Origin of the sequence: Arthrobacter sp. efr-133-TYG-118 (genome assembly GCF_030209755.1) — a bacterium.
In the GTDB taxonomy this organism is placed as follows: domain Bacteria; phylum Actinomycetota; class Actinomycetes; order Actinomycetales; family Micrococcaceae; genus Arthrobacter.
In genome coordinates, this window is the sequence record NZ_JARVRH010000004.1 from 403,701 (window position 1) to 453,865 (window position 50,165).

At 63.9% G+C, this 50,165-nt stretch carries 43 protein-coding genes (1 of these 43 only partly in view); 14 read left to right on the plus strand and 29 right to left on the minus strand.

Annotation, left to right across the window (positions count from 1 at the left end; all coding sequences use genetic code 11):
* Positions 1–515, minus strand: partial view of a Tex family protein gene (locus QRN59_RS04285; RefSeq protein ID WP_284981268.1) — the 5' portion only. Its footprint begins 1,918 nt before the window's first position; 515 of the gene's 2,433 nt are visible here — the first part of the coding sequence; it begins with the start codon at positions 513–515; its stop codon lies beyond the left edge, outside the window.
* A gap of 98 nt (positions 516–613) precedes the next feature.
* Between QRN59_RS04285 and QRN59_RS04290 the strand changes: the two genes are divergently transcribed.
* Positions 614–910: a hypothetical protein gene (locus QRN59_RS04290; RefSeq protein WP_269998052.1), complete on the plus strand. Its 297-nt coding sequence runs from the start codon at positions 614–616 to the stop codon at positions 908–910.
* A gap of 69 nt (positions 911–979) precedes the next feature.
* Here QRN59_RS04290 and QRN59_RS04295 read toward each other — a convergent pair whose 3' ends face one another.
* Complete coding sequence (locus tag QRN59_RS04295) at positions 980–1,417, minus strand: CBS domain-containing protein (protein ID WP_284981269.1); 438 nt, start codon at positions 1,415–1,417, stop codon at positions 980–982.
* Between the two features lie 134 nt (positions 1,418–1,551).
* Positions 1,552–2,010 (minus strand): nucleoside deaminase, encoded by a 459-nt coding sequence (locus QRN59_RS04300; RefSeq protein WP_284981270.1) that lies wholly within the window; start codon positions 2,008–2,010, stop codon positions 1,552–1,554.
* 79 nt (positions 2,011–2,089) lie between these two features.
* On the opposite strand from QRN59_RS04300, the gene QRN59_RS04305 reads away from it, so the two are divergent.
* The 3 genes from QRN59_RS04305 (at position 2,090) to QRN59_RS04315 (ending at position 7,320) form a co-directional block, all read left to right on the plus strand.
* Positions 2,090–2,482, plus strand: coding sequence for a GntR family transcriptional regulator (locus QRN59_RS04305; RefSeq protein ID WP_284981271.1), 393 nt, complete (start codon positions 2,090–2,092; stop codon positions 2,480–2,482).
* On the plus strand, positions 2,479–3,564 hold the full coding sequence (locus QRN59_RS04310) for a DUF1648 domain-containing protein (protein WP_284981272.1): 1,086 nt from the start codon (positions 2,479–2,481) through the stop codon (positions 3,562–3,564). The genes QRN59_RS04305 and QRN59_RS04310 overlap by 4 nt, the downstream gene beginning before the upstream one ends.
* A 102-nt stretch (positions 3,565–3,666) precedes the next feature.
* A complete protein-coding gene (locus QRN59_RS04315) occupies positions 3,667–7,320 on the plus strand; it encodes a TM0106 family RecB-like putative nuclease (protein ID WP_284981273.1) in 3,654 nt (1,217 codons plus the stop codon).
* A 48-nt stretch (positions 7,321–7,368) separates the two neighbouring features.
* Here the strand turns inward: QRN59_RS04315 and QRN59_RS04320 are convergent, their stop codons facing one another.
* From QRN59_RS04320 to QRN59_RS04375, 12 genes are all read right to left on the minus strand, one after another.
* The gene (locus QRN59_RS04320; protein ID WP_284981274.1) at positions 7,369–8,166 is read right to left on the minus strand and encodes a triose-phosphate isomerase family protein; all 798 of its coding nucleotides are present in this window, start codon (positions 8,164–8,166) and stop codon (positions 7,369–7,371) included.
* Positions 8,117–9,466: an MFS transporter gene (locus QRN59_RS04325; protein ID WP_284981275.1), complete on the minus strand. Its 1,350-nt coding sequence runs from the start codon at positions 9,464–9,466 to the stop codon at positions 8,117–8,119. Before QRN59_RS04325 ends, QRN59_RS04320 begins: the two co-directional genes overlap by 50 nt.
* Positions 9,467–9,521: 55 nt before the next feature.
* Positions 9,522–10,289, minus strand: coding sequence for an SDR family NAD(P)-dependent oxidoreductase (locus QRN59_RS04330; protein WP_284981276.1), 768 nt, complete (start codon positions 10,287–10,289; stop codon positions 9,522–9,524).
* 25 nt (positions 10,290–10,314) lie between these two features.
* A complete protein-coding gene (locus QRN59_RS04335) occupies positions 10,315–11,292 on the minus strand; it encodes a 3-hydroxyacyl-CoA dehydrogenase family protein (protein ID WP_284981277.1) in 978 nt (325 codons plus the stop codon).
* Position 11,293: 1 nt separating this feature from the next.
* Positions 11,294–11,776, minus strand: a complete 483-nt coding sequence (locus tag QRN59_RS04340; protein ID WP_284981278.1) for a ribose-5-phosphate isomerase — start codon at positions 11,774–11,776, stop codon at positions 11,294–11,296.
* Positions 11,773–13,527: a dihydroxyacetone kinase subunit DhaL gene (dhaL, locus tag QRN59_RS04345; RefSeq protein ID WP_284981279.1), complete on the minus strand. Its 1,755-nt coding sequence runs from the start codon at positions 13,525–13,527 to the stop codon at positions 11,773–11,775. The genes QRN59_RS04340 and dhaL overlap by 4 nt, the downstream gene beginning before the upstream one ends.
* A gap of 4 nt (positions 13,528–13,531) precedes the next feature.
* A complete protein-coding gene (locus QRN59_RS04350) occupies positions 13,532–14,569 on the minus strand; it encodes a sugar phosphate isomerase/epimerase family protein (protein WP_284981280.1) in 1,038 nt (345 codons plus the stop codon).
* Between the two features lie 191 nt (positions 14,570–14,760).
* Positions 14,761–16,470: an MFS transporter gene (locus QRN59_RS04355; RefSeq protein ID WP_284981281.1), complete on the minus strand. Its 1,710-nt coding sequence runs from the start codon at positions 16,468–16,470 to the stop codon at positions 14,761–14,763.
* Positions 16,471–16,618: 148 nt separating this feature from the next.
* Positions 16,619–17,317, minus strand: coding sequence for a GntR family transcriptional regulator (locus QRN59_RS04360; protein ID WP_284981282.1), 699 nt, complete (start codon positions 17,315–17,317; stop codon positions 16,619–16,621).
* 279 nt (positions 17,318–17,596) lie between these two features.
* Positions 17,597–18,667 carry an alkene reductase gene (locus tag QRN59_RS04365; RefSeq protein ID WP_284981283.1) on the minus strand — a complete coding sequence of 357 codons (1,071 nt, stop codon included), beginning with the start codon at positions 18,665–18,667 and terminating at the stop codon, positions 17,597–17,599.
* Positions 18,668–18,836: 169 nt separating this feature from the next.
* Complete coding sequence (locus QRN59_RS04370) at positions 18,837–19,892, minus strand: 2,3-butanediol dehydrogenase (RefSeq protein ID WP_284981284.1); 1,056 nt, start codon at positions 19,890–19,892, stop codon at positions 18,837–18,839.
* Positions 19,893–19,905: 13 nt separating this feature from the next.
* Entirely contained in the window at positions 19,906–21,696 is a 1,791-nt protein-coding gene (locus QRN59_RS04375; RefSeq protein WP_284981285.1) for a flavin-containing monooxygenase, read from the minus strand.
* A 182-nt stretch (positions 21,697–21,878) separates the two neighbouring features.
* On the opposite strand from QRN59_RS04375, the gene QRN59_RS04380 reads away from it, so the two are divergent.
* Positions 21,879–23,195, plus strand: a complete 1,317-nt coding sequence (locus QRN59_RS04380; protein ID WP_284981286.1) for a helix-turn-helix domain-containing protein — start codon at positions 21,879–21,881, stop codon at positions 23,193–23,195.
* A gap of 10 nt (positions 23,196–23,205) precedes the next feature.
* On the opposite strand, the gene QRN59_RS04385 is transcribed toward QRN59_RS04380, so the two are convergent.
* The 3 genes from QRN59_RS04385 to QRN59_RS04395 all read right to left on the minus strand — a co-directional run bounded on the left by QRN59_RS04385 (position 23,206) and on the right by QRN59_RS04395 (position 26,741).
* Positions 23,206–24,117, minus strand: a complete 912-nt coding sequence (locus QRN59_RS04385; RefSeq protein WP_284981287.1) for a hypothetical protein — start codon at positions 24,115–24,117, stop codon at positions 23,206–23,208.
* A complete protein-coding gene (locus QRN59_RS04390) occupies positions 24,117–24,758 on the minus strand; it encodes a DUF6318 family protein (protein ID WP_284981288.1) in 642 nt (213 codons plus the stop codon). Before QRN59_RS04390 ends, QRN59_RS04385 begins: the two co-directional genes overlap by 1 nt.
* 231 nt (positions 24,759–24,989) lie before the next feature.
* The gene (locus tag QRN59_RS04395) at positions 24,990–26,741 is read right to left on the minus strand and encodes a purine-cytosine permease family protein (protein WP_284981289.1); all 1,752 of its coding nucleotides are present in this window, start codon (positions 26,739–26,741) and stop codon (positions 24,990–24,992) included.
* A gap of 234 nt (positions 26,742–26,975) precedes the next feature.
* Here QRN59_RS04395 and bioB point away from each other — a divergent pair, with 234 nt between their 5' ends.
* From bioB to QRN59_RS04420, 6 genes are read left to right on the plus strand one after another with little or no spacing between them, the layout of a single operon-like run.
* A complete protein-coding gene (gene bioB, locus QRN59_RS04400; RefSeq protein ID WP_284981290.1) occupies positions 26,976–28,004 on the plus strand; it encodes a biotin synthase BioB in 1,029 nt (342 codons plus the stop codon).
* Positions 28,001–28,246: a biotin synthase auxiliary protein BsaP gene (gene bsaP, locus QRN59_RS24615; protein WP_502871018.1), complete on the plus strand. Its 246-nt coding sequence runs from the start codon at positions 28,001–28,003 to the stop codon at positions 28,244–28,246. Before bioB ends, bsaP begins: the two co-directional genes overlap by 4 nt.
* Entirely contained in the window at positions 28,243–29,553 is a 1,311-nt protein-coding gene (locus tag QRN59_RS04405) for an adenosylmethionine--8-amino-7-oxononanoate transaminase (protein ID WP_284981291.1), read from the plus strand. Before bsaP ends, QRN59_RS04405 begins: the two co-directional genes overlap by 4 nt.
* 8 nt (positions 29,554–29,561) lie before the next feature.
* Entirely contained in the window at positions 29,562–30,752 is a 1,191-nt protein-coding gene (locus QRN59_RS04410; RefSeq protein ID WP_502871021.1) for an 8-amino-7-oxononanoate synthase, read from the plus strand.
* Positions 30,749–31,447, plus strand: a complete 699-nt coding sequence (gene bioD, locus QRN59_RS04415) for a dethiobiotin synthase (RefSeq protein ID WP_284981293.1) — start codon at positions 30,749–30,751, stop codon at positions 31,445–31,447. The genes QRN59_RS04410 and bioD overlap by 4 nt, the downstream gene beginning before the upstream one ends.
* Positions 31,444–32,547, plus strand: a complete 1,104-nt coding sequence (locus tag QRN59_RS04420; protein ID WP_284981294.1) for a cytochrome P450 — start codon at positions 31,444–31,446, stop codon at positions 32,545–32,547. Before bioD ends, QRN59_RS04420 begins: the two co-directional genes overlap by 4 nt.
* 93 nt (positions 32,548–32,640) lie before the next feature.
* Here the strand turns inward: QRN59_RS04420 and QRN59_RS04425 are convergent, their stop codons facing one another.
* Positions 32,641–33,384: a response regulator transcription factor gene (locus QRN59_RS04425; protein ID WP_284981295.1), complete on the minus strand. Its 744-nt coding sequence runs from the start codon at positions 33,382–33,384 to the stop codon at positions 32,641–32,643.
* A 99-nt stretch (positions 33,385–33,483) separates the two neighbouring features.
* On the opposite strand from QRN59_RS04425, the gene QRN59_RS04430 reads away from it, so the two are divergent.
* Together QRN59_RS04430 and QRN59_RS04435 are read left to right on the plus strand one after the other, a co-directional pair.
* Entirely contained in the window at positions 33,484–35,151 is a 1,668-nt protein-coding gene (locus QRN59_RS04430) for a sensor histidine kinase (RefSeq protein ID WP_284981296.1), read from the plus strand.
* A gap of 228 nt (positions 35,152–35,379) precedes the next feature.
* The gene (locus QRN59_RS04435) at positions 35,380–35,847 is read left to right on the plus strand and encodes a very short patch repair endonuclease (protein WP_284981297.1); all 468 of its coding nucleotides are present in this window, start codon (positions 35,380–35,382) and stop codon (positions 35,845–35,847) included.
* Here QRN59_RS04435 and QRN59_RS04440 read toward each other — a convergent pair.
* From QRN59_RS04440 to QRN59_RS04485, 10 genes are all read right to left on the minus strand, one after another.
* Positions 35,789–36,025, minus strand: coding sequence for a PLDc N-terminal domain-containing protein (locus QRN59_RS04440; protein ID WP_236815885.1), 237 nt, complete (start codon positions 36,023–36,025; stop codon positions 35,789–35,791). The two genes, QRN59_RS04435 and QRN59_RS04440, sit on opposite strands and share 59 nt — an antisense overlap.
* A 137-nt stretch (positions 36,026–36,162) precedes the next feature.
* Positions 36,163–37,353 (minus strand): 5-methylcytosine restriction system specificity protein McrC, encoded by a 1,191-nt coding sequence (locus QRN59_RS04445; RefSeq protein ID WP_284981319.1) that lies wholly within the window; start codon positions 37,351–37,353, stop codon positions 36,163–36,165.
* 91 nt (positions 37,354–37,444) lie between these two features.
* A complete protein-coding gene (locus QRN59_RS04450) occupies positions 37,445–39,679 on the minus strand; it encodes an McrB family protein (protein ID WP_284981298.1) in 2,235 nt (744 codons plus the stop codon).
* A gap of 141 nt (positions 39,680–39,820) precedes the next feature.
* The gene (locus tag QRN59_RS04455; RefSeq protein ID WP_284981299.1) at positions 39,821–41,752 is read right to left on the minus strand and encodes a DUF5107 domain-containing protein; all 1,932 of its coding nucleotides are present in this window, start codon (positions 41,750–41,752) and stop codon (positions 39,821–39,823) included.
* A 151-nt stretch (positions 41,753–41,903) separates the two neighbouring features.
* Positions 41,904–42,644 (minus strand): copper homeostasis protein CutC, encoded by a 741-nt coding sequence (locus QRN59_RS04460; RefSeq protein ID WP_284981300.1) that lies wholly within the window; start codon positions 42,642–42,644, stop codon positions 41,904–41,906.
* Positions 42,645–42,696: 52 nt separating this feature from the next.
* Complete coding sequence (locus QRN59_RS04465; protein WP_284981320.1) at positions 42,697–43,113, minus strand: acyl-CoA thioesterase; 417 nt, start codon at positions 43,111–43,113, stop codon at positions 42,697–42,699.
* Between the two features lie 92 nt (positions 43,114–43,205).
* A complete protein-coding gene (locus QRN59_RS04470; RefSeq protein WP_284981301.1) occupies positions 43,206–45,302 on the minus strand; it encodes an ABC transporter ATP-binding protein in 2,097 nt (698 codons plus the stop codon).
* Complete coding sequence (locus tag QRN59_RS04475) at positions 45,299–47,032, minus strand: ABC transporter ATP-binding protein (protein ID WP_236815879.1); 1,734 nt, start codon at positions 47,030–47,032, stop codon at positions 45,299–45,301. The genes QRN59_RS04470 and QRN59_RS04475 overlap by 4 nt, the downstream gene beginning before the upstream one ends.
* A gap of 216 nt (positions 47,033–47,248) precedes the next feature.
* The gene (locus QRN59_RS04480) at positions 47,249–49,303 is read right to left on the minus strand and encodes an MFS transporter (RefSeq protein ID WP_284981302.1); all 2,055 of its coding nucleotides are present in this window, start codon (positions 49,301–49,303) and stop codon (positions 47,249–47,251) included.
* A gap of 11 nt (positions 49,304–49,314) precedes the next feature.
* Positions 49,315–49,797, minus strand: a complete 483-nt coding sequence (locus tag QRN59_RS04485; protein ID WP_284981303.1) for a MarR family winged helix-turn-helix transcriptional regulator — start codon at positions 49,795–49,797, stop codon at positions 49,315–49,317.
* Positions 49,798–49,969: 172 nt separating this feature from the next.
* On the opposite strand from QRN59_RS04485, the gene QRN59_RS04490 reads away from it, so the two are divergent.
* Positions 49,970–50,165, plus strand: a 196-nt coding sequence (locus QRN59_RS04490) for a hypothetical protein (protein ID WP_284981304.1), incomplete at its 3' end; no start/stop codon positions are given.

Here is a 50,165-nt window from a genome sequence, read left to right on the forward strand (position 1 = left end):
GAGCGGGCGCCGGCGAGCGCCGCGGAGGCATCATCAATGGAGTGCTCGGCGTTCAGGTATTTGGCGGCCTCACCCTCAGGATCGAGCTGGGGGTTCGCGAGCAGCGCGTCGGCGAGCGGTTCGAGGCCGGCTTCGCGGGCGATCTGCGCTTTGGTGCGGCGCTTGGACTTGAAGGGCAGGTAGATGTCTTCCAGCCGGGACTTGGTATCGGCCCCGACGACGGCGGCCTCCAGTTCCGGAGTCAGCTTTCCTTGAGCGGCAATCGCCTCAAGGACCGTTCGACGGCGGTCCTCCAAGTCCCGCAGGTACCGGAGCCGTTCCTCGAGCTCGCGCAACTGGGTGTCATCGAGCGTCCCGGTGACTTCCTTGCGGTACCGGGCGATAAACGGGACGGTGGATCCGGCGTCAAGCAAGTCAACCGCGGCCTTGACCTGCCAGGACTTCACACCAAGTTCTTCGGCGATCAGGGCGTAGATGGCGGCGTCTGCTGACTGGTGCTGGGGAAGATGAGTCACCCTGACATTTTGCCCTACCTAAAGACGGCGCGGAGTGCTGTAGTGGAAAGAGCCGCCGTTGATCCGGTCAGGAATGCTACTCAAGGAAGAGGCGCATCATGCAAGAACTGCTCATCATCCTGCAGGACGGCTTTGACGCAGATGACGTAGAAGTCACCGTCAACCACAAAGAGGCCCATCACGAGCGCGACGTATCGACCAGGGAGATGCTGGGAATGGCGGCGGAGATCTCGGTGGAGTTGCCCGCGAAGGGATCCACCGTGGGCGTCGAGGTCACCAGCCGTCAGTTGAGCGCAAGCAAGAAACTGCATGGAAAAGCAAAGAGCCTGTTGGTTTCCATCGAGGACGGGGAACTGGTGATGCGGGAAGGCACCGGGCGGGAAGCGTTTCTCTAGCTTCTTGACCCCGATACGGAAGCGCCACGGCCGGAGGGCCGTGGCGCTTGATGGATGCGAAAGTTGCGGTTAGCCCAGTTGCGCCATGGGGGTCTTGGCGGAGATGTGCTCCACCAATTCGCCTACGCGCTCCTCGGTGTAGTTGCGGGCGATGTCGCCCTGGCTGATGATGCCCACCAACTTGTGGTCGGTGATGACCGGAAGGCGCCGGATCTGGTGCTTTTCCATCAGGTCGATGGCGGCGTCGATGCTGGCATCGGCATCGATCCAGATCGGCGTGCCCTGGGCGAGATCCGCCGCGGTCAGCCGGTCAGCATCCAATCCCTCAGCAACGCATTTGACCACGATGTCGCGGTCAGTGATGAATCCTTTGAGTTTTCCATCGCTGCCGCAGATCGGCAGGGACCCGACGTCCAGATCGCGCATCAGGACAGCCGCGTCACGCAGCGACTGGTCTTCCTTGACGCACTGGGCGTTGGTGGTCATGAATTCGCGCACAACACTCATGAGTCCTCCTTGATCGATTGGGTATCGACGCGGACCCCCGGCACCGACGCCGATGCTGTCAGCCTACGCTTGGGGTTTGGCTGTGGCCAGATGCTGTGTGCTCCGCCCGCTTACTCCGTTGCCTCCCGCCGGACTTACTCGGCGATGTCCTCGGCCCACAGTTCCGGATTCTCTGCCTGGAAGGTGCGCATCATGTCCACGCACCGCTGGTCATCGAGGACCACAACCTCTACGCCCCGGGACCGCAACAGCTCGAATTCGCCCCCGAACGTGCGGGCCTCCCCCACCACCACGCGCGGGATCTTGAACTGGATGATGGTGCCCGTGCACATGGCGCACGGCGCGAGGGTCGTGTAAAGGGTGGTGTCCCGGTAGCTCTTCTGCCGGCCGGCGGCGCGGAGAGCCGACATTTCCCCGTGCGCGATGGGATCGCCGTTTTGGACGCGCTCGTTGTGCCCGCTCGCGATCACCACGCCACCACGGGCGAGCGCCGCGCCGATGGGAATGCCGCCTTCGTGAAGGCTCTTTTGGGCTGCCCCGTACGCGGCTTCGAAGGCGGCGTCTTGGGAGGTTGGGGCGTCAGACTGGGTCATTCGGAGCCTGCTTTCCGGGAGATGGGGATCTTCCGCTACTTGTTCTATAACTTATATAATAAAGACGGAGGTGTGAGTGATGATCCTCAACGTAGACCTGGCCAGCGACATACCGATCTACCAGCAGCTGCGGGACCAGATCGTGGAGGCGATCGCCGACGGCGTGCTGGCCGAGGGCAGCTCGTTGCCGGCCACAAGGACCCTCGCCGCGGACTTCGGGATCAATTTCCACACCGTGAACAAAGCCTATGACCTGTTGCGCCAGCAGGGCCTGATCCAGCTCAACCGCAAGACCGGCGCGGTGGTGACCCCGACAGTCGCGGACCCGCCGTTCGGCGCGGACTGGACCGCTAGGGCACGGACCCTGCTGGCCGAGGCCGTCGCCAGGGGGCTATCGGCCGACGAAGTTCTCATGAACTGCCGGACGATACTCGATTCATTTGGAAGCACGCAGCCAGAGGAAACACCATGACCGTTGCCATTGTCCTGAGCTCCGCGTTGGCGGCACTGGTGCTCGCCATCGCGCTGGTCCTGCCCTCGATCAACAGCCCGACCGTGCCTTTCGGGGTCCGGGTACCGGCCCAGCGTGCCGAGGACCCGGCTGTGGTCAGGCAGACCCGCATCTACCGATGGAGGATTCTCCTCAGCGGGATCGTCGCCACCGGGGTCTGCCTTGCGATTTACGGAATGACGGGCGAAACGTTGCTGTTGCCGCTGTCGGTGCTGGTGCTCGTCGGCTTCTGGTACGGCTGCTTCTTCCTGGCCAACCACGAGATCCGGACCGCCAAGGCCGCCGGAGGTTGGTACGAGGGCGGGCGCCAAGTCATCGCGGTGGATACCGAACTGCGGACCGATCCCCCGCGGTTTCCCTGGCTCTGGCTGGCGCCGGCGTTGATCATCACTATCGCCACTGCGGTGATCGGCGTGATCAGCTACCCGTCGATGCCCGACGTGCTCGCGGTGCACTACGCTGCGAAGGGCATACCCAACCGATTGGCGGCCAAATCGATCGGCACCGCCTTTTCACTGGTATTCGTGCAGATCGGAGTGTCCGCCCTGCTCGTGGGTATCGCGGCGGCGATCCTCTTCCGCAGCCGGCCCGACATCGACCCGGCGCACCCGGCAGGCTCCGCGCACTGGCACCGCCGGTACATGCTACTGGGTGCCAAGGCACTCCTTGGATTGCTCGCCATGATCGACCTGGCGATGCTGGGATCATCGTTGCTGATGTGGACCGGCACGGTCACGCCATGGGCGCCACTGGTGGTCGTGCTCCCGATCCTGGCCGCCGTCGCGGTGGCCGTCGTTGTCTTCGCCCGGAACAACCGCGAGCGGGACGAGGGCGAGGCGGACACCGGCCTAACCCACCGGGAAGACGACAAATACTGGCGGAGCGGTTTGTTCTACGTCAACCGCGAAGACCACGCGCTGATGGTTCCGCGGCGCTTCGGCCTGGGATGGACCCTCAACTTCGGCAATCCCAGGGCAGCCATGCTCCTGGCCGGCGTAGTCGCACTGATCGGCCTGGTGATCACCCTCCGTTTCGCCGGCTGACCCTGCGCTGACCCCTCCGCGCTGATCCCAACCGTCTGGGCTGCCTTACTGTCGGACCGCACTGATAGCTTGGCTTCATCAGCTCAACGGTCTGGGGGCACGGTGTTTTTTCTCGATTCTGAAGTTGCAGGGTACGAGCAGGATCTGGTGTTTTCCGCCAGCGACCTCGTCACGGCCTCCACTTGCGAGTACCAGTTGCTGCGCAAGTTGGATGAGAAGTTGGGCCTCTCCCAGAAGCCGGCGTTCGACGTCGACGAAATGCTGGAGCGGACCGCCGTGCTGGGCGACGTTCACGAGCACAGGGTGCTGGACCGTTTCGTGGCCGAGTTCGGCATCTGGGATCCGCTTGCGCACAGGGGCGTGTTCGACGTCGTTCCCGCCGAAGCGATGGACCGCGCCACCCTGCAAGCCAAGCATGCGGAATCCATCGAGGCGTTGCGATCCGGCGCGGACGTGGTCTTCCAAGCGGCATTCTTCGACGGCCAGTTTCACGGACGGTCCGATTTCCTCGTCAAACAGCCGGACGGCAGCTACGCGGTGTACGACACCAAGCTCGCCCGCCACGCCAAGGTCACTGCGCTGTTGCAGCTGGCTGCCTACGGAGAGCAGCTGCTCAAGGCGGGAATCACTCCGGCCCCGGATCTGACCCTTGTCCTCGGGGCCACCATCCAGCGCGACGCTGGCGTGCCGGACGGCCGGGCCGGCTTCGACTACGTGCATAGCAACCACCGGCTCGCCGATGTCCTGCCGGTATTCCGTGAACGCCGGGACCGCTTCCTTGCACTGACGGGCCCACACCGATCGCGGCTGGAGCCTATCCAATGGGGCGCGCCCGGGGTCACCGCATGCGGTCGCTGCGACTACTGCAAAGAGCAGGTGCGCCTCCACCGGGATCTGCTCATGGTGGCGGGCATGAGAATCACCCGGCGCAAGAAGCTCATGGAAAGCGGCATTTTCACCATCGACGCCCTTGCTGAGATGCCCGACGCCGCGGATGCCGCCACACGGCGCCTGCAGGAACAAGCCCGACTGCAAACTGGAACAGCCACAGCCGATGGCACCGTGAATTACACCGACAAGGCGGGCACCGCGAAGAGCATCAGCTATTCCGTTCTGGAGCCCAACTCCTTGGCCCGGCTCCCCCGGCCAGACGCAGGAGACATCTTCTTCGACTTCGAGGGAGACCCCCTGTGGCAAGACCCGGTAACCGGCCGTTGGGGACTGGAGTACTTGTTCGGGGTCATCGAAAATCCGACGGAGCCGGGCGGATCTCCGGTGTTCAAGCCGTTCTGGGCACATTCCCGGGCTGAAGAACGGCAGGCGTTCATCGAGTTCCTCGACTACGTGGAAGAACGCCGCATGAAGTATCCGGACATGCGGATCTACCACTATGCGGCCTACGAGAAAACCGCGCTGCGGAACCTGTCGGTCATCCACACTGTGGGCGAAGCCGCGGTAGACAATCTTCTCCGCGAAGGCGTGCTGGTGGACCTCTACGACACCGTTCGGCACAGCATCCGCATCTCCGAAGACTCCTACAGCATCAAGAAACTCGAGCCCTTGTATATGGGCAAGCATTTGCGTTCGGGCGACGTGACCGACGCCGGAGCCTCAGTAGTTGCCTACGCCAACTACTGCACGGCCCGGGACGCGAACCGCGAAGATGAAGCGGCAACGATCCTCGCGGGCATTTCCGACTACAACGAATACGACTGCCTCTCCACCCTGGAACTGCGGAATTGGCTGCTGGGCCTGGCAGCGGAACGCTCCATTGAACCCGGTTTTCCGGCCACTTCGGGACCCGAACTGCCCGCGGAGACCGAGCCGGACAAGTACGAGGCCGCGCCCGAGGAAACAGCCCTCCTCGACTACCTTGCGGATGTGCCGGACGATTCCCTCCGCTCCGACGACAACCGGGCGGTGGCCATGGTGGCGGCCGCAGTCGGCTTTCACCGGCGTGAGGACAAGCAATTCTGGTGGGGACACTTCGACCGCCTGGACCGGCCAGTCTCCGAATGGGAAGACACGAGGGACTGCTTCATCGTGGAAGGCGGCGAAGTGCTGCAGGACTGGGCAAAGCCAACTCCCCGTAGCAATCCGGCACGGAAGGTACGGCTGTTCGGACGCGCCGCCGACGGCTCCGGTTTCGCGCCCGGTAAGAAGTACTTCCGGATGTACGGGCCGCCACTCCCCGAGGCCTTCCTCGGCAAGAACGAAAGCGCTCTCGGCAGATCGGGAATGTCCGGCACGGAGGTGATCGAGGTCGGCGATCCCGACGACCTCGATGACCGCAGCACGCTTTCGGGGCCCGACGACGGCGCCTCGGATGTCGTGACCATTTCGGAGCGACTGCCCAAGGGTGCCGACGAATACTCGCAGCTTCCCATGGCCTTGATGCCCGACGCTCCAGTCAACACGGACGGGCAGAGGAAGGCCTTGAGCGAACTTGCCATCAAGGTTCGTTCCAGCCTGCCGTTCTGGCCGAAGGATCCGGCCCTGGACTTGTTGCGCCGGATCCCCCCGAGACTGGCCACGCTTCCGGAACTGCCCGCCGTCGGATCCGGCGACGATGCATACGTGGACGCCATCACCGCCGCTGTGTCGGATCTGGACCAGTCCTACCTAGCCGTGCAGGGGCCTCCCGGCACAGGCAAGACTTACGTTGGCTCGCACGTTGTCGCGCGGTTGGTGCGTGCGGGGTGGAAAGTAGGGGTTGTTGCACAGTCCCATGCGGTGGTGGAAAACATGCTCCATGCCGCGGTGAGGGCAGGGGTCGATACGGATGCCATCGCCAAGGAAATGAAGCACGACGACCCCGTTCCCTGGAGCCAGCACGCCAAGGACGACATTGAGCGGCTGCTTGGATCGCCGGGAGGCTGCTTGATCGGCGGCACGGCCTGGACCATGACCGGGCGGACCGTTTCCGCCGGTTCCCTGGACTTGCTGGTGATCGACGAAGCCGGTCAGTTCTCGCTCGCCAACACCCTCGCGGTGAGCCGGGCAACGAAGCGACTGCTGCTCCTCGGCGACCCGCAGCAACTTCCCCAAGTCACCCAGGGCAAGCACCCCGAACCGGTCGATGAGTCTGCCCTCGGCTGGCTGGCCCACGGCCTGCACACGCTGCCCGCGGAGCTCGGCTACTTCCTCGCGACATCGTGGCGCATGCACCCGGATCTGTGCGCTGCGGTGTCGGAGCTGTCCTACGATGGTCGCCTGCATTCAGCACCAGCTGCTTCCACGCGGCGGCTGTCCCGTGTCCCGGCCGGCGTCGAGTGTGTCTACGTCCCGCACAGCGGCAATTCCACGCAGTCTCCCGAAGAAGCTGCGGAGGTAGTCCGCCAAGTCAGGGCGCACCTTGGCCTGGCTTGGCTGGACCCACGGGAATCTGCCGAGGAGCGGCCGCTGCTTGAAAAGGACATCCTCGTGGTGGCTGCCTATAACGCCCAAGTGCAGCTCATCCAGCACGAACTGAGGGCGGCTGGACTCCGCGGCGTGCGGGTCGGGACCGTGGACAAGTTCCAGGGCCAGGAAGCCCCCGTGGTGATCGAGTCCATGGCTGCGTCTGCTGCCGCCGAGGTTCCGCGCGGCATGGAGTTCCTGCTCTCGCGCAACCGGATCAATGTGGCGGTGTCGCGCGGCCAGTGGCGGGCCGTCGTCGTGCGCTCACCGGAGCTGACCAACTATCTGCCGACACAGCCGGAAGGGCTAGAGCACCTGGGCGGTTTTGTGGGACTGTGCCAGCGCGGCCCCAACTGACTCGCATTAGTTGTCGTTATGACGGCTCAAAACGACAATAACTGCGAGCTAGTTGGGCAAGCCCAGCGCCTCGTCCAAGACCACCCCGAAGTTCGCGGCGTCGTGGGCGAAGCGGCCTAGGAAAAGTCCGGACACACCCCGCAATTCCGGCAGGAGCCCCGGTTTGGCGGAGCCACCGTAAATGATCGGCAGCCCCGCGAGGCCATGCTCGGCGAGCGATTCGCGGAGGTGAGCGACGACGTCGGACACGTAAGCCGCGCCGGCCGGCTCGGCAGCGCCGATGGCCCACACCGGTTCGTACGCAATAACCAAGCGGGCCGCCGCCGCCCAGTCCTCCCGGACGGCGGCAGAGATCTGCCGAAACACGAACGACGCCGACACCGCCGGATCGGCGACGGCTTCCTCGCCGACACACAGCAGCGGGGTCAACCCTGCTTCCACCGCGGCCCGGACCTTCAATGCGACTACGGCGTCGTCTTCGCCGAAGTGCCGGCGTCGTTCCGCGTGTCCGATCTCCACGAGGCGCACACCGAGCTCCGCCAGCAGCGACGGTGACACTTCACCCGTCCAAGGACCCTGAGCCCAGCCACAGTTCTGCGCACCCAGGAGTAGGGGAGAGCCCTCGAGTATCCGGGCAGCCTCGGGCAACACGGGGAACGACGGGATCACAAACGGGACCACCCGCCCGGCCACCAGGGCCGGACGGGCGTCCACTTCACCTCGCAGGTGCTCCAGCCAGGACAGGCTGTGCCGGTAGCCCATGTACATCTTGGTGCTGACCCCGATGTACAACGGTCTACTTGCCCAGGAGGTCGTCGGCCTTGTTCCTGAATGCCCGGGTGCCATACATCATGGCGGCCGCGAGGAAGGGCAGGATTCCGAGCGCATAGACCCCGGCAGATCCGGTGGGGTCTGCCGCGGCACTGTTGACCGCGGTCCGCAGAATCGGAGCCACGAAACCGCCCAGGTTGCCCAGCGAGTTGATCAGGCCGATGCCGGCCGCGGCTGCGGAACCGGCAAGGAATGCCGTGGGGTACGCCCAGACGACGGGCCCGACAGCGAGGAAGCTGCACACCGCTAGCGTGATGAAGATCAGTCCGAGCACCGGCTGGTGGTTGGTCCCGGCCCACGCCGAACCCAGGATGCACAGACCCGTCGAGACGAACAGCACCGTGCCGAACATGCGGCGCTTGGCGACAGTGTTGGCTGCCCGGCCGATCAGGTAGCAGGAGAAGATGCCGAAGAACCACGGAACCGCAATCAGGAGGCCGACGGCGAGGCCCACCTTCTGGCCTGTCAGCGAGGAAACCTGCTGCGGGAGGAAGAAGGTGACGCCGTAAACGGCGATCTGCAGGCAGAAGTAGATGAGGGTGAAGTACCAGACGCGACCGTTGCGCATCGCCGCAAACACGCCCCGCGGCCCGGTTTCATCCTTGACGGTGTCCTCCTGAGTCATGATCTCCTTGAGCGCGAACTTCTCGTCGACGTTGAGGAACTTGGCCTTCTCCGGGCCGTTGATCAGGAAGAAGAACGCCGCCACGCCAGCGAGCACGGCCAGGATGCCCTCGGTGAAGAACATGACCTGCCAGCCACGGACGCCCGGAAGCTGGTCGCCGATGTTGATGAGCCAACCCGAGAGCGGATTGCCGATCATCTGCGAGAACGGCTGGGCGAGGTAGAAGATCGCGAACATCTGCACGCGCACTTTGTTCGGGAACCACTCGGCCAGGTACATGATGACGCCCGGAAACAGGCCCGCCTCGGTCACGCCGAGAAGGAACCGCAGGATCACGAAGGACGTCTCACCCTGCACGAACGCAAAACAGGCCGAGACGATGCCCCACGTGATCGCGATACGGGCAAGCCAGATCTTCGCGCCGACCTTCTTGAGCAGCAGGTTGCTGGGGATTTCGAAGATCGCGTACCCGATGAAGAAAATACCGGCACCGAGCGCGAACGCCCCGGCCGAAACACCTTTGTCAGCGCCGAGGGCGGCTTCGGCGAAACCGACATTGGTGCGGTCGAGGAAGGAGACAACATAGAGGATGACCAGCATCGGCATGAGCCGGGTGGCAGCCTTGCGGATCGCCGATTTCAGGACCGGCGAATCCAGCATCTCCTTCGTGGATGAAGTGGCAAGGGACATCGAAACTCCTCGTTGAGTAATGACAGATGAGTAGTCAGGTTTCAGGCATTCGGGATTAGTGCATGTACAAGCCGCCGTCGACATTCAGCGTCTGGCCCGAGATGTAGCCGGAGTCTTCGCTGATGAGGAAGGCGATGGCGGCGGCGATGTCCCGGGTGGAGCCCACACGGTTCACCACGAGGTCCTTGGTGAGTTCGTCCTTGCGTTCCTGGCTGAGGGTGCCGCCCATGATGTCGGTGTCGATCGGGCCGGGAGAAATGGCGTTGACGGTGATGTCGTACTCCCCCAGTTCGCGGGCGGTGGCACGGGTCAGGCCGATGACTCCGGCTTTGGCCACCGAGTACGGGGTTTTGGAGAACGTCCCGCCGCCGCGCTGCGCGGAAACCGAGGAGATGTTCACGATGCGTCCGATGCGGTTCTTGACCATGGATTCGGCCACGCGGCGGGTGGCGTAGTGGACGCCGTTGAGGTTGATGTTCAGGACGCGGTTCCATTCGGCTGGCTCGAGTTCCAGATACGGGATCGGTGAGCTGACGCCGGCGACATTGGCGAGGGCTACGATCTGCGGCAACTCGGCTTCGAGGGTGTCGATCGCCGCGCGCACGGATGCTTCATCGGCCACGTTGGCACCGACGCCGTAGGCCTGTACGCCGTATTCGGCGGCGATTTCCTTGGCGGTGCTCTTGCAGAGGGCGTCGTCGAGGTCGATGATGCCGATGTTCCAGCCCTGCGCCGCCAAGTAGTTGACGGTTGCCCGGCCGATGCCGCGCTCGGAAACGGCGCCGGTGACAATCGCGGTGCGTTCTGCGGGGAAGGTGCTCATGGGTATTCTCCTGTGAATGTCGGGACTAGTTGATGGGTGCCGGGCCGAGCTCATCAATGAGCTTCTGCATGGCCACGTAGGCCTTGTTCCGGTAAGCGATGAGTTCGGGCGTGCGTTCCGCGGGGACGTTGAGGAACCCTGCCCCGGTCTTGGTCCCGAGCTTTCCTGCCTCCACGAGGTCGCTCAGGATCTTCGGGGTGGCGAAGCGTTCCGGGAATCCGGTCTGCAGGGATTTGTAGCAGAAGTCGTAGACGTCCAGTCCGGCCATGTCTGCGATGGCGAACGGACCAAAGAACGGCAAGCGGAAGCCGAACGTCGTACGGACCAGGGTGTCGACGTCGTCGGCTGTTGCGATCCCCTGCTCCACCAGCTGCGCGGCCTCGTGGAAAAGCGCGTATTGCAGCCGGTTGAGCACGAAACCGGTGACGTCCTTGACGACGGCGGTTTGTTTTCCGGCCGCGTGGACCAGTTCACGGGACGCGGCAACGGTCTCCGGCGTGGTGCCGGCGTGGGGAATGATCTCGACGCCGGGAATGAACGGCGACGGGTTGGAGAAGTGCACGCCCAGGAACCGCTCCGGACGCGCGACGGCCTCGGCGAGATCGGCGATGGAGATGGTGGAGGTGTTGGAGCCGATCAAGGCGTCAGGACGGGCGGCGGCGCTGATGCGGGCCAGGGTCTTGTGCTTGATGTCGAGGACCTCTGGGACGGCTTCTTCGATGAAGTCGGCGTCCGCCACGGCCTCTTCGATGTCCTTGGCCGCCCACAGATTGGCCTTCAGGATTGCCGTGGACCCTTCAGGAAAGAGGCCCGCGGCCACGAATTCGTCCGACTCCACGAGCAGGCGGTCGTAGTTCTTCTGCGCGATTTCCGCGGACACATCCGCCAATGCCACGCGTGCCCCGCCGAGGGCCAGGACCTGCGCGATCCCGCCGCCCATGTACCCGGAGCCGACGACGGCGATCTTCCGGGCCGCCGTCGTGGTGCTTGTTGATTCAGTCATGTCACACTGCCTTTGTGTAATCGGGCTCGTAGGAGCAAATGGCGTCCACCTTGGCGGCGGAAGATGATGTTTCGTCGAAGTGGTGGCCCAGCCATTCGTCCACCAGTTTCTTGGCCAGTTCCAAGCCAATCACCCGCTGTCCCATGGTCAGGACCTGGGCGTTGTTGCTCAGGACCGAGCGCTCAACGGAGTAGCTGTCGTGCGCGGTGACGGCACGGATTCCGGGAACTTTATTGGCCGCGATGGCCACGCCAAGGCCCGTGCCGCAGATCAAGAGGGCACGGTCTGCTTCGCCCTCGGCAACTTTGCGCGCCGCGTCCACGGCAACGTGCGGGTAGGCGGTGGAGTCGTTGACGCCGACGCCAACATCCTGAACGGACGCCACCCGGGGATCGGCCTCGAGCAGCGCCATGAGCGCCTGCTTGTATTCCACGCCGGCTTCGTCATTGCCGACGACAATCCGCCAGCCCTCTGAGGTGGTCATGCTTGAACTCCGTTTCCTGCCGGGAGCGCCGGCTGTGAACCGCCCAGCTGCGCATCGATATGTTGTGAGATCCTTGCCGTGATCAGCCCGAAGGAGACCGCGCCAGGATCAGGGTGGCCCAGGCTCTTCTCGGCGAGCGGACGCGCCCGGCCCTTGAGCGGACGCAAACGAGCCGTCTCAGCTGCCGCGGACTCGGCCGCCGCAGCAGCAGCCGCAAGGGCCCGGTCAACCGGGGCTCCGGCGTCGAACTCTGTGAGGAACGCGTCCCGGTACGGCAGCAGCGCGTCCACCATGGTCTTGTCGCCAGGTTCGGCTTTGCCGAGCTCCGTGATCGCGTCCACAAAGCCCGTGACGGCGGCCGCCGCGTCTTCGCCCGAGTAACCCGCCTTGTTGCCGAGCGCCTGCCCGGCCGCAATGATCGCTGAGCCCCACAGGGCGCCCGAGGTACCGCCGGCGCGTTCGCTCCAGGCCTCCCCCGCTGCCGTCAGGATCCGCCCGACCGAGGCCCCGATTGCCGTCTCGGCTGCGGTGAAAGCCGCCTCCACGCCGCGTCGCATGCCGATGCCGTGGTCGCCGTCGCCGGCAATCGCGTCCAGCTTGCCGAGTTCTCCTTCATGCTCGACGACGACGTCCCGCACCTGGGCGAGCACGGCCACGGCCTGCCGCCCGAGTTCGGCAGCAGCTTCGGTGGGCTGCTCGACGTCGGACTCGTCCACCGCGGTGACGCTCGCTTGGTTGCGGGGCGGGCGGGGCGCGAGGTTGCCCTTGCGGAAGGCGGGGGTGTCCGCGGGTGCAGCCCAATACTGCTCGAGCTCCTCGTCCAGCCACAGCAGCGTCAGCGAAAGACCGGACATGTCCAGGCTTGTCACGAGCTCGCCGCACCCGGGTTCCACCACCGTGAGTCCTGCTTTGCCGAGGAGCTTGTCGATCTTGCCGAAGAGCAGAAAGAGTTCGTCGTACTTGACCGTGCCGAGGCCGTTGACGATGGCCACCACGCGGTTTCCGGCGTCGTCGGGCTTGTCGTTGAGGAGCTTGGAGACGAGAAGTTCGGCGAGCTCGGACGCCGTGGGCATTTTGTGCTCGGAAATGCCCGGCTCGCCGTGGATGCCCAGGCCGAGGGACATCTGGCCGGCCGGAACGTGGAACAGCGGGTCCGAGGCGCCCGGAAGGGTGCAACCGTCGAAGGCCACGCCCAGCGAGCGTGTGCGGTAGTTCGTTTTGATCGCCAAGCGCTCGACGGCGTCGAGGTCCAGTCCCGCTTCGGCCGCGGCGCCGGCGATCTTGAAGACCGTGAGGTCGCCCGCGATTCCCCGCCGCTTTTCGATCTGGTCCAACGGAGCGCTGGCGATGTCGTCGGTAACAGTCACGGTGCGGGTCTCGATGCCTTCGGCGTTGAGCCGCAACTGGGCTTGGCCGAAGTGCAGCACGTCTCCTGCGTAGTTGCCGTAGCTGAGCAGGACTCCGCCCCCGGCGTTGGCTGCTTTGGCGACCCGATATACCTGGCCCGCCGCCGGGGAAGCAAACATGTTGCCGCACGCCGAGGCGGTTGCCAGGCCTGGTCCGACCAGTCCTGCGAAAGCGGGGTAGTGCCCGGAGCCGCCGCCCACCACCAAGGCGACCTGCCCGGTTGGGACTTCGGTGGACCGGACCACTCCGCCGTCCACCCGGGCAACATAGCCGCGGTTGGCGGCGACGAATCCGTCCAGCGCATCGTCCGCAAAGTCTGCGGGATTGTCGAAGATCCTTGTCATGGTTCTAGACGCCAGCCAGTTGGGAGGCTACTGGTTGGGTGGACCCGGACTCGGTCCGACCGGAAGGCTGCTGCCGGCCCTGGGCGACCTGGCTCTGGCCGAGGACGTAGTTCTCGGTCTTCGGAAGGACCTGGCGCCGGAGGTATTCCTGGTTGCTCGCCGTGACGCTGAGCCCGTCGCCGCCATAGTGCTCGGTGCACAGGATGCCCTGGAAGCCCACCGAGAGCGCGAGCTTGAAGGCTTCGCGGTAGTTGATAAGGCCGCTCTCCATGGGCGCAGGCATGGTGATGTAGCTGTCGCGGGCCACGTCTTCGTCGCGGATGTAGTTCTTCATGTGCCAGTAGTTGGAGTACGGCAAGGTCTTGGCCACCATCTCGCGCCAGTCCTCGATGGGACGGTGGAGGCGGATCAGGTTGCCGAGGTCCGGGTTGAGGCCTACGTTGGCGAGCCCGATGTCCTGGACCAGCTGGACCGAGGAATCGGCAGTGCCGAGGTAGGTGTCCTCGTACATTTCGAGGGATAGGAGGATGCCGGCTTCCGCGGCGTGCTCACCGAGTTCCCGCAAGCGTGTGACCGCGTTGCCCCAGGCGTCCTTGTCCCCGACCGGATCCTTGTAGCCCTCCACCGTCCAGAACCACAGCTGCTTTTGCTGCTCGGCGGTGATGGCCTGGTGGAGTCCGAAGGAAACAACCTCGCAGCCTAGTTCGGCTGCGGCGTCGATGGTTCGGTGGCTGTACGCCAGGTTCTCGGCCCAGTCGCGGGCGTGGATGACGCTGCGGCGGATGGCCGAGATGACCGGGATGCCAATGCCAACGTGCTCTGCGGTCTGTTTGAACTCGGCGAGGCGTTCCTTACTGAGGTCCCCCGGGCGGACCCAGCTGTCCGTGAGGTCTGCGTTGGCGAAACCTGCGTCCTTGACTTCCTGCAGAACCTCGGCCCAAGAGGATGCGTCGGCGTCGTTGATGTGCTGTCCCGTGGCGTCAGTGCCGGGGAACTGGAGCAGGGCCGCGGTGATGGGCCAGGTTTCGGCGGTGTAAGCCATAGTTTTCACTCCTTCGTGGAATCCTGTTTCCTATAGGATTTACTATCTAAGCAAGACTGTCAACATATTTATTTGGACTTCCGCGGGCTGGCCCCGACCTTCCCGCCCCCGCGCCGCGCGTCATCGAAGATCCTATATGTCTTACATATGTTTGTGAAGAGGGTCAGCGCTCCAGCGCACGTTTGAGTGGCCTAGGAAAGCGACTTGCCGCCGCGCAGGGCCGAGGCAAAGGCGGCCACCAGGCACGCGGCAATGGCAAAGGCGAACGCCACGGCCAGTCCTTCGGCGAACGGGCCGGAAATCAGGCTCGGGAAGAAGGAGCGGCCGGTCAGGAAGGCCGCGTCCTTGGCCGGGAGGGCGCTCAGCACTTTCGGTCCGAGGAGTGTCTGCACGGGGTTGTAGCCCAGCAAGGAGGAGAACAGCACAGACACCGGCGGCAATTGGGCGACCTTTGCGGCGTCGGCGGCAGCCACCCCGTGTGCCGTCAGCCCTGAGGTCAGAGTCTGCGGCAGCGTCCTCGCCAGCCCGGTGATCATGAGCCAAAAGAAAATACCGATGGAGAGCACCATGGCCGAGTTTTGGAACGTTGTGCTCATGCCTGCGCCCACGCCGCGGCGGTTGGGCGGCAGCGCGTTCATGATGCCGGCCCGGTTGGGCGCGGCGAACAATCCCATGCCCAGGCCGTTGACCAACAATGCCAGCGAGAAGGGCAAGTAGGTGAAGTTCACAGGCAGCACCAGCAACCACAGGAAGCTGGCCGCTGCCACCACCATGCCCAAAGTGGCCAGCAACCTGGCCCCGTGTCGGTCGGATAGCCAGCCGGAGACCGGGCCAGCGATCAGGAACCCCGCGGTAAGGGGCAGCATGTAGATCCCGGCCCAGAGCGGCGTGGTTTCAAAGCTGTAACCGTGCTGGGGCAGCCAGATCCCTTGCAACCATATGATCAGGATGAACATCAGGCCGCCCCGGCCGATCCCGGACATCAGGGAGGCCAGGTTTCCGGCGGTGAAGGCACGGATACGGAACAGTGCCAGATGGAACATCGGCTCTTCAATCCTCATCTCCACCCAGCAGAACACTGCCAGCACCGCGGCGCCTCCTATCAGCTCTGCGAGCACCCATGGGTTGGTCCAGCCCATGGTGTTCCCGCCGTACGGCTGGATGCCGTAAGTGATGCCTACCAGCACGGCGACCAGACCCACCGCGAACGTTGCGTTGCCCCACCAGTCCAGTTTCGCGGGCTGCCTGATCCCCGTGTCATGCAGGCTCAGGTAGGCCCAGACGGTGCCCGCCAGCCCCACCGGCACGGAGACAAGGAACACCAACCTCCAGTCCAGCGGACCCAGCAGCCCGCCGATGATCAGGCCCAGGAAAGACCCTGCGATGCCGGCCACCTGGTTCAGGCCCAATGCCAGACCGCGCTGGTCGATCTCGAAGACGTCGGTGATGATGGCCGTGGAATTGGCCATCAACATGGCGCCGCCGACGCCCTGCAGGACCCGCATGATGATCAGCCAGAGAACGCCCGCGGTGCCGGAAAGCCAGGTGAGGGACAACAGTATGGAGAACACGGTGAAGATGCCGAAGCCGGCGTTGTACATTTTCACCCTGCCGTGCATATCGCCGAGCCGGCCAAAGGTCACCACCAACACCGCCGTGACCACCATGTAGCCCATGACCAGCCACAACAGCATGCTCGTGTTGCCCGGGGCCAACGGTTCGACCTGGATGCCACGGAATATGTCAGGCAGGGCGATCAGCATGATGGAGGAATTGATGGTCGCCATCAGCACGCCCAGCGTGGCGTTGATCAGGACTATCCACTTGTAGTGCGGGCTGGCAATCGCGCGCTCCATGCGGGCCTGGCGTTTGCCCCTGGCGATTTGGGTCTTTGTTGCCATCACAACCACCCCTTCCGGCCCGGGGCCGCTTCGGGATTGTTACTTCACTAAAAACCCTAAACCCGGGGGTGGCACGGGGAACCTCCCGGTGGCGACAACTTTGCCCGTGGTTCTGTTCCTCCCGGGCCGCCGGGTGCCAGACGGCAGCTTAGTCAGCGGGCGCGTCGGCAATAGCCCGGGCCCGGACCTTGTGCACATGGTCTGCCATGGCTGCTGCGGCCTGTTCCGGGTCGCCGCTCGCTAGCGCCTCGAGCACGGCTTGGTGTTCCGCAATGGCCTGTTCTGCATCCGTGATACCTACTCCCCCGAACAGCCGGAACCGCTGGACCTGGCCCCCCAGCGCGGTGTAGGCGGCAAGCATGAATTGGTTGCCGGACTGCTCGGCGATCAGCTTATGGAAGCGCTCATCAGCCTCGAGATAGTCCCGGAATTCCATGAAAGAAGGGCCCCGGGGAGCCGTCTCCAGGTCCTTCACGGCCCCTCGCAAGTCCGCCAAACCCTCTGGGGTGATCCGACTGCACGCCAGCCGGGCATTCACTGGCTCAATCGCGAGCCGGGCCTCCATGAGCTCCGCAAAATCTTCGCGCGTGAAGACCGGGGCCACCCTGTAACCCTTAAGGGCAACTCGGCGGACCATGCCTGTGTGCTCCAGCCTCGCCAGCGCCTCACGCACAGGAGTCGGGGAAACGTCCAATTCCCGTGCCGTGCCGTCGATGCTGACCGCGGCTCCCGGTTCGAGCCGGCCGTCCATGAGCCAGGCGAGAAGTTCCTCGTAGACGTGGTCGGCGAGAACCTGGCGGCTGACGGGTCGGCCGGGGGCGCGGTCCCGTGAGGAAGCGAGTTTCATAGACAAATCCTATAGGAATGGTCCTTGTGTGGCGGCTTCGGACGCTCTGGTCCGGCCCGGAAGCCTCTCCCGCACGATCGGCGCGTCGCATTCTGCTGGATCATTCCCCGAGCATGAGGAGAATTCCCCGTGATTCCGGGGTCTCCGGAACGTGCCACCTCGAATGATCCAGCAGAATCCGTCGCCGTGGCACGGAAATCGGGAAGACGAGAGCCGCAAGAGCCTTAAACCGCGACGGCGGCACCTTTCGCAGGTGCCGCCGTCGGGGTTTCGGGGGTTCTAGTTGGCGTAGAACGGGTAGTCGGTGTACCCCTTGGCGCCTTCACCATAGAACGTGGACGGATCCGGCTCGTTGAGCGGAAGCCCGTCACGCCACCTGCGCGCGAGGTCCGGGTTGGCGATGGCGGGGCGGCCGACTACGACGGCGTCGGCGTGACCGTCGGCCACAAGTGCCACGGCTTCATCCAGTGTGGTCACTTCACCGAAGCCGGTGTTCACCAGGAACGTGCCGTTGAAACGCTCGCGCAGGTCCTGGACAAGCTCGCCCTTGGGCTCATGGTGGAGGATGCTGAGGTAGGCGAGGTTGAGCGAGGCGATGGTGTCCACCAGGACTTCATAGGTGGCGCGGACATCGGCGGGGTCGGTCTCGGCGATCCCCTGGACCGAGTGCTCCGGGGAAATCCGGATGCCGACCCTGTTGGCGCCCAAGGCTTCAACCACCGCGTTGACGGTCTCGATCACGAAGCGTGCACGGTTTTCCGGGGAGCCGCCGTAGCTGTCCGTGCGGATGTTGGTGTTGGGTGCCAGGAATTCGTGCAGCAGGTAGCCATTCGCAGAGTGCAGCTCAACGCCGTCGAATCCGGCCTCGACGGCGTTCCGGGATGCCGTGACGATTTCCTGGATTACCGAGGGAAGCTCATCGGTGCTCAGTTCGCGCGGCACCGGGTACGGCTTCTTGCCGTTAGGCGTGCGGACTTCGCCGTCGATGGCCACGGCACTGGGTGCCACGATCTCGTGACCACCGGTGATGTCCGCGTGGGAAACGCGGCCACCGTGCATGACCTGGGCGAAAATCCGGCCGCCCTCGGCATGGACAGCGTCGGTCACCTTCTTCCAGCCCGCGAGCTGTTCCTCCGTGACGAGGCCGGGCTGCCCCGGGTAGGACTGGCCTGCCGGCGTGGGGTAGGTGCCCTCGCTGACGATCAGCCCGAGGGAAGCACGCTGCCGGTAGTGTTCCGCAACCAGCGGGCCGGGAACACCCTCGATGCCCGAACGGAGGCGGGTCAGCGGCGCCATGACCAAGCGGTTGGGAAGTTCAATCTCGCCGAGAGTCAAAGGGGAAAACAACATGGGCAGTGCCTTTCAAACGGGAACAGGTCCACTGGCGGCAACTGCCGCGCGCCTGCAACTATTCCTGTTGAGACGGGGATCACACGACGACGGCGGCGCCCCACCTTCCGCAGAAAGGCCGGGTGCCGCCGTCGAACGCTGCGTGTTTTGCCGCAGAAGGAAGCGGAAACTAGGGGTGCACGATGATCTTCACAGCGGTGTCGTTGTGGTTGATCAGGGTATCGAAGCCCTTGTCCACCAGGTCTTCCAGCGCGATGCGACCCGTGATGAACGGTTTGAGGTCCACTTTGCCCTCCTGCACAAGTTGGATCGCAGCGGCATGATCTCCGCGATACGCAATGGTTCCCCTGAGGTCGATCTCCTTGAGCACGATCTTCTGCATATCCACAGTGGCCGGACTGCCCCAGATGGACACGTTGACCACCACCCCGGCAGGCCTCACGACATCCAGCATCGTGTCCAGGACGGCGTTCACGCCCGCACATTCGAAGGCAGCGTCCGCACCGGCCCCGTCAGTCAATTCCAGTACCCGCGCTTTGACGTCCTCTTCGCTCGGATCAACAAGATAGTCCGCAACGCCCGAGGACAGCGCTTTGTCCTTCCGGGCTGCGGAGAGCTCCGTGACGATCGTGGTGACGCCGAGTCCCTTCAGCACCGCCGCGGTCAGAAGCCCGATGGGTCCGGCACCCCCGACGACGGCGACCGCACGCGCCGTCAGGTCCGCCCGCGAGACGGCGTGATAGGCCACCGACAAAGGTTCAATGAGTGCGGCTTCGTCCAGCGGGATGTCGCCCACTGGGTGGACCCAGCGTGCGTCCACGACGATCTTCTCGCTGAGACCACCGCCGCCTCCTGCGAGGCCGATGAATCCCATACGGGTGCACAGGTTGTAGTTCCCGGCTTTGCACGGGCCACACTCATCGCACACGAAGTAGGGCTCCACCACCACACCGTCCCCCACCGCGAAGCCGACAACACCGTCGCCCAACTCCTCGACCGTGCCGGAGAACTCGTGCCCCATCGTCACGGGCAAGTCCTCGCCTGCCAGCGGGTGCGGGTGGCCGGCATGCGGAATGAAGATGGGACCTTCCAGGAATTCGTGCAGGTCTGTTCCGCAGATCCCGCACCAGGCAATGCCAATCTTTACGGCGCCGGGCCCGAGCGTGGTTTCGGGAATGTCCTCCACCCGCAGGTCGTTTCGGCCGTGGAATCGTGCAGCTTTCATGGAATTCCGCCTTTCAGCGCGTGTGGTGCGATGGCTGGAGCTCGTACACCGGGGTCGGCAAGCCTTCAGCCCTGGCCTTGAGCTGCAGTGCCAGGTAGGTGGAGTAGTGCCGGCTTTGGTGCAGGTTTCCGCCGTGGATCCAGAGGTTCTGCACGTTGGTGGGCTTCCACATGTTGCGAAGTTCCCCTTCCCAGGGGCCCGGGTCCTTGGGTGTGTCGGAACCGAATCCCCAGCATTTCCCGACGGCGTCCGCCACCTCGGTCGAGACAAGATCGGCGAGCCAGCCGTTCATGGATCCGTAGCCCGTGGCGTAGATGATGACGTCGGCCTCGAGCTCGGTGCCGTCGTCCATCACGACGGCGTTGCCGGTGATCTTGCAGACCTGCCCGTTCGCGAGTTTCACGTGTCCGTCGATGATCAGCTGGGATGCGCCGACATCGATGTAGTAGCCGGAGCCGCGCCGCAAGTACTTCAGGAACAGGCCAGAGCCGTCCACTCCAAAGTCGAGGTCGAATCCCGCCGCCTCGAGCTGGGAGTAGAACTCGGCGTCCCGCTCTGCCATCTGCTGGTAGACCGGGATCTGGGCCTCCGGCAGGATCCGGTACGGCAAGGAAGCGAAGAGGAGGTCGGCTTTCTCGGTGGTGACTCCGTTGGCGAGTGCCTTTTCCGAGTAGAGATCGCCGAGGGCAAGGTCCATCAGGGACTCACTCCGGGCGATGTGTGTGGACGAGCGCTGGACCATGGTGACCTCGGCGCCGTGTTCCCAGAGGTCCGCGCAGATATCGTGGGCCGAGTTGTTCGAGCCAATCACTACGGCCTTCTTGCCCGTCCAGTCTCCGCCGCCGGGGTGCTTGGAGGAATGGTATTGCTGCCCGAGGAAGCTCTCAGCGCCGTCAAACACGGGGACGTTCGGGTAGCCGGAGACGCCCAAGGCGAACACCAACTGCTTCGGACGCAAGGTGACTGGTTCGCCGTCGCGCATAACGCTGACTTCCCACTCGCCGCGATCCGCGTCCCAACGGGCGTTGGTGCACTCGGTCTTGGACCAGTAGTTCAGTTCCATGATGCGGGTATAGTGCTCCAGCCAATCGCCGATCTTGTCCTTGGCGGCGAAGACGGGCCAGTCGTCCGGGAACTTTATGTAGGGCAGGTGGTCGTACCAGACAGGGTCGTGCAAGTGCAGCGACTTGTAGCGGTTGCGCCAAGAGTCGCCCGGGCGTTCGTTCTTCTCAACGATGATGGTAGACACTCCTAGCCTGCGCAGCCGCGCTCCGAGGCCGATCCCGCCCTGGCCGCCGCCGATGATGACAGTGTTGGGCTGCTCCTCGTAGCCCAGCTTTGCTTCCCGCTCTTCCTTGAGTTCGAGCCAGGATTTGCGGCCCTTGCTGATGTGGTGGGCCACACCTTGCTCGCGGTTGGGTCCCTTCTTTTCCTCGAAACCCTTAAGTTCCTGCATCGTCGTGAGCAGGGTCCAGCACTTGCCGTTCCGCAGCCGAAGGTGCGCGTGGCCACGAGCCTGCCCAGTTTCAAAGTCGAGCCAGGCTTCGGTGTTGTCTGCGTCGCCGGTGGCATCTTCGGCAAGTTTCCAGTTCCTTGGCTGCACGTGCGGGAGCGTGGCGTCCAGCATGCGCTTGATCTCTGGCTTGCCCTCGAGGGTCTTCAAGTTCCAGGTGAAGGAAACGAAATCGCGCCAATACGATTCGTCCTCGAACAGTCCCAGTGCAGCCTCGGTGTTGTTGCTGCGCAGCGCCTCATCGAACTGCGCCAGCCAAGCCTCGGCTATGCCGTTTGCGGTCTCAGGCATTTCTCCTCTTTCCATCGCTGACGATGAGCCAACTCCCGGCTCCATCGCAATCCGGAGAGTGACTCGCATCACAAGTAGATGCCGCGGGGGGTTACAATCGGGTGACACGGGCTCCTCCCCTGTTCCCATGCGGGTTTGGGCCGTTCGATCCAGCGATTCAATGGCGAGTTGGGAGTTTGCGCATGCGTCACGGCCCGAACGCGCTGATCCCGGATCCGGGGCTGCGTTTCTCCTCGCCGCTGGAGTACGCAAAGACGCTCCGCACCGCCCACGAAGCTGCGTTGTCCGGCACCCCGCATCCCCTCCTGCCTGCGTCCCTCGTGGAGTCTTGGCAGCGGTCCATCGCACTGGGCATCAACCCCGATCGGCACAGCCCGGCCCATCGCCACGAAGTTGCTGAAGCCCGTTCGCTCGGGGCAGGACACCGCCTGGCCGGCGTGGTTCCGGCTCTTTCACAGTTGCTTGCCGATGAGTCCGCCGCGGGCCGGCACTTGCTGATCGTCACCGACCATTTCGGCGAGGTGCTCTGGAGAATCGGCAGTGGTTCCGCGCTGCGGCAAGCCGATTCCCTCGAATTCGTGGAGGGCGCCGATTGGTCCGAGGCGGGAGTCGGCACCAACGCCATCAGCGAAGCCCTCATCTCCGGGAACCCCGCCCAACTTTTCTCCGCCGAGCACCTCGTCCGGACCCACCACGATTGGGCGTGCACGGCAGCGCCCATCCGCGACCCCTTCACCGGGGACATTGTCGGGATCCTGGATGTTTCGGGGCCGATCGATTCGGTGACACCGGACAGCCTCCGGATGGTGCGTTGCGGCGTCCGGCTTGCGGAGGAACTCTTGCGTTCGGAAGGCCCGCCGGCAGACCCGAGTCGGCTCGCCGCCGTCGGGCTCCCCCGTGCCGGTTCCGCTTCAACGCTCTTCTTGCGGCTGCTGGGCGACAAGCCGACAGCAGAGCTCGACGGCGGCCGCCCGCTTCCGGTGACGCTGCGCCGTGCGGAAATCCTGGCGTTGCTCGCTTCCAGGACGCAGGGGTGGAGCGCCGACGAGCTCGCATACCAGCTGCATGGCGAAGATGGTGCCGCCACCGCCATCCGGACGGAGATGCACCGGATCCGGGCGTTGCTCGGCAATGTGGTGGAAGCGAATCCGTACCGTTTTTCCCCTGGCGTGACAGTGGGGACCGATGCCATGCTGGTTGCCGAGCATTTGCGGGCCGGGCGGGTGCACGATGCCGTGGTCGCGTACTCCGGGCGCATCCTGAACCGTTCAGCGACCATGGCCATAGAGCTGATGCGCGACGAGCTGGACCAGGCCGTCGCCGCGTCGGTTCGGGCAAGCGGCGACGCGGAGCTGATCAGCCGTTGGTGTTCCACGGACATGGGCTCGGACGATTCCAAAGCCGCGATGACCTTGGCGAGGCTCATGACTCCGGGTGATTCACGGTTCCAGCTAGTGCGGGCACAAATGGACCGGATCGACAGGGAACTTCGGACGTAGGCACTTCGCGTTAGGGGACGCCCGGGCAGCCCTCGCCACGCGGGTTCACGATGCAGTTGTCGGCGTAGTTGCGCGTGATCGACCTCCAGACGCTGACCTTTTGTGGCGGCGACGCGAAGTGTCCTGTGCCGGGAATCGGCATGTTCGGGCCACCATTCACGGAGTAGGTGCCGCGGAAGGTGGTGGTCAACGCAACCCAGTAGTCATCTGTCCCGGTGTAAGCATGGCTAGTGCGCGTCTTTTCGCCCCATCTTTCTTCCGGAAGTGGACCACCCATAGTTGGCCCGGGCCCGAATGTTGCACCGTCACCATAATCCCATTTGTATTCGACCGGTTCGGCCTTTATGACCACTTTCTGCCCTAGCATGTCTACAGTAAAAGTCTGTGCCGAGGCCTCAGCGTAGAAGTTGGTTTCGGCCCCCTTTAGCGTATGTGGAAATGGCTGTATGCCAGATGCGGCGGGAGAGATCGGAAGTTGCTCAAATTTCGACTGTATCTGGGCAGCAATTTTCTCCAGGACGTCTGTAGGCTTTTCTGAATAGAGGCAACGATCCGGCCGTATGGCAGTCCATGCCGGTGGATCGAAGGCCTTGAGCGACTCGAACCAGCGGACTGGCTTCCCGTTCTCTCCCTCCTTGCATTCCACTGCCCCCGCGAGACACGCTTTGTCAAAATTGTTCTGGCCGCTGTCGAGGCAAAGCAACTCGAACTTGTACTGCTTAGGATCCGCAACTCCACCCGCTGGCAAATCCACCCACGACCCGCTGCCAGAGTCATATCTCCAAACACCGATCCCGCGTTGACCCCACGAAATATCTGAATCGCCCTGTTCAGCACGTGCAGGCGAGGCGACGAACACGCCCACCGCAACAAGGCACGAGCTGATCAGACTCCGGGTTGCACCCCAGATCAAGGTAGCCACTAGCTACCCAATCGGTCGACGTTCGAAGCGAACCATTTTCCATCAACGTATTTAGCGATAACCAGATCACCGAGAACGCCGGATTCCGCAACATTCTGCCCGACGGTCCCGTCGGAATTGTGCAGGATTCCGGCCGATTGCCGGGACTGTACCGTCACTTGGTACTCCCCGCTAACCGTGGCCGCGAACTTCGACGTGACGGCCTGAACCTGGATTTTGCTTCCAACAATCCATCGACCTTCGGAGCTCCATTTCTCGATCCCTGGAAAGACCTTGCTGCACATCGCACAGGTCGAGCTTGTTACTTCTTTGATGGGTCCCAATCGGCCGGTCTCAAAGCCGTAATTGAGCAGGTCATACCAGTACCTAGCAAACGCCTCCACGCCTTCTTTGCTATTCGCCTTCGCGGCCTCCGGCAGCACCGGAACGGGCACGTTCTCGGCCTTGCCCTTGGCGTCGGCGGGTTTGTACGCAGGCGTCGGAGAGGGCGAAACAGTGGCACTTGCAGAACCCGTAGATGACGCAGATTGTCCGGCCTGCGGCTCGGGAGTGTTCCCACAGGCAGTGAGGGTCAGTGCCGCTGCAAAGGTGGCAATGACGAAAAGGCGGGTGCGGGCAGAAAACGAAGTGCGTGGAGTCATGGTTTGCTATCCCCAAATAGTTTTCAAGACTAAACGTTTCCCAAAATGGTAGCTTACTTCCCCATCTTGGCGGGAAAGTTATCCACAGGCTCCGCTTCACTACCCCGCATCGCTTCACCAGCGCGGCGCAGCACGCTAAGCACAACAAGCACAAACCAAAGGCCTCGACGACGGGACCGCGGCCAGGCCGCCCATCCGTCGTCGAGGCCTATGGAGCCTCTACCTTCGCGCCTACCTCTGGGCCGGCAGGACCAACTCCCCCGATTTGTCCGTCGACAAGGCGAGCGAAGAGATGAACTGCGGCTCGCCGTCGGGCCCATCCTGGGCTGACCGGACCATGTCGGGACGCTCGAACTCCAGGCCCGTCACGTGGCACAAAAGCCTGGCGTCGCTCGGGTTGCCGTCGGCGTCGAACATGGGCAGATCGATTCCGTCGTCGGAACGGCGCAGGTAGTACTTCCCGCGGGTCAACATGGCCAGCGCCGACGGCAGCACAAGCGCCAGCCCGACGGCGAAAATCGGCGAGTATGGCTGGACAGCCGAACCAAAAGCACCGAAGAACACGGCAATCGATACAGTGGCCGAAACCAGCATCGAGATAAAGCCGACCGGGTTGACTGCGTAAAGCATGCCGCGGCGGAACTCGGGAACCTTCGGCGAAATCTTGAGCAAGTATTTGTTGATGGCAATATCGGACGCCACCGTAACCACCCACGCCATGGCGCAATTCGCGTAGAAACCAAGGATGGTATTGAGGAATTCGAACATGTTGGCTTCCATCAGCACTAGCGCGATCACCAGGTTGACCACCACAAACACCATCCGCCCCGGGTAGCTCTTGGTGATACGCGTGAAGCTGTTGGTCCACGCGAGCGAGCCGGAGTAGGCGTTGGTCACGTTGATCTTGATTTGCGAAATGACCACGAGCACCACGGCCAAGGTCATGGCCAGCCAGGCCGGCATCATTTCCTGGTAGACGCCAAGGAATTGGTGCACGGGCTCGTTCGCGTGGACGGAGGCGGCCGGATCCAGGGTGGCGATCAGGTATATGGCAATGAACATGCCCACGATCTGCTTGATCGCGCCGAAGATCACCCAACCCGGACCGGCCAGGATCACGGCTCGCCACCACGCGACCCTATTCTCCGCGGTCTTGGGCGGCATGAACCGCAAGTAATCAATCTGTTCCGCGATCTGCGCCATGAGCGACAGGCAGACGCCTGCGGCCAGCATCACGGAGGCCAGGTTGGTGCCTTCAGCCCCGGATTTGCCCGTGAACGCAAAGAATTCCCCGATGCTGTCCGGGTGCGAAATCACCAAATACCCCACGGGAACCACCATGAGCAGGAGCCACAACGGGGTGGTCCACACCTGCAATTTGGACAAGGCTTTCATCCCGTAAATCACCAAGGGAATGACAATAAGCGTGGACGCCGCATAGCCGAGCCACTGCGGGATGCCCAGCCCAAGTTCCAGGCCTTGCGCCATGATGGATCCCTCGAGCGCGAAGAAGATGAACGTGAAGGTCGCGAAAATAACGTTGGTGACAACCGAGCCGTAATAGCCGAATCCGGATCCTCGTGTGATGAGGTCAAGGTCGATGTTGTAGCGCGCCGCGTAGTATGCCAAGGGAAATCCGGTGGCGAAAATGACGACGGCCGCCACCACAATTCCGAAAATAGCATTCACGGTGCCATAAGAAATACCGATATTCGCGCCGATAGAGAAATCCGCCAAATAGGCGATTCCACCGAGCGCACTCGTCGCGACCACGCCCGCACCCCACTTGCGGTAGGACCGTGGTGCGAACCTGAGGGTGTAGTCCTCCAGGCTCTCCTTCGCTGCACTCATCGCATCGGCATTACCCGTCGTGCGGCTCCCGGCGCCTAGCGTCTCGGAAGGTTCGACGACGGCGAGCCCCTCCGGTGAGCGGCCCGCCGTCGGGGGTTCAAGCACTTGCGTTGTCTTCGAATCGTCAGTCATCCCCGCAACTTTCTTTCTCTGGACATGTTTCCCCTCTGAACATGGCCTTGACGCTATCGGCGGGATGAAACCACCGAGTCTCCACGATGTTTCCGCGCTGTAACTTATCCAGCGAGTCGGCCGCCAAGATTGCAGCTCCGGGTTTGTGGACGTCCAACAAAATCACGACCCCACAGGCCCACTACCGTCATGAAGGAATGCACTATCCCCCGCAAGTAACGGCCGAGGAGCACCATGACCACCCAGCCAAACCCAAGGCGTACGTCCACCTATCCGATTCTGGAAACAGCCCGCGAGCAAGTCCTCGCGAACGGCGAAGGCCTCAGCGAATCCCAGCTGCTCGAGATCCTGGAACTTCCGGACGAGGCCATCCCCGAAGCCCTCCAGCTTGCCCACGAAGTCCGCCTCGAGCACTGCGGCGAGGATGTGGAAGTAGAGGGAATCATCTCCATCAAGACCGGAGGATGTCCTGAGGACTGCCACTTCTGCAGCCAATCGGGCCTGTTCGACAGCCCGGTCCGAGGCGTCTGGCTCGACATTCCCGAGCTCGTGAAGGCCGCCAAGGAAACCGCTGCTACCGGGGCCACCGAGTTCTGCATCGTTGCTGCCGTCCGCGGCCCCGACATCAAGCTCATGAACCAGATCAAGTTCGCGATCGACCGCATCAACGCGGAAGTGGACATCAACATCGCCTGTTCTTTGGGCATGCTCACCCAGCGCCAAGTGGACCAACTCGCCGAGTGGGGCGTCCACCGCTACAACCACAACCTCGAAACCGCGCGGAGCTACTTCCCCGAAGTCGTCACTACCCACAGCTACGAGGAGCGCCTCGACACCTGCAACATGGTCAAGGCGGCCGGGATGGAACTTTGCTGCGGAGCCCTGATCGGCATGGGCGAAACTACCGCCCAGCGAGCCGAACTCGCCAGCCAGCTCGCTGCCCTCGAACCCCATGAAGTCCCGCTGAACTTCCTCAATCCGCGCCCCGGGACGCCCCTCGAAAACCAGGGAATCATGGACGGCAAAGACGCTCTTCGCGCGATCGCGGCGTTCCGCCTCGCCATGCCCCGGACTGTGCTGCGTTACGCCGGCGGGCGCGAACTCACCCTGGGCGACCTCGGCACCCGCGAAGGCCTCATGGGCGGCATCAACGCGGTCATCGTCGGCAATTACCTCACCACTCTGGGCCGTCCTGCCGACGCGGACCTCAACCTCCTCGTCGAGCTGAACATGCCCATCAAGGAACTCCAGAAGTCGCTGTGAGCACGACCGTTCCAAACACCGACACTGCAAGCTTCTGCGGGCACTGCGGCGAGCCCGCCCGGCAAGGCGGACCGGCAACCCAAGGCGAGCGCCCGACGTCGGACGCTCACCAGAGCTGCCAGCAGCGCCTCGCGATGGAACCTCCCCGCTATTGCGCCCAATGCCGTCGCCGCATGAAAGTACAGGTCACGCCGCTCGGCTGGACCGCTGAATGCTCGCGCCACGGCCGGGTCACGCCATGAGCGTCATCCAGCGCGACCGGGCAAGCCTTTGGCATCCGTACGCTCCGGCGTCGGGGACGCTGCCGTTGTGGGAAGTTGAAGACGCCGACGGCGTGACCCTGCGGCTCCGCGACGAAACCGGCCGACGCCATGAGGTGCTCGATGCCATGTCCTCCTGGTGGGCAGTCATCCACGGCTACCGGAATCCTGTCCTGGACGCCGCGGCGAAGCGCCAACTAGACACATTCAGCCATGTGATGTTCGGCGGCCTCACCCATGAACCCGCTGTCGAACTGGCCGAACGGCTGGTTGCCATGGCCCCTTCCGCGGCGGATCGGCCACGGTTGGAGCGGGTTTTCCTGGCGGATTCGGGATCGGTGTCCGTGGAGGTGGCGCTCAAGCTGGCAGTGCAGTTCCAAACCGCTTCGGGGTTCCCCAAGAGGCAACGGTTCCTGAGCATCCGCGGCGGTTACCACGGCGATACCTTCGCGGCAATGGGCGTCTGCGACCCCGTGGACGGCATGCATTCGGCATTCCCCGGCCTGCTGGCTGCCAATGTGTTTGCCGCGAGACCGCCCGCCGTGGGCGCGCCACCCCGGGAAATCGCGGAATGGCAGGCGCACGTCGAGGACCTGGCGGCGGAACATGCGAATGAACTGGCCGCGATCATCGTGGAGCCGGTGCTTCAAGGCGCCGGCGGCATGTTCATCTACGCCGCCGAGTGCCTGCGCATCCTCCGCGACATCGCCGATCGGCACGGGATCCTTTTGATCCTCGACGAGATCGCCACGGGCTTCGGCCGCACTGGTGAGCTGTTCGCCGCGGGGCATGCCGGCGTGGTTCCGGACATCATGTGCGTCGGCAAAGCCCTCACAGGCGGTTACCTTACGCTCGCCGCGATGCTCTGCACGGGCGAGGTGGCGGCCCGCGTTTCGAGCGGCGGTGCGGGTGCCTTGCTGCACGGGCCCACGTTCATGGGGAATCCGCTTGCGTGTTCGGTGGCCAATGCGAGCTTGGGCATTCTCGACGACGGTGCCTGGCGCAGCGATGTGGCCCGGATCGGCTCGGGCCTCGCGGCCGGCCTCGAAGCCGCCAATGCGTTCGACGCCGTCAAAGAGGTCCGCACGATCGGCGCCGTCGGCGTCCTCGAGTTGAACACGGAAGTGGACGTCGCCGCGGTGACGAGTGCCGCCGTCGGGCACGGAGTGTGGGTGCGGCCGTTCCGGAACCTTGTCTACGCGATGCCGCCATACATCAGTTCCGCCGAGGAGATCCGCCGGATGGCCGAAGGTATGGTGGCGGCCCTGGCCGAGGTTCACGGCCCATGAGCAGGTCCATGACCGCGTGGTTGGAACAGCAGGCCGCGGTCCGCGAGCGCCGGGGCCTTGCCCGCACGCCCACGACGCGCCTCGGTGGGGACCCGGAGGTGGATCTGGCCAGCAACGACTATCTTGGCCTCGCGACAGACCCGAGGTTGGCAGAGGCTGCCCGGGAAGCGATCGGCCGTTGGGGAACCGGTGCCACGTCCTCGCGGCTGGTTGCCGGAACCACTGCGCTGCACCTGGAGCTCGAGTCCGGGCTCGCGGACCTGACAGGCATGGAATCAGCGTTGGTCTTCTCGTCCGGTTACTTGGCCAATCTGGGCGTCACGACGGCGCTCGGCGGCCCCGGGACCCTCATCGTTGCCGACGAACATTGCCACGCTTCGCTGATTGACGGTTTCCGGCTGAGCCGTTCGAGGGTGGAAACGGTTCCGCACAACGACCCCGGCGCAACCGGGCACCAGCTGCGCACCCGCACTGAACCCCGGGCCTTGATCGCGGTCGAGTCCATCTACAGCGTCTTCGGCGACGCCGCCCCGCTCCCCCAGCTGCTGGCATTGGCCGAAGAGCATGACGCGATGCTCCTCGTGGACGAGGCCCACAGCCTCGGTGTTGCGGGCTGCGGCGCGTTTCAGGGTCACGGCTCGGTGGCTGGAACGGATCTTTCCGCCCACCCCAACGTGGTGTTGACGGCAACGCTTTCCAAGTCGTTAGGCAGCCAGGGAGGTGCCGTCCTGGGCAGTGCCCTGCTCCGCGAACACCTCGTCAACAGGGCCCGCAGTTTCATTTTCGACACCGGGCTTGCCCCAGCGTCGACCGCGGCTGCGCTGGCCGCCGTCGGAATCATCCGCGCGGAACCGTGGCGTGCGGCGGCTGTCCATCGGAACTCTGCCAGCCTCACGGCGGGACTGGCGCCAGCGCTACACGCGCCAACCCTACAGCGGCGCGGCGCCGCCGTCGGGCCGGACGGCTCACCGATTCAGACGGCTGGTGCCGTGCAATCCATCCCCATGCCCTCCGCCGCTGCCGCACTTGCGGCGAGCCAGGCGGCCCACCGGGCGGGTGTCCGAATCGGCTGCTTCCGCCCGCCATCGGTTCCCGACGGCGTCTCGCGCCTCCGGCTGACGGCACGCGCCACCCTGACTCCCCACGACATCGATTACGCGTGCGCAACGTTGCGCCGCATCCTGGAGGAAACGCCATGAAACTGCCACCAATAGTGTTGGTCACCGGAACGGACACCGGCGTCGGCAAGACGGTCGCGACGGCGGCACTTGCGTCCGCGCTGCAGGCTGGGGGCCGGTCTGTAGCCGTGTATAAGCCTTGCCAGAGCGGCGACGTGGCGGGCGACTCCGACTGCGCCGAAATCACCCGCTTGGCCGGACCACTCACGGCCGAGGCCGGCGTCGTGCTTCAAGAACCCCTTGCCCCGGTGCCCGCAGCAGCCCTTGACGGGGTCACGCTGCCCTCGCTGGCGGACCACGCCGCACGCGTCCGGGAACTGGCCAGCATGCATGACCATGTCCTGGTGGAGGGTTCCGGCGGTCTCCTCGTGGAGCTAGACCCCGACGGCGGCACGCTGGCAGATCTGGGCAGTCACCTTGGGATTGATGCGACTTTTGTGGTGGTTGCCCGCCCCGCCTTGGGAACCCTGAACCATACGGCACTGACGCTCGAGGCCCTGGAACGCAGGGACCTGGGCATCCATGGCGTGATTCTGGGAACCTGGCCGGACGACCCTGGCGTGCTGGAGCACGGCAACCGGGCGACGCTCGGTGCGTTGGGGCCGCTCCTTGGAGTGCTCCCGGAACGCGCTGCGGACCTCCCACCGGTGACGTTCAGGGCGGCGAGTGTGGACTGGTTTAGCGGTTTGGACTGCTTGAACGGAGCCTGGTCATGAGCGCCTCTTCTGCCAGCGGCCAGACGTGCCCGTATATCGTGCTGCGGGAGCCCGCGGCAGTGCGGCAGGTCCTGCACCGGCCGGATGACTTCGGTCCGGCGAACGCCCTTATCGCTGTGACACCGTTGTCCGGACCGTCCTTGCGCGTCCTGCAGCGTGCCCGCTTCGCCTTGCCGCCCGTGCTGGCCAGCAACCACAGCGATTCCCATGCAGGCATCCGCAAGGTGGTGGCCGGATTCTTTACCCCGGCAACGGTTGGCGCTTTCGAACCACGTATTCGCGGGATCGCGCGGGATGCGGCTGCGACGGCGGCCGGGCTGCTGAAGGTGGACGGGCAGGTGGACCTGGTGCAGGCCGTGGCCGCGAACCCGCCGGCGATCGTGATGTTGGAGCTTCTGGGTCTCCCGGTGCGCGACCTTCCGGAGCTAAAAGCGTGGAGCCTGGACTCCCTGGAACTCTTCTGGGGCTGGCCGGATCCCGAGCGGCAACTGGAACTGTCACACAGCGCGGCAGCGTTCTACGGCTGGCTGCGGGAACTCGTCCTCGAGGCAGTGGCGTCGCCGGGGCGGAATCTCTTCGGCTCCTTGGCGGAACACGGTCTCAGCACTCCCGAGATCTGTTCACTCGGCTACTTCCTGCTTATCGCGGGGCAGGAAACCACCACTCAGCTCATCAGCACGGCACTATTTAGGCTTGCCGAGGGATCAGTCGGCTTTGCCTGGAAGGACGCCCCTTCCGGCACCACGGCCCGGGATCTCATCCGGCATGTTTTGGCCACGGAATCTTCCGTTCCTACATGGCGTCGGGTTGCGGCAGAGGACACGGTCCTCGACGACGAACATGTACCCGCCGGCGCCGAAATCCTCTTGGAACTCACAGGGAACCACTCATTGTCGGAGCAAGGTCCTACGGCGTACGGGCTGGCCTTCGGCTCAGGCATTCACCGTTGCCTTGGTGCGAAGCTCGCGGAACTGGAGGCCGCCGTCGTCGTGCAGGAAACTGCGGCAGCACTGCCAGGTGTTAGTTTGGCAGAACCGAACCCCGAGTGGCTCCGCCTGCTGTCCTTCCAAGCGCCACGGACGGTCAGCGTCGAGCTTTAAGGAAGTCGGTGCACCCAAATTCCCCAACGCTCGCTCACATCTGACGAACGCGGGTCCGTGCCCCAAGATTTACTTAAGGGTTGCCGAAGGGGTTCATGTTCTTGCGGGCGCCAGCCGATAGCCAACGCCGCGGACTGTTTGCAGCCAGCGCGGGTTCTGCGCGTCGTCGCCGAGCTTGCGGCGAAGGTTGCCAATGTGGACTTCGACGGACCGTTCGTCGGCGTCGCTCGTGTAGTTCCCGACGTCGTAAGGTTCGTTCCGGAGGCGGCGCACAAGGTCCGCTTTGCTCAAGACCGTGCGGCCTGCCTCAAGCAATGAGTGCAGGAGGTCGAACTCCGTGGGGGTCAGCCGTACGTCCTGGCCGTCGATGGAAACGGTCCGGGTCGCGTAACTGAATACCAGCCCGTTGTGCCGGAAAGTCCGCTGGGAAGGCGGAGCCTCTCCTGAATGGATTGCCGCTGCTCCTGAGCGCGGGCGGCGCATCATGGCTGCCACCCTGGCACGAAGCTCGCGGGGCCGGAAAGGTTTGGTCAAATAGTCGTCAGCGCCGGATTCCAAGCCCAAGAGCGTATCCAGCTCGTCGGCCCTGGCCGTCAACATGACGATATATGCATCGGAAAAGTTCCGGACCTGGCGTGCCACCTCGAAGCCATCAATATCGGGCAAGCCCAAGTCCAGGGTGATGACGTGTGGCCTTAAATCACGCGCTGCCCGGATACCGGCTGCGCCGCTCGTCGCCATGTGAACCTCGAAGCCGGCCTGGCTGAGGACAACGCGGACCAATTCCCGGATGTCGTGATCGTCTTCTATGACAAGCCCAACCCGCAATTCAGTCATTTGCAGCCCTCCCAGCCCGCTACGAATGGAAGTATATCGGGCTGCCGGTATCCTTTCTGGCATGCGACATGACCTTGAACAATTGCGAATTTTGACCTTATGAAACGCCCGTTTGAATGGGATGCCAAAAACGGCCGGGTGATGTTCTTTCAGCATGCCTTCCACGAGTACTCACTCAAGGATCGCGTTGCACTCAGCCAATTGCCACTGACCGTGACAGTTTGCCTCACCGCGGTACTAGTGGCCATCTATTTCCCCGCAACCCTCGGCAATCCCCTTTTTGTCATCTTTCTGGCTACCCAAGCTGCTGCCTGGGTCCTCTGTTACGCCGTTCCCTGGGACAGGCTCCCCTTTCCGACATTCCTGGCTATCCCACTCCTCGACGTGGTGTCCATCGGGCTGGGACGTGAAGGAGGCCAAGACAGCCCCATCGGAATCAGTCTCTTGACCGTCTTTCCCGTCATTTGGCTCTGCGCCTCGGGGTTGTATCGACGCTCTGCCCTGGTTGTTTCCTTCCTGGGGCCACTCGCCATGATTTGGATGCCGCAATTCCTCCATGGAACGTACACGCCGCAGGATCTGCTGCGCGGATTGCTGTTGCCCATCATGATGCTCGGCATCGGCGTCTCCATCAGCGTGATGACCCAGAGCATGGTCGTGCAGCAAAAGCGCCTTGAGGAAAGGGACGCCGCGCTGCTCCGGGCCCTGGAGGACAGCCAGCAGAAGGAACGATTGCTCAACACAGTTCTTGAAACCGTCCACCTTGGCGTCGTGGCTATTGACGCCGACGGGCGCGAAATGATGGCGAACCGCAAGCAGCGGGAGAACCAAGTGCTCGAGGCTTCTGGAGACAGCGATCGCCACGGCGAGCCACAGCTTTTGGTTTTCGACGCGGACCGGGTGACCCCCACGGAGCCTGATCGCCGGCCGATGCGTCGTGCTGCTTTGAGGCAGGAGTTCACGGACTACCTCGTCTGGGTCGGGACGGGCAGGGAGCAGCGCGCCTTCACCACCAGCGCGCGGTCCATGAAGGACAGCGACGGCAACTACCTAGGTTCAGTGCTCGTTTTCGGCGACGTCACAGCCCTGGTGGACGCGCTCGCCGCGAAAGACGATTTCGTCTCGAACGTCTCCCATGAGTTCCGCACGCCGCTGACGTCCATCACAGGGTACGTGGACCTTGTGCTGGAAGAGGCTGAGAACCTCCCGACGTGGGTGGTGCAGCAACTTGAGATTGTGCAACGAAACGCGGACCGGCTCCTCTCCCTCGTCTCCGACCTCTTGGCAGTCCGCTCTGGCCACTTGATCGTTCAGCCGCACGCGGTAGACGTATCCGAACTCGTCAAGTCGAGTGTCGCCTCGGCCAAGCCGAAAGCGAACGACGGCAGAGTGCGGCTTCACATCGACGCCCCGGAACGCCTGGAGGCACATGTGGATGCCAACCGTATCTCCCAGGTGCTGGACAACCTCATCTCCAACGCCATCAAATACTCTCCCGACGGCGGCGACGTCCGCGTCACGCTGCTGCGAGAGGAAAACGCGCTGGTGTGCCACATCAAGGACACCGGCATGGGTATGGACAAGCAGGACCAAGCCGATGCCTTCACCCGGTATTTCAGGGCCGGAAACGTCCGCAACACGGCCATTCAAGGTGTCGGTCTGGGGCTTTCCATCTGCAAGGCAATCGTCGATGCCCACGGCGGGACCATTGGCCTCGAGAGTGTCCCGGGCCAAGGAACAACCTTCACTTTCCGCGTTCCGGCCTGACCCTCCTGCGACCCCCGCTCACAAACAAGCCACCCCCGACCAACCCCCGCTCACCTATGAGCCATTCCGGGCCAACCCCCGCTCACCTATGAGCCATTCCCCGTCCGATCCGCGCTCACATCATGTGATCGAGGGTTTTTGGTTTTGGCCACATACGTGAGCGAGCGTCGCAGGAAGTGCCTGTATAAGTGAGCGGGCGTTGCAGGGTGCGCTGCGTAGACTGAGGATATGGGCGAGAGCCGCGACCTGCTGACGCCTGAGCAACGCAGCCTGAACATGTCCAAGATCCGGGGCAAGAACACCAAGCCCGAGCTCTTGGTCCGTCGGCTCTTGCATGCCAAGGGTTACCGGTATCGGCTCCATGGCCGGGCCGCGGGCGGGAAGTTGCCCGGCAGCCCGGATCTCGTGTTTGCAGGCCGGCGCAAGGTGATATTCGTGAACGGATGCTTCTGGCACTTCCACGATTGCAAGGCTGGCCAGCACGCACCGACCGGCAACGCGGATTTCTGGGCAGCCAAGCGCAACCGGACCCGGGAGCGCGACGCCGGACAGCGCGAACTGCTGAGGGCCTCAGGATGGGAGGTTCTCACCGTGTGGGAATGCGAACTGCGCGACCGTTCGGCTTTGGAGATTCAGCTCACGCAGTTCCTCGACGGCGGCCGAACAGGAAGTAGCTCAGCGGCCCGAAGAAATTGATGAAGCTTGCGGCCCGCCATACGGCTTTGTTTCCCCTGATCTGGGCCGCGGGGGTCTTGGAAATGCTGCGTTGTGCCGCGACGAGCAGCGCCAACTGCCCCGCGCCCACCACGAGCATGCCCACCCGTTGCCCAGGGGTCATGTCCTTCCAGGACTTCTTCTTTTTCTTGCCGTGCATGATGCCTCCATCCAGGGAATGACTGTTTTCTCAGGCTAGTCCGACTCCGGCACTGACGGAACTGATCCCCACCGCTTCCCTAACCTCGCTGCGCTCGGCCAGGGAACCCGGGCGGCGGAGGCCCCTTCTGCGGCCCGTTACAGGCGCGCCTGGCGCACCACTTCTCCCCAGGACTGCTGGGCCAGGTCAGTGACGGAGGCAAGAATCTCGGCTGGTGGCCGCGACAAGTCCAGTGGGTACTCCACAATGTCGATGTCCGTGTTGAGGATCCGACGCAACTTCATCTCTCCCTTTCCCGCATAGACCAGCCACGCCGTGGGCACTTGCAAGGCAGTGCAGTAGGCCAGGAGTTGGTAATGGTCCGCGTTCAGCGATGCCCCGGAATCCGTGGCCGCGGCGTATTTGGAGTCGTAAACCACCACGGGCCGGCCACCCAGGAAATGCACGGCGTCGGGGCGCACTGTGAGCCGGTCCGAATCCCGGACAGCCTCGTTAAGGGTGGCGCCGTATTGGAGCCGCATTTCACCCGGATGTGCCCGCATGGCCGCCCGCAAAGCCACACCCACGAATTCCTCAAACACAGTGGACATGTCCACTACAAACGAAGCGGTCTGCTGCTTCCCTTCGCCCGCTTCGGCAGAGGCATTCCGCAGGATGAGCTCGGCCAAGCGGAGGACGGGATGATAGCGGAGATTCATCCGGTTGGCCTGCCACCGCGGGAGCGGCGCCCCGGACTGCAGGCGCGTGACGGCGTCGAGCTTTCCCTTGAGCTGCCGCAAGCGGCTCAGGACGTTCTGCCGCACGCCGGGAACCTTGCCCATCCGCTCAAGCGCAGCACGCAGGATACGGTTCTCGGCAATGTCCTCGGTGAATTCGTCGTAGGAGACTTCCAGCGGAACCAGCATCCCGGGGCGGCGCGAGATCTGGTCCGAGATCCGGATGCGGCCTTTGACCGTCCGGAGGGACTCGTCCACGGTGAGGTACCCCTGCAGCGGACCCCGGCTGAGGGCCCGCTCCGCCAGTTGGGCGAGAGACTCGGCCAGGGCGCTCCACAAGTCCTTGTGCTCGACGGCAGCCACGGATTCCTCGCGGAAGCCCTGGTCCCCGGCGTAGCTGAGGAGGAACAGCAGCCGGTTCAAGCCCAGGCGGTCCTTGGGCCGCACCTCGAACTGAACGGTCGGCGTCCGCACAGACCCGACCTTGCCCACGGGCTCAACGCGGTAGAGGCCCATCCCCATGGGTGAGGCCTTAGCGAGTCCGCTTGAGTTGAGGAGAGCCGCGGTGTCCGGATCAAGCTTTTCCACGATGCCACCGGAGAGCTCGTCCATGACGATGTGCCGCACAGCCGGAGCCTTCGTTGAAGCGCGGGCCGCAGGCTTTCCGATACCCGGGGCGCGGGCCGGACGCGGTGGCGCAGTCTTAGCGGACCGCAAGTCGACCCAACAACTGGTCCAGCCCGAAGCGCTCCTCCAGCTGGGCCCGGTTCAACTGACCGTGGTAGTGCTCCTCCAGGAGCGGCATGAGTTCGTACTTCCAGATCCGGCGCAGCCCGGCGGGATTCTGGGCCGCGTTCTTCATGAAGTAGGAGGGGCCGATCATCAGGTCCCGGTCCCAGTCGTCGATGGAGTCGTTCAGGGCGTCAAGCAGGTCCGCGTTGAGGGTGTCCAGGCCGCGGGCAGTGAGGAAGCGCCGGAGCGAACCGCGGATCGGTTCCACCTTCGGGTGCAATTCCACGAACGCGAAGCGGCGGCGGATGGCCGCATCCATCATGGCGATAGAGCGGTCCGCCGTGTTCATGGTGCCGATGATGTAGAGGTTGTCCGGCAGGCTGAACGGTTCGTTGGGGCTGTACTGGAGGTAGATGCGGTCGTCGCGGTATTCCAGCAGGAAGTACAGCTCACCGAATACCTTGGCGAGATTGGCCCGGTTCATCTCGTCGATGATGAGGAAGTACGGCTTGTTGGAGTTCCCGGGCTTCGCGGCTTCTTCCGCGAGGCGCCGCAGGGGTCCGGCCACGAGCTTGAACGAAACTTGGCCGTCGTCGGTCTTGTCCGGCCGGTATCCCTCGAAGAAGTCCTCGTATGCGTAGGACGGGTGGAACTGCACCAGCTTCACGCGCTCGTCGGTGCTGTCTCCGGCGAGTTCGGCGGCCAAGTGCTTGGCGAGGTAGGTCTTTCCGGTTCCGGGAGGGCCGTAGAGCACCAGTTGGCGGTTCTCCTCCAGGAGTTCGGCAATCTCGGTGAGCGGCTCGAGCTCCATGTGGAGGGACGCCGCGAACTCTTCGGTGAGGGGTCGGAACCCTTCAATCACGGGCTCGACGACGGCGTCCGGGGCGGCGGTTTCCTCGCCGTCGGATTCGGCTTCGGCGGGCAGGAGGGACTGCAGCGACTGGATGACCCTGGTGACGTCCACGACGATCCCCGAGGTGGAGAGCTGTCGCTGGACGTGCCGCGGCGCCTCGGCAATCGGGTGGGTCTCATCGAACCAACGCACTTTGCGACGGAGCCGGCGGTTGTCCTCGTTGTGTTCCGGTTCGCCCAGGACCACGCCGATCCTGATGGCTCCGGAGTTCTGGAACAGTGCGAGGTCGCCGGGCTTCATCACGGTCAGGAACGCGAAAACAGCGGTTTTGGTGTCCTCACGCTCCACGTAGCCGAGGTGCTTGTAGTCCTCGTCCACGGCATGCTGGACCAGGCCTGCTGTCACGCCGGGGGTGAGTTCGCGGAGGTGTTCGACGTCGAGCGTTGCCTTTTCCTCGTCCCGCCAAGCGGCAAGGAGCTCGGCGGAGTCCTGGTGCGTGCGCAGCAGCCACGCACGGCGGCCGGGATCTCCCACTTTGCGCCACTGGCTGACAAGCTGGCGGTCGTACCAATCGATGCGTTGGCCGGCCTGTTCGTCCAGGTACAGCCGGATGCGGTGAACGTCCGCGGTGATGTCGGTTTCCGTTTCGCCATGGGCGCCGCCAACGAGCGAAGCGAAAGCGTCCCGGATTTCACGCCGCTCAACGTCGGCGACCACGGGCTCGAAGTAGCTTGGCCACGCCAAGTACTCGATGCTGCGCCGGATGGCCGGCTGGTCCTCGGGGGTTGCCGCAGCGAGTTCGTGGAATTTCAGCGGGTCCTTGAGGGCCTTGTTGATGCTCGCGTTGGATTGGCCGTCGACGTGCGCCACGAACCGGCACAGCCAGGTGAGGTGGTCCCAGATGGTCCAGTTGAATTCCGCCGTCCGGTCACGGATAACGCCGTGATCGGTCATCCCCTGGTACAGCTCCTTCGGGAGTTCGAGCTCCGGATCGAGCCAGGACGCGGCTTCGGCAACGCGGGCGCGCTTCACCTTGAGCGATTTGACCTCGTGCGCCAGAGGCAGGGACTGCAGGAAGAGGAGTTCGACCGCGAGCAACTTGGCCTCGCGCGAAGCTCCTTCCAGGTTTTGGCGTAGGTTGGTCATCATGGGCGCCTTGGCGTCTCCGACGCCGCGTTCCAAGCATTCCAGGAGCTCGCCGGCCGCGTCCACAGTCCAAGTGCGGGTACTGGCGTCGAGCGCCGAAGCCTTGCCTTGCAGCCCCGGGCCCAGCACGAACCACGCCGCATCTTCGATCTCCTTGGAGATACCGGGGGCACGGGTCAGTGGGGGTTTGGTGGAGGGAGTCACCATGCCAACTTACATGGTTTGTCTTGGTGCTGGCATCAGCAAAGCCGGCACCCCCGCCACATGCGTCCCGCCTCACGCGTTCTGCCACATGCGTCCCACATCTTGCCTCCTGCCGCATACGTCCCGCGCCGGTCCACCCCGAATTCAATGCATTCCGAAGCGGTAGCTGGCGGGCACCGGCTCCGCGGGGCACACTTCCTCCCACAGGGCGGCGATCCCGTCCTCGCCTTCCCGGATGTCCGGTATCTCGACGCCGTCCCGCAGCATCCCTCCCGCCTCCGTGCCCTTGCCGACGCCCGCGAGGGCGAGCGCCGTCAGGAAGCGGACGCGTCCGACGTCGGACATTCCAGCAGGTGCCTCGCTCGCCAGGGCGAGCGCTTGGGCGGGGTTTCCGTGCCGGATGCTGAGGGTCATGGCTTCGCTGAGCAGTGGGATGTTGGAGGGCTCCAGCCGAATCGCTGTGGCAAGTTCAGCCAAGCCTTCGTCGGCCTTGTCGGTGGCTAGCAGCGCAAGGGCCCGGCCCCGGTGGGCGAGGACCGTGGAACGTGGCGAGAGGGCGTCGTCCAGCAGGGCGGCGTCGTATCCGGCGATCGCCCCGGGGAGGTCCTGCCGGGCGTGCATCATCGTGGCCAGGTGGAACTGCGCTTCCGCCCCGCCATCTTTGGCTAGCAGTTCTTCCCAATCGGCTCCAGCAACGAAACTCGCAGCGCCAAGGAAACTCGCTCCATCCAACAGGCTGTGCCAAGGACCTGTTTCCTCGATGGCCTCAGGGGTTGCCTCGTCGGCGAAGGGAGCGCCGATTTCGTCCAGCCACCCACGGCCTGAGTGCCGCCGTCGGGCACTCTCCAAAGCACCCCAAGCGCTGCCGCGCACCAGCATCTCGTCCGGGGGCAGCTCATAGTTCCGCGCGGCTTCCGCGAGGGCGACTTCGAGCTCCGCATCCGGGACGAGTTCTTCGAGCCGGGCACCGGCGTGGGTCACGGCCGCATCCCAGTCCTGGCCGTGGGAGGTTGCGGGGTCCAGCTTCGCGTTGCCGTAGGCCTCTACCCAGCTCCACTCGGCGCCGGCAGGCATGGCCAGATGCTCGAACTGGGTTTGCGCCAGACCGGCCTGAATCTCCGCGTAGGGCCCGGCTCCGGGACTGAGCCATTCCTGCCAGCGCTTCCCGCCGTCGCCCTGGCCCCACACGAACAGCTTCTTCCCGCGCAGGAGGCTGGTGGACAGCATGGCTAGGCCGTCGCCGTCGTGATCGACAGCGGCGATCCAATGCCGGTGGCCGGGCTGGATGTCGAAGAAGAAATCCGCGGCGTGCGGGCTGTTGACCAGCCATGTGGCATCCGTGCCTTGGTGTTCCGTGGGCCGGACGCGGGCGATGTCGGTGGTGTAATCGCTGCCGAAAGCCTCCGTCGCGGGCGCGATGACGCGCGTTTCAGCCGTCTCGGGAACCGCCGCGTTGCTCCACCAGTACATGGGGACCTCGTGATCATGGGGGTTCCTGATCCGGACTGCCGTGAGGAGGACGTCCGAGTCCTCAGGAAGCCACATGTCCACTTGGAAAACCACCTCGCGGAGGCGTTCGAACTCCCACATGCGCAGGACGTCGTGGCCCTCGGGCGTCTTGACGATGGCGGTGTGCACCGGATCGCAGGTGGTGGGCGAGTGCCCGCGGGTGCCGATGTTCCATTCGAGCCCGCCGGCGAACCACGCCTTGCGCAGCGCGATGTTGGCGAATTGCAGGGTCCCGTGGGTGTGGAGGAGTTGCTTTCCCGACGCCTTGTCGAAGAGCTCCCACAGCCGGCCGCCCAAAGTGGGGAGGACGACGGCACGCAGTTTGCTGTTTTCAAGCACGACGGCGGGCACGTCGTGGGCGGTCCGTTCGCGGGAGTAACCGTCCTGCATCAAATACGGGAACATGTTCGGAACTTGCCCGTAGCGGGACGCAGCCTGCAGTTCCTCCGGGACGCCGTCGCCGATTCTGTATGGCTGGTCCAGTTCAGCCACGACCACCGGCAGCGGGCTATTCGGGCCCAACTCCGCCATGTTCAGGGTGATGGTGGAGAAGCTCAGGTTTTGCATCTTTATGACTCCTGGAGGCTATTTTCGATCGCAATGCTTCACCCATCTTTGACCCAAGTCGACGCCGTGTAAAGGGAACCACCCAACTGACTCGCACTTAATGCCGTTATGAGCGCCCATAACGACATTAACTGCTAGCTAGTTGGGGGCGTCAGCGGGAGGCGGCGCGGGCGGCCCGTACAAGATCCCGGTTGGTGACCATGTACGCCGTCGGGTCTGAAGTAGCCGGGGCATCGACGGAACTGTCCAGTGTCTTCCGGGTGGAAACCGTGGTCTTGGCTGACAAATGGACCGCGCTCAGTCCTGCCGCGTGCAGGACAGGGATATCGTCCAGGGCGAGTCCGCCGCCTGCCATGACCTCAAGCCGCCCCGCTGTGCGCTGGACCATGCGCTCAAGGGTCGCAATCCCCTCCCCCACCGTGGCGGCGCCGCCGGAGCTGAGCACCCGCGTGAATCCAAGTTCCACGAGCTGCTCGACGGCGGCCGCTGGGTCCGGGGTTTGGTCGATGGCCCGGTGGAATGTCAGTTGGGCATCGGGGTTGGCCTGCAAGGCCGTGTCTGCGAGCTTTCGAGTGGCCCGGACGTCGATTTCACCGGCAGGCGTGAGGACTCCGATCACCACTCCATGAGCTCCTTGGGAGAGGAGGAACCGGATCTCGCGGTCCATCGTGTCCAAATCGGCGGCGGAGTACAGGAAATCTCCCGGCCGGCTACGGATCAGCGGGTGGATCTCCACCCGTCCGTCGGCTGCTTCCTGTGCGGCTTCCATCAGCCCTTGGCTCGGGGTCAGTCCCCCGAGCTCCAAGGCGCTGCAAAGTTCAATCCGGTCCGCGCCTTCTTCAGCGGCAACGGCAGCGCCCTGGGCACCGACGGCGACGATCTCGAGTTTCATGGGGAAACTCTACGGCCACCGGGATGCACAGGGCGCTGCTTGCAATGCTTCGCTAGGCCCGATAGGGCTCCAACTGCTGCTTCTGCTCGGGAGTGAGCCTGCGGACACGGCCCGTGGACTCGTCGACGAACGCCAGATGGGTACTGGCGTTGACGCAGTCCTGTCCGGTCACGGGATCTTTGATGACGTAATGGAGGTCAAAGCTGGCCCCCTTCACGGCGCCGACCCAGATCTCAACAACTGCCGGAATGTTCCGGTATTCCAAGGTCCGGACGTACCGGACCTTGTGCTCCACCACAAGGGTCATGACCCCGTCTTCAACAGAGTCGAAAACGGACACCGGCGGTTCCACTCCGGGGAGTCCGGCACCGCGCGGCGGACCGAAGGCCGCGATGCGGGCCTCTTCGAGAATGCGCACGATCTGGACGTTGTTGATGTGCCCGTACGCGTCCATGTCTCCCCAACGCATCGGCACATGCACCTTGATGCGCTGGCCGGGGGCGGTCTCCGGAGTTTCCGTAGCGTTCGGATCCGCCCCTGCCACTATTCCGGTATCCGCGCTCAGCTGTGCACCGCCGTCGAGTCATCCACAACAGTTTCCTCGGCATCCTCACCAGCAAACTGCGACATGTACAGGCGGTAGTACGCGCCCTGCAATGTGAGCAGTTGGTTGTGGTTGCCCTGCTCCACGATACTGCCGTTTTCCATCACCAGGATGGTGTCGGCGTCGCGGATGGTGGACAAACGGTGGGCGATGACAAAGCTGGTGCGATCCGTGCGGAGGGCGGCCATGGCCTTCTGCAACAGCAGCTCGGTTCGGGTGTCAACGGAGCTCGTGGCCTCATCCAGGATCAACAGCGAGGGATCGGAAACGAAGGCCCGCGCAATGGTGATGAGCTGCTTCTCGCCCGCGCTGACGTTGTTGCCTTCCTCGTCGATGATGGTCTGGTAGCCATCCGGCAGGGCACGAACGAAGCGGTCCACGTAGGTCGCCTTGGCCGCCTCCATGATCTGTTCCTCGGTGGCGTCGAGGTTGCCGTACTTGATGTTGTCGTAAATGGTCCCGCCGAACAGCCAGGCGTCCTGAAGCACCATTCCCACCTTGGAGCGAAGTTCGGAACGGCTCAGCTCCTTGATGTCCACGCCGTCCAGGGTGATACGCCCCGAATTGAGCTCGTAGAACCGCATGACGAGGTTGACCAGGGTGGTCTTCCCCGCACCAGTGGGTCCGACAATCGCCACGGTGTGACCGGGCTCCGCGCTGAGGGAAAGGTTCTCGATGAGCGGCTTGTCGGCAACGTAGCTGAAGGACACGTTCTCGAACTCGACATGGCCGTCCGTGCGCGGGGGCAAGTGACGGGCCGCGTTCTCCGGCATTTCCTCATCGGCATCCAGGAACTCGAAAACGCGCTCAGCGGAAGCCACACCGGACTGGAGCATGTTGGCCATGCCGGCGATCTGGCCGAGGGGCTGGGTGAATTCACGCGAGTACTGGATGAAGGCCGTGGCGTCGCCAAGGCTCATGGAACCGGAGGCCACACGCAAACCACCGACGACGGCGATGCCCACGTAGCTGAGGTACGAGACGAAGTTCATGGCCGGGAAGATGATGCCCGAAACAAACTGTGCCCCGAACGAGGCCTTGTACAAGGCTTCGTTTCGTTCGTCGAAACGCTCCAGCATGTCCGCGTCGCGCCCGAAGACCTTGACGAGCTCGTGGCCCGAGAACGATTCCTCGATCTGGCCGTTGAGCGAGCCGGTGTTCTTCCACTGGGCGGCGAAGAGCTTCTGGCTGCGCGAGCCAATCACGCCGGCGAGGACACCGGAGAGCGGCAAGGCAACAAGCGCGATCAGGGCGAGCTGCCAGGAAACGATGAACATCATGATGGTGATGCCGAAGACCGTCAGCACCGAGCTGACCAGCTGCGCGAACGCCTGCTGCAGCCCTTGCTGCACGTTGTCGACGTCGTTGGTCACGCGGGAGAGGATGTCGCCGCGCTGGCGGGTGTCGAAGTAGTTCAGGGGCAAGCGGTTGAGCTTGGCCTGGACGTCGTTGCGGAGCCGGTTGATGACCTTCATGACGATCTTGTTCAGGATGTAGCCCTGGGCCCACAGGAAGATGTTGGCCACGAAGTACATCAAGAGCACGATCGAGATCAGGAACGTGAGCTTGGAGAAGTTGATCCCGTTGGTGAGCTCCATCTTGGAGACCATGTCCGCGAAGTTGTTCTGGCCCGCCTGACGGAGGCCTTCGGCGAAAGCCGCTTGGCTCACGCCTGGAGGCAATTGCTTGCCCATGACGCCGCCGAAGATGACGTCCATGGCACTGCCGAGGATCTTCGGGGCGATGACGTTCAAGACGACGGAGACCACAACGAGGCCGATAACGAAGACCACCCCGGCAGCCTCCGGCTTGAGCAGCCCGAGAAGCCGATTGGCCGACGGTCCGAAAGCCTTGGCCTTCTTGGCCGGCAGGTTGCCGAACATGCCGCCGTCGGCTTCGCCCGGGGTGTATTCGGTTTCCTCGATGTCGTCATCTTCCACGGCTGTTACGGCACCCGATGCGTCTGCATCCTTCGCTTCCGCGGTTTCGCGCGCAGCCTTCGCTGCTTCGGATTTCGCGGCCCAGCCGCGCTTTTGCTGATTCTGTTCGCTCATGCCACTTCCTCCGCGCTCAGCTGGGATTCGACGATCTCCTGGTACGTGGGTGACGTTTCCAAGAGTTCTTCATGGGTGCCGCGGTCAACGATTCTGCCGTTGTCCAGGACCAGGATCTGGTCCGCGTCCGCAATGGTCGAGACGCGCTGGGCCACGATGATGACCGTGGCATCCTGCGTCTTTTCCTTCAGCGCCCTGCGAAGGCGGGCGTCCGTGGCCACATCCAAGGCCGAGAAGGAATCATCGAAGAGGTAGACCTTGGGCTGCGTCACCAGGGCCCGGGCGATGCAGAGGCGCTGCCTCTGGCCGCCGGAGACGTTGGTGCCGCCCTGGGCCACCCGACGGTTGAGGCCGGAGGACTTTTCCATGACGAAGTCCTTGGCCTGCGCGGTTTCCAGGGCATCCCAGAGCTCCTGATCCGTGGCGTCGGTCTTGCCGAAGCGCAGGTTGTGCTCGATGGTTCCGGAGAACAAGTACGGCTTCTGCGGCACCGTGGCTACGCGACTGGTGATTTCATCCCGGTCAAGGCTGGTGACCGGGACGCCGTCGAGCAATACGTCGCCGGATGCGACGTCGTACAGGCGCGGCAGCAGCGACACCAAGGTGGTCTTGCCTGCGCCGGTGGAGCCGATGATGGCGAGGGTCTGGCCCGGCTCCGCGGTGAAGGAAATGTTGCTCAACACGGGAGCTTCAGCGCCGGGGTATTTGAAAGTGACGTCGCGGAATTCGACGCGCCCCTTCTTTTCGGCGGGCGCCACTGGCGCCTTCGGGTCGTGGATGGAGGGTTCGACGTCGAGAACCTCGCCGATGCGGTCCGCGCACACGGAGGCCCGCGGGATCATCATGGCCATGAAGGTACCCATCATGACGGCCATGAGGATCTGCAGGAGGTACTGCAGGAAGGCAGTCAGGGAACCCACCTGCATGTTGCCAGCGTCCACCCTTTGGCCGCCGAACCACAGCACTGCCGCCGTGGAAAGGTGCAGGATCATTCCAATGGCCGGGAACATCAGGACAAACAGGTTGCCGATCTTGACCGAAACCAGGGTGAGGTCCTTGTTGGCGTCGCCGAAGCGCTTGGCCTCGTACGGTTCACGAACGAAGGCCCGGACCACGCGGATGCCGATGATCTGTTCGCGCAAGACGCCGTTGATGGCGTCGATCTTCTTCTGCATGGAGCGGAAGAGCGGCATGAGCCTGACCACGAGGTAACCAACCACGGCCACGAGGACAGGCACCGAGACCCAGACGAGCCAAGAGAGGCTGAGGTCCTCGCGCAAGGCCATGATGATGCCGCCAACACACATGATGGGCGTGGACACCATGAAGTTCAGGCCCATCAGCATGAGCATCTGGACTTGCTGGACGTCATTGGTGCCGCGGGTGATCAACGTGGGTGCGCCGAAGCTGTTGACGTCCTTGGCCGAGAAGCTGCTGACCTTGCGGAAGACGTCCCTACGCAAGTCGCGGCCCATGGCCATGGCAACGCGGGATCCGAAATAGACCCCCGCGATGGCCGCAATGACCTGGCCGAGCGCGACCGCGAGCATCAGTGCTCCGGTTTGCCAGATGTAGTTGGTATCCCCCCGGGATACCCCTTCATCGATGATTTTTGCGTTGAGGCTTGGAAGGTAAAGCGTGGCAATGGTAGACGCCAGCTGGAAGATGATGACGGCCAGTATCTGCGGCAAATACGGCTTGGAGTAGCGCCGTATCAGGGTGACAAGCATGCCCACGGATCCTTAATGAGAGTGCGCGAATGAATGAGTGCGAATGACTTAATACATTGATAGCAGCAGGCGCTGACAGTATTAGTCCCTCAACTCTACGAAATCCGTTGCCTCAGCGAAATATCGATAGCCGAATATCATCCTTGCGGCGTAGCTGAGCAGCTGCAGCGCTTCCAAGCTCGCTGGAGCGGCTCCAGGCCCGCGTTCCGTCGGCGGTTAGCCCGCGTGCCGTCCGGTTTCCCCTGCCCTCGGGGCATCTCCGGCGAGGAGCAGCAAGGCAGCCCTTTCCTGGCGGCGGCGCTCACGCTTGAGTTCCCTGCGCAGCACGGCCAACTCCTCAGCGATCCGCGACTGTTCGACGGCGGTGGCTTGCTGTTCCTGGACGCGCAGCTGGAGCTCGCGCTGGGCCCTGCTCAGCTGAAGCTGTTGCTCGGCCAGCAGCCGTTGGGTCCGGGCCAGCTGGTCCTGGACCTCTCGCAGGCCAGCGGCCGGGTCCGGCCGTTCCTGGGTCAGTATCCGGGCAAACTCAAGGTCCAGCTCATCGTGCTCTTTCTCGGCCGCCGCACGGGCGCGGCTGGCACCCAAGGGGGTGCCGCCGTCGTCGGCTGCTTGGGCAAGCCCTGCTTCGGGAAGCTCTGCGGATTCGACAACCGGAAGCGTGGAGGTGTCCAGTGTCATGCCGGCCTCGCCGGATGCGTTCGCCAACAGTTCCTTCGCGGGCGTTGCGTCCACGGTCTTCCGCAGCGGAACTTCCTTGATGAACAGCACCGCGATGAACGCGACCAGCGCAATGACTGCGGAGATCAGGAAGATCTGGGCGGTCGCATCGCCATAGGCGGCACGCATGATGTCGCGGATCGGGGCGGGCAAGTCCGTCAGGTCCATGCTCGCATTGCTGGATCCGCCGCTGACCGGGATGTGCGCCGCGGCGAGGCCCTGGGTGGCAAGGTCCTTGACGTGCGTTGCCATGATGGCGCCAAGCACCGAAACACCGATCGCGCCGCCCACGGAACGGAAGAATGCGACGGACGCGCTGGCCGTGCCGATGTCCTGGGCGCGGACCGTGTTCTGGACCGCGAGGACGAGGTTCTGCATGAGCAAGCCAAGGCCCAGGCCGAAGATGGCGGTGTAGCAGCAGGTGATCCACAGTTCCGTGGTGTGGTCGATGGTGCCGGTGAAGGCAAGGCCGCCGGCGAGCAGCACAGTACCCGCTAGGAGGAAGCGCTTCCACTTGCCGAAGCGGCTGATGAGCTGGCCGGAAGCCACAGAGCCCAAAAGGTTGCCGGCAATCATGGGCAGCGTCAGAAGGCCCGCCTCGGTGGGCGTGGCGCCGCGGGCCACCTGGAAGTACTGGCCCAGGAACGTGGAGGAGCTGAACATCGCGATACCGACGGCCACGGAGGCCAGGATCGCCAGGGCGGTGGTGCGCTGGGAGATGATCTTCAGCGGGATGATGGGCTGGGCCACCTTGGATTCGACCAGTACCAGGAGGGCCAGCAGAAGGACGCCGCCGCCTACCATGAGGGCGGACTGCCAGGAGATCCAGTCGTAGTAGTCCGGGTTGCCGGCGAAGGAAACCCAGATCAGGAGCAGGCTCACGCCCGAGGTCAGCAGGATGGAGCCGAGCCAGTCGATCTTGGCCGGGCGCTTGATGTGCTGGATCTTGAGGGTCACCTGGAGCAGGATGAGCGCGACGACGGCGAGCGGCACGCAGACGAAGAACGTCCAGCGCCAGCCGAGCGGGCTGTCAACGATGAAGCCGCCGAGGAGCGGTCCGCCTGCGGTACCGACTGCCATGACGGCGCCCATGTAGCCCGAGTACTTGCCACGGTCCCGCGGCGGAATCATGGTGCCGATGATGGCCTGGGCCAAGGCGGTGAGGCCGCCCAAGGCGATGCCCTGGATGACGCGGGCGGTCAGCAGGAAGGGAATGCTCTGGGAGAAGCCGGCCATGACCGAGCCGGCCACGAAGATCACGATGCTCAGCTGGACCAGGAGCTTCTTGTCGAAGAGGTCGGCGAGCTTGCCCCAAATGGGCGTGGTGGCGGCGTTGGCCAGCAGCGCGGCCGTGATGACCCACGCGAAGTCCGTCTGCGTGCCGTGGAGATCGGACATGATGGTCGGCAGGGCGTTGGCCACGATGGTGCTGCTCAGGATAGCGGTGAAGAATGCCGCGAGGAGGCCAGTCAAGGCCTCCATGATCTGGCGGTGCGTCATGGGCGCGGATGACGCCGGCACCGCCGTCGAACGTTCTTGTATTCGGGTTGCCATTGCTGCTGCTCCTAAGCTGTGTGGTTCGAGTGGTGGGAGCCGGCCGCCGTTGCCCGGACTGAGTGGTTGAGTGATGTGGTCAGTTTCTCCAGGACCTGCCCTGCCTCCAGGGCGTCTTCCTCGCTCCATTCCGAGAGGTAGGCCCGCAAGTTCGAGCTGCGCTGTTCTTCGAAGTCCCGGACCTTCTCAATCCCGGTTTCGGACAAGGCCACCAGCTGGGCCCGACCGTCCGCGGGATCGGGGCGCCGGACCACCAAACCGAGTTCCTCCAGTTCGGCAATGTGCCTGCTGAGGACCGGGGGGCTGACGCCGAGCCGGGAGGCAAGCTTCGTAGCCCGGGACTCCCCCTCGCCGATGAAGCGCATGACGCCCTGCAGGGCGAACCCGACGTCGGCATCCTTCGCGATGTTCGCGGTTACGATGCAACGCAGCACCCGCTGCAGATCGAAAATCTGATGGACGAGTTCGGTTGCTGTGCTGGATGCGACAGCCATGGACGACACCTCACTTTTGTTTGCCTAAAGCAACTATAAGCCAAAATGATTGCTTTGGGAAACTAATGATGTGTGAGGTGCGTTAAACACCAAGCGCGAGCTGGCAGCTAATGCCCTCTGGCGGGGGCAAAGTCATATGGTCGTAGCAACGCTCTGATTGATGGAGCGTTTCATGGTCAAGTTGTTTCCTCCGGATGCGCGCACCGAGTTCGTTGATCTGGTGTGTGGTGGTTTGTCGGTTATCGCTGCTTCCCGGCGTGTCGGGGCCTCGCATGGGACCGGGACGAACTGGTGGTCCCAGTCTGGCCAGATGATGACTGTGAGCATGGGACCGGGTGGGGGTCTTTCGGATCCTGCGCCGACGGCGG

What these genes read in the sequence shown, in the direction of transcription:
- QRN59_RS04290 (WP_269998052.1), top strand. Translation starts at nt 614, where the DNA reads ATGCAAGAACTGCTCATCATCCTGCAGGACGGCTTTGACGCAGATGAC.
- QRN59_RS04295 (WP_284981269.1), bottom strand. Translation starts at nt 1,417, where the DNA reads ATGAGTGTTGTGCGCGAATTCATGACCACCAACGCCCAGTGCGTCAAG.
- QRN59_RS04300 (WP_284981270.1), bottom strand. Translation starts at nt 2,010, where the DNA reads ATGACCCAGTCTGACGCCCCAACCTCCCAAGACGCCGCCTTCGAAGCC.
- QRN59_RS04305 (WP_284981271.1), top strand. Translation starts at nt 2,090, where the DNA reads ATGATCCTCAACGTAGACCTGGCCAGCGACATACCGATCTACCAGCAG.
- QRN59_RS04310 (WP_284981272.1), top strand. Translation starts at nt 2,479, where the DNA reads ATGACCGTTGCCATTGTCCTGAGCTCCGCGTTGGCGGCACTGGTGCTC.
- QRN59_RS04320 (WP_284981274.1), bottom strand. Translation starts at nt 8,166, where the DNA reads ATGGCACCCGGGCATTCAGGAACAAGGCCGACGACCTCCTGGGCAAGT.
- QRN59_RS04325 (WP_284981275.1), bottom strand. Translation starts at nt 9,466, where the DNA reads ATGTCCCTTGCCACTTCATCCACGAAGGAGATGCTGGATTCGCCGGTC.
- QRN59_RS04330 (WP_284981276.1), bottom strand. Translation starts at nt 10,289, where the DNA reads ATGAGCACCTTCCCCGCAGAACGCACCGCGATTGTCACCGGCGCCGTT.
- QRN59_RS04335 (WP_284981277.1), bottom strand. Translation starts at nt 11,292, where the DNA reads ATGACTGAATCAACAAGCACCACGACGGCGGCCCGGAAGATCGCCGTC.
- QRN59_RS04340 (WP_284981278.1), bottom strand. Translation starts at nt 11,776, where the DNA reads ATGACCACCTCAGAGGGCTGGCGGATTGTCGTCGGCAATGACGAAGCC.
- dhaL (WP_284981279.1), bottom strand. Translation starts at nt 13,527, where the DNA reads ATGACAAGGATCTTCGACAATCCCGCAGACTTTGCGGACGATGCGCTG.
- QRN59_RS04350 (WP_284981280.1), bottom strand. Translation starts at nt 14,569, where the DNA reads ATGGCTTACACCGCCGAAACCTGGCCCATCACCGCGGCCCTGCTCCAG.
- QRN59_RS04355 (WP_284981281.1), bottom strand. Translation starts at nt 16,470, where the DNA reads ATGGCAACAAAGACCCAAATCGCCAGGGGCAAACGCCAGGCCCGCATG.
- QRN59_RS04360 (WP_284981282.1), bottom strand. Translation starts at nt 17,317, where the DNA reads ATGAAACTCGCTTCCTCACGGGACCGCGCCCCCGGCCGACCCGTCAGC.
- QRN59_RS04365 (WP_284981283.1), bottom strand. Translation starts at nt 18,667, where the DNA reads ATGTTGTTTTCCCCTTTGACTCTCGGCGAGATTGAACTTCCCAACCGC.
- QRN59_RS04370 (WP_284981284.1), bottom strand. Translation starts at nt 19,892, where the DNA reads ATGAAAGCTGCACGATTCCACGGCCGAAACGACCTGCGGGTGGAGGAC.
- QRN59_RS04375 (WP_284981285.1), bottom strand. Translation starts at nt 21,696, where the DNA reads ATGCCTGAGACCGCAAACGGCATAGCCGAGGCTTGGCTGGCGCAGTTC.
- QRN59_RS04380 (WP_284981286.1), top strand. Translation starts at nt 21,879, where the DNA reads ATGCGTCACGGCCCGAACGCGCTGATCCCGGATCCGGGGCTGCGTTTC.
- QRN59_RS04390 (WP_284981288.1), bottom strand. Translation starts at nt 24,758, where the DNA reads ATGACTCCACGCACTTCGTTTTCTGCCCGCACCCGCCTTTTCGTCATT.
- QRN59_RS04395 (WP_284981289.1), bottom strand. Translation starts at nt 26,741, where the DNA reads ATGACTGACGATTCGAAGACAACGCAAGTGCTTGAACCCCCGACGGCG.
- bioB (WP_284981290.1), top strand. Translation starts at nt 26,976, where the DNA reads ATGACCACCCAGCCAAACCCAAGGCGTACGTCCACCTATCCGATTCTG.
- QRN59_RS04405 (WP_284981291.1), top strand. Translation starts at nt 28,243, where the DNA reads ATGAGCGTCATCCAGCGCGACCGGGCAAGCCTTTGGCATCCGTACGCT.
- QRN59_RS04410 (WP_502871021.1), top strand. Translation starts at nt 29,562, where the DNA reads ATGACCGCGTGGTTGGAACAGCAGGCCGCGGTCCGCGAGCGCCGGGGC.
- bioD (WP_284981293.1), top strand. Translation starts at nt 30,749, where the DNA reads ATGAAACTGCCACCAATAGTGTTGGTCACCGGAACGGACACCGGCGTC.
- QRN59_RS04420 (WP_284981294.1), top strand. Translation starts at nt 31,444, where the DNA reads ATGAGCGCCTCTTCTGCCAGCGGCCAGACGTGCCCGTATATCGTGCTG.
- QRN59_RS04425 (WP_284981295.1), bottom strand. Translation starts at nt 33,384, where the DNA reads ATGACTGAATTGCGGGTTGGGCTTGTCATAGAAGACGATCACGACATC.
- QRN59_RS04430 (WP_284981296.1), top strand. Translation starts at nt 33,484, where the DNA reads ATGAAACGCCCGTTTGAATGGGATGCCAAAAACGGCCGGGTGATGTTC.
- QRN59_RS04435 (WP_284981297.1), top strand. Translation starts at nt 35,380, where the DNA reads ATGGGCGAGAGCCGCGACCTGCTGACGCCTGAGCAACGCAGCCTGAAC.
- QRN59_RS04440 (WP_236815885.1), bottom strand. Translation starts at nt 36,025, where the DNA reads ATGCACGGCAAGAAAAAGAAGAAGTCCTGGAAGGACATGACCCCTGGG.
- QRN59_RS04445 (WP_284981319.1), bottom strand. Translation starts at nt 37,353, where the DNA reads ATGGACGAGCTCTCCGGTGGCATCGTGGAAAAGCTTGATCCGGACACC.
- QRN59_RS04450 (WP_284981298.1), bottom strand. Translation starts at nt 39,679, where the DNA reads ATGGTGACTCCCTCCACCAAACCCCCACTGACCCGTGCCCCCGGTATC.
- QRN59_RS04455 (WP_284981299.1), bottom strand. Translation starts at nt 41,752, where the DNA reads ATGCAAAACCTGAGCTTCTCCACCATCACCCTGAACATGGCGGAGTTG.
- QRN59_RS04460 (WP_284981300.1), bottom strand. Translation starts at nt 42,644, where the DNA reads ATGAAACTCGAGATCGTCGCCGTCGGTGCCCAGGGCGCTGCCGTTGCC.
- QRN59_RS04465 (WP_284981320.1), bottom strand. Translation starts at nt 43,113, where the DNA reads ATGCGTTGGGGAGACATGGACGCGTACGGGCACATCAACAACGTCCAG.
- QRN59_RS04470 (WP_284981301.1), bottom strand. Translation starts at nt 45,302, where the DNA reads ATGAGCGAACAGAATCAGCAAAAGCGCGGCTGGGCCGCGAAATCCGAA.
- QRN59_RS04475 (WP_236815879.1), bottom strand. Translation starts at nt 47,032, where the DNA reads ATGCTTGTCACCCTGATACGGCGCTACTCCAAGCCGTATTTGCCGCAG.
- QRN59_RS04480 (WP_284981302.1), bottom strand. Translation starts at nt 49,303, where the DNA reads ATGGCAACCCGAATACAAGAACGTTCGACGGCGGTGCCGGCGTCATCC.
- QRN59_RS04485 (WP_284981303.1), bottom strand. Translation starts at nt 49,797, where the DNA reads ATGGCTGTCGCATCCAGCACAGCAACCGAACTCGTCCATCAGATTTTC.